Origin of the sequence: Pseudomonas frederiksbergensis, from assembly GCF_003732275.1 — a bacterium.
In the GTDB taxonomy this organism is placed as follows: Bacteria; Pseudomonadota; Gammaproteobacteria; order Pseudomonadales; family Pseudomonadaceae; genus Aquipseudomonas; species Aquipseudomonas frederiksbergensis_H.
On the sequence record NZ_MOBM01000007.1, the window covers coordinates 1 to 56651 of the forward strand.

Sequence of the window (56651 nt, forward strand, 5' to 3'; positions counted from 1 at the left end):
GGATTTTCGAGTAAGCCCTGCTGAGACTCAAATGCTTAAGTGAACAGCATTACCTGTAGGAGCTGCCGAAGGCTGCGATCTTTTGATCTTGCCTTTAAACCGACACCACAAAGAAACTGACAATCAACCCCATGCCAATGGCCCACACCAGCGACCGCAGAATCGCCCAGTCCGCCAGATAGCAAATGATGTACAGCAGTCGACTGGTGATAAACAACACCGCCAGCACATTGATCGTCACCAGATCGGCATTACCGGCCAAGTGCGCGACGATTACCGCTGCAGCAAACGCCGGTGTCACTTCGAAGCCATTCAACTGCGCCGAATGCGCACGCCTGGCCACCCCTTCGAGCGAATCCAGAAACGCCCGCGGGTCATGATTCTGTTTCAGCCCGAACTTGCCGCCGCTGAACTTGGCGACGCCTGTGCATAGATACGGCAAGCAGATCGCAATCAAAATGCACCACAGAGCAACCGTCATAACGCAGTTCCTTCTTCAGTTATAGAAAATCGAATTCCATCAGGGGCGACTAAAACTTCATCACCAACATGCCGACAAGCACCAGCCCACAGGCTAAGAGCCGAGGCCTGCCGAAAGGTTCTTTCAGGTAGCGCATACCGAACAGCACCACCAGGATCACACTGATTTCGCGCAGCGCCGCCGCTTCGGCAATCGAACCGAGCTGCATGGCCCACAGCACCAGAGCGTAACTGAACAGAACGCAAAACCCGACCGCCAAGCCCAACCGCCACTGCTCGCGCCAGAACAGCATGAACGCCGACCGCTTGCGCACCAGTGCCAGCAGTGGGAATGGCCAGGCGCTAAGCACGGTGACCCACACCAAATAATCCAGCGGGTGAGACCAGCGCCGCAAGGCTTGGCCATCGATGAAGGTGTAGCAACCGATGCACAACCCGATCAGCGCCACCACCGGCAGCATCGACCACGGCAGACGCACCCCGCCTCCGCCCTGCCAGAGCAGGCACAACATGCCGAACGGGATCAGCAAAATGCCGAAAATCTGCTGAGCCGTCAGCACTTCCCCGGCGAAGATCAGCGTCAGTGCCAGCACCACCAACGGCGACAGGCCACGCATCAAGGGATAGACCAGACCGAGATCGCCGACCCGATAGGCCTGGATCAACAGGTAGCGATAGAGCAACTCGAATGCCGCCGACGCGAGAATCCACGGCCACATCTGCAGTGGCGGCAGCGCCACGAAGGGCAGCATCAGCGCGACGAACAGCAGCGCCACGCTGTCCATGCAGGCCACCACCAACAGCCGCTCCGCACTGAATTTGATCAGGGTATTCCACGCCGCGTGCAACAGCGCTGCCACCAATACCAGAACCGTCGCAAGCACGGCACACTCCTTATTTCCGCCCTCCCTCGCAGGAGCTGCCGAAGGTTGCGATCTTTTGATTTTCAGGGTCAAGAGATCGCAGCCTTCGGCAGCCCCTACATCACGGGACAGAGAATTGATTCGCCATATGTCCGCAGCTGTTTATACTTCAAGCGACCACGCCGCACTCAGTTGCGCACACACTAATTCCAATAATTCCTGCCTCTGCCCGCTCTCACCAAGAACGGTCGTCGGCCTGCGTATGCCTGATCAAAGCGTCAAGACTACTGACAGAGACCTTGCGCATGCCACTCGCCTTGCTCGCACTGGCCGTTGCCGCCTTCGGCATCGGCACCACTGAATTCGTCATCATGGGCTTGCTGCCCGATGTCGCCCGCGACCTCGCCGTGAGCATTCCTCACGCGGGCCTGCTCATCACCGGTTACGCCCTGGGCGTGGTGTTCGGCGCGCCGATCCTCGCGGTCGGTACCGCCAACATGCCGCGCAAAGCCACGCTGTTGGGCATGACGCTGATGTTCATTCTCGGCAATATCCTCTGCGCCCTGGCGCCGAACTACGCCACTTTGATGGCCGCGCGGGTGATCACGGCGCTGTGCCATGGTGCGTTCTTCGGCATCGGCTCGGTGGTCGCCGCCGGTTTGGTGGCACCGAACAAACGAGCCCAGGCGATTGCCATGATGTTCACCGGTCTGACGCTGGCCAACGTGCTGGGCGTTCCCTTGGGCACCGCGCTCGGGCAATACGCCGGCTGGCGCTCGACGTTTTGGGCGGTCTCGGTGATTGGTGTGATTGCGGCCATCGCGCAGTGGGTCTGGCTGCCCAAGGAAATCCCCATGGACAAGGCCAACCTGGCCAGCGAGTTCAAAGTGCTGGGCAAGGCCAACGTGCTGCTGGCGCTGGGCATGAGCGTGCTGGCGTCCACCAGTCTGTTCAGCGTATTCACCTATATCGCACCGATTCTGCAAGACATCACCGGTGTCAGCCCGCATGGCGTGACCATCATGCTGCTGTTGTTCGGGGTCGGGTTGACGGCGGGCAGCATGCTCGGTGGTCGGTTGGCGGACAGTCGTTTGCTGCCTTCTCTGGTGGGTATGGCGCTGGCCGTGGTCGTCGTGCTGGCCGCTTTCAGTCAGACCAGTCACTCAGTGATCCCGGCGGCGATCACGCTGGTGTTGTGGGGCATCTTCGCGTTTGCGCTGTGCCCGATCCTGCAATTGCTGATCATCGATCAGGCTCATGAAGCGCCGAACCTCGGGTCGACGTTGAATCAAAGCGCATTCAATCTCGGCAACGCTGCCGGGGCATGGATTGGCGGGCTGGTTGTGGCCAGTGGCGCGGACCTGGCGGACTTGCCGTGGACCGGCGCACTGGTCAGTGGGTTGACGGTACTGACGGCGCTGTTTTTTATCTACCTGCAGCGTCGCGCTGCTGTCGCGGTCAATGTGTCCGGCTGATTGACTGCATTGTTGCGCAAACCGCTATCGCGAGCAGGCTCGCTCCCACTTAGACAGCGTATTTCCCGGTGGGAGCGAGCCTGCTCGCGATGAAGCTTACGCGGTGCACCTCACTTCACTCATCTTTAGGCTTGCGTGGATCCGGCGTTTGATCCGTGCTCTTCTTCGGCGGCCCGCTTTCACTGCGAATCTGCGCATGGCTGATCAGCGCGAAGATAAAACTGCCACCAATGATGTTCCCCACCAGCGTGGGGCCTGCGAACACCAGCCAGAAATCCTTCCACGGCAACTCGCCGGCGAACACCAGGTACGAAACCTCAACCGATCCAACCACGATGTGGGTGAAGTCTCCCAACGCCATGAAATAGGTGATGAGGATGATGATCCACATCTTGGCGCTTTCCATGGACGGGATCATCCAGACCATGGTGGCGATCATCCAGCCGGAAATGATGCCTTTGGCGAACATTTTGCTCGCGTCGTTTTCCATGACCTTGCGCCCGATGTCGAGGAAGGCCAGATCGGTCTTGGTGTCGAAAATCGGCAGGTGCAACATCACATACGCCACCAGCAAGGTGCCACAGAGGTTGCCCACCAAAACCACCGTCCATAGCCGAAACAACCGACCGAAATTACCCAGCGTAGGCTTGCTCATGATCGGCAGCACGGCAGTCAGGGTGTTTTCGGTGAAGAGTTGCTGACGGGCGAGAATCACCGCGAGAAAACCTGCGCAGTAGCCGAAACTGGCGATCACCTTGAAGCCTTCGCCGTCCGGCAGACGCGAGTTGAGCAGCCCCATGCCCATCAGTGACAAGCCCATGGTCAGGCCGGCAGCCAGGGCCGACCACCACAGCGCCGCAACGCTGCGCTCGAGCTCCTGATCACCTTGGGTGCGAATGATTTCGTGCAGCACCGCCGCGCGCGGTGGCTGGTTCTTGTCGACCTCGTGCTGTTCTTGCGCCGAGAGGTCCGGGGTCTTGCCGTCTTTGGGCGTGTCCATAAAGCTCCTGAACCAGTGGCGTGTCGTTTAATTACGACACGCGGGGTTCGGAGCTGTTCACTGCCCGGCGAAACGAAGCAAACCCTGTGGCGAGGGAGCTTGCTCCCGCTCGGCTGCGAAGCAGTCGTAAGCTGACGTGAAGTCTGCCTGAAAGAACCCGATGACAGATTTCAGGGCCGCTTCGCGCCCCAACGGGAGCAAGCTCCCTCGCCACAGAGCGGCAATCACTCGCCGATGTCATCATCCTTGAACTGGTCTTTGACGTACATGATCTCAGTCCGGCCGTGCGGTGCAGGCAGGCCGTCTTCGCCCAGGTTCACGAAGACCATCTTCTCCACCGTCAGGATGCTCTTGCGGGTGATCTTGTTACGCACTTCGCAAGTCAGCGTGATCGAGGTGCGACCGAACTCGGTGGCGGTGATGCCCAGTTCGATGATGTCGCCCTGACGCGAGGCGCTGACAAAGTTGATTTCGGAAATGTACTTGGTGACCACGCGCTGATTACCCAGCTGGACGATGGCGTAGATCGCCGCTTCTTCGTCGATCCAGCGCAACAGGCTGCCGCCGAACAGCGTGCCGTTGGGGTTGAGGTCTTCGGGTTTTACCCATTTGCGGGTGTGGAAATTCATACTCACTCCTGACCGTCTTGCCGATTGATGCCGGCCATCATGGCAGAGCCCGGACTAGAGCTCTATTACGCATCGACTATGGTCTCGATTACCGTTCGGGCATTGACCTGCAGAAACGCTTTGGAAGTATCGTCTACACAGCTATAATCGCCACCGTTTCAAAACGGTAATGTTCACTTGCTACCGTTTTCCCGCCACCTGTCCGAGGGGCGCTGCAGCAGGTTCGACCTGTCAGGCTCGGATGGGGCGTTGACTGGCCACGGCCAGACACTAAACGCACAACGGCGCCCATTCGCATACATTACGAATGGAGGCTCATCATGAGCGCTGTTATCACGCCTGTAGATTTTAACGATTACAAAGTCGCCGACATGTCCCTGGCTGCCTGGGGCCGTCGCGAAACCATCATCGCTGAATCCGAAATGCCAGCCCTGATGGGTCTTCGCCGCAAATACTCCGCCGAGCAACCGCTCAAAGGCGCGAAGATTCTCGGCTGCATCCACATGACCATTCAGACTGCCGTGCTGATCGAAACCCTGGTTGCCCTGGGTGCCGAAGTGCGTTGGTCGTCCTGCAACATTTTCTCGACTCAAGACCAGGCCGCTGCCGCTATCGCTGCTGCCGGTATCCCGGTTTTCGCCTGGAAAGGCGAGACTGAAGAAGAGTACGAGTGGTGCCTGGAGCAAACCATCCTCAAAGATGGCGCGCCTTGGGATGCCAACATGATCCTCGACGACGGCGGCGACCTGACCGAGCTGCTGCACAAGAAATACCCGGCGATCCTGGACCGCGTCCACGGCGTCACCGAAGAAACCACCACCGGCGTTCACCGCCTGCTGGACATGCTGGCCAAGGGCGAGCTGAAAATCCCGGCCATCAACGTCAACGACTCGGTGACCAAGAGCAAGAACGACAACAAGTACGGCTGCCGTCACAGCCTGAACGACGCGATCAAGCGCGGCACCGACCACCTGCTGTCCGGCAAGCAAGCGCTGGTTATCGGTTACGGTGACGTGGGCAAGGGCTCGGCCCAGTCCCTGCGTCAGGAAGGCATGATCGTTAAAGTCTCCGAAGTCGACCCGATCTGCGCCATGCAAGCCTGCATGGACGGTTTTGAACTGGTTTCGCCGTTCATCGACGGTATCAACAACGGTACCGAAGCGAGCATCGACAAAGCACTGCTGGGCAAGATCGACCTGATCGTGACCACCACCGGCAACGTCAATGTTTGCGACGCAAACATGCTCAAAGCCCTGAAGAAGCGCGCTGTTGTCTGCAACATCGGTCACTTCGACAACGAAATCGACACCGCTTTCATGCGCAAGAACTGGGCATGGGAAGAAGTGAAGCCACAGGTTCACAAGGTTCACCGTACCGGCCCTGGCGCTTTCGACGCTCAGAACGACGACTACCTGATCCTGCTGGCCGAAGGCCGTCTGGTTAACCTGGGCAACGCCACTGGCCACCCAAGCCGCATCATGGACGGTTCGTTCGCCAACCAGGTTCTGGCTCAGATCTTCCTGTTCGGCCAGAAGTACGCCGACCTGTCGCCGGCCCAGAAAGCCGAGCGCCTGACCGTTGAAGTACTGCCGAAGAAACTCGACGAAGAAGTGGCCCTGGAAATGGTCCGCGGTTTCGGTGGCGTGGTCACTCAACTGACCAAGCAACAGGCTGACTACATCGGCGTGACCGTCGAAGGCCCGTTCAAGCCGCACGCTTACCGCTACTGATTCGTCCTGCTGCCTGCTCTCCCTTGTGGGAGCGGGCTTGCTCGCGAAGACGATTTAGCATTCAACATTAATGTCGTCTGACCCACCGCCTTCGCGAGCAAGCCCGCTCCCACCTTGGGATGTGCAAGCGTCCGGCTTACGTGTTTCCAAGGATATGACCATGTCCCAAGACCGTCGCTACAGCTTCGAGTTCTTCCCCACGAAGACCGATGCTGGGCATGAAAAACTGATCGCCACTGCCCGTCATCTGGCGACCTACAACCCTGACTTCTTCTCCTGCACCTACGGCGCTGGTGGTTCGACCCGTGATCGCACCCTCAACACCGTGTTGCAGCTTGAAAGCGAAGTCAAAGTCCCTGCCGCACCGCATTTGTCTTGCGTGGGCGACAGCAAGGCCGACCTGCGCGGCCTGCTGAGCCAGTACAAGGCAGCCGGCATCACGCGTATCGTCGCGCTTCGCGGTGACCTGCCCTCGGGCATGGGCATGGCCAGCGGCGAGATGCGTCACGCCAATGACCTGGTTGAATTCATTCGTGAAGAAACCGGCGATCATTTCCACATCGAAGTTGCCGCCTACCCGGAGATGCATCCGCAAGCGCGCAACTTTGAAGACGATCTCAACAACTTCGTGCGCAAGGCTAACGCCGGCGCCAACAGTGCGATCACTCAGTACTTCTTCAACGCCGACAGCTATTTCTACTTCGTCGAGCGTGTACAGGCGAAGGGTGTGAACATCCCGATCGTGCCGGGGATCATGCCGATCACCAACTACAGCAAGCTCGCGCGTTTCTCCGACGCTTGCGGTGCGGAAATTCCGCGCTGGATCCGCAAGCAACTGGAAGCCTACGGCGACGACACCCAAAGCATTCAAGGCTTTGGTGAGCAAGTCATCACCGAGATGTGCGAACGCCTGCTGCAGGGTGGCGCTCCAGGGTTGCATTTCTACACGCTGAACCAGGCTGAGCCGAGTCTGGCGGTGTGGAACAACCTGAAGTTGCCGCGTTAAGCAAAAAGCGAAAGCAACAAGCAAGGCAGAGCAAAAGATCCAGCCTTCGGCAGCGCCCACAGGTGCGTAGGAGCTGCCAAAGGCTGCGATCTTTTGCTTTTAAGGTCCGAACCAGAGCTTCTGGATCCGCTTTCTGGCTCTTTATGATTTCTCGTCGTAATCTCAAGCCATGCCCCTGATCGCTCAGTTACTGACCGTGCTTCTGTTCACTTGCCTGAGTTTCACTGCTCGGGGCGAGAAGTTGCGTATTGTCACCGAACCCTGGGCACCTTACGTGTACGAGGAAAATGGTAAATCGCTGGGGCTCGACTACGAAACCACCGCCATTGTCTTCAAACGCCTCGGAATCGACGTGGAATGGCAGTTCCTGCCATGGAAACGCTGCCTGTCGATGCTTGAGCAAGGCCAGGCGGATGGCGCGCTGGATATTTTCCACAGCGATGAACGCGACGCGACCCTGCTCTACCCCAGCGAACCGCTCTCGCAAGTCGAATTCGTCATGTTCTATGCCAACGAGCGTCCGTATCCGTTTCGCACGCTGGACGATCTGAAAGGCCTGACCATCGGCACCTCGCCGGGCTACCTGTACAGCAAGGACTTCAGCGAATCGACGCTGTTCACCCAAGAGCCGGCACCCACCCATGAAGCCAACTTCGGCAAACTGGTGCGCGGTCGTATCGACCTGCTGATCACCGATCGCCGGGTCGGCCAGTATTTACTCGATCAACTGAATATCCGCGACAAGATCACCGAGAACCCGATCATCATCAGCCAGCAAAGCCAGTTTCTGGCGGTACGCCGCAATGCCGGGATGGATTTGTTGGTACAGCGTTTCGGTGCCGAGCTCAAACGCTTCAAGCGCGAGCCGGCCTACGCCGAACTGAGCGCCCGCTATGGCGCCGCTCCGGCCACCGAAGCACAAGCCGCCAGCGCCACCACAACCGGCGGAAAAACCGTTGAGCAGCAGGAAAGCGGCGCGCAGTGATTGCTCTGTTATACTCCGGCGTTCCCGCCAGGCTCACGCCCGGACGCTCGGACTTGTTCAAGGCATCTCGATTCCGCTACAGCGCAGCTTTTCAGCCCGCGCGAGCGCTCCAGACGAGCCTTCGAGGCCCAGCAGGACCGGACGGGATTGCGTCCTCTTAAACGCGATTCGCGCCAGGCAAGACTCCCATTGGGCCAAGCCCTAACTAAAACAGGATTACTCATGTCCTTTGCTTCCCTCGGTCTCTCCGAGGCTTTAGTCCGCGCCATCGAGGCAGCGGGCTATACCGAGCCTACTCCGGTGCAACAGCGGGCCATTCCCGCCGTGTTGCAAGGTCGCGACCTGATGGTTGCGGCACAGACAGGTACTGGTAAAACCGGCGGCTTCGCCCTTCCGATTCTGGAACGGTTGTTTCCCAACGGTCACCCGGACAAATCCCAGCGTCACGGCCCGCGCCAACCGCGCGTACTGGTCCTGACCCCAACCCGCGAACTCGCGGCCCAGGTGCATGAAAGCTTCAAGGTCTATGCCCGTGACCTGAAGTTCGTCAGCGCCTGCATCTTCGGCGGCGTCGGCATGAACCCACAGGTTCAGGCCATGTCCCGCGGTGTCGACGTGCTGGTAGCCTGCCCGGGTCGCCTGCTCGACCTCGCCGGTCAAGGCAGCGTCGATCTGTCCCACGTGGAAATCCTCGTGCTGGACGAAGCCGACCGCATGCTCGACATGGGCTTTGTCCATGACGTGAAAAAGGTCCTCGCCCGTCTGCCGAGCAAACGCCAGAACCTGCTGTTCTCGGCGACGTTCTCCAAAGACATTACCGACCTTGCCGGCAAGCTGCTGCACAACCCGGAACGCATCGAAGTCACGCCACCGAACACCACGGTCGAGCGTATCGAACAGCGTGTTTTCCGTCTGCCAGCCAACCACAAGCGTTCGCTGCTGGCCCACCTGATCACCGCTGGCGCCTGGGAACAGGTACTGGTGTTCACTCGCACCAAGCACGGCGCCAACCGCCTGGCCGAGTACCTGGACAAACACGGCCTCACCGCCGTCGCCATCCACGGTAACAAGAGCCAGAACGCCCGCACCAAAGCCCTGGCCGACTTCAAGGCCGGTGAAGTGCGCATCCTGGTCGCCACCGACATCGCCGCTCGCGGCCTGGACATCGACCAGTTGCCCCACGTGGTCAACTTCGAACTGCCAAACGTCGACGAAGATTACGTGCACCGTATCGGTCGTACCGGCCGTGCCGGTCGTTCGGGCGAAGCGATCTCGCTGGTTGCTCCGGACGAAGAAAAGCTGCTGAAAAGCATCGAGCGCATGACCAGGCAGAAAATCGCCGACGGCGACCTGATGGGCTTCGATTCCAGCGCTGTCGAAGCCGAGAAACCTGAAGTTCGCGAGCGTCCGGATGTGCGTAACCCGCGCAATCCACGTGGCCCGCGCGGCGATGGTCCGAACGGCAGCGGTGGTGGTGGCGGTCGTAAAGACAAAGGCAAGGACAAGGGCGGCAAGGAAAAACCTGCTGCCACTGCCCGTGGCGATCGCCCTGCCCGTGAACACAAGCCTCGCGAAGGCACCCCGGCCCGTGAGCAACAGCGTCCGGCACCACGCGCCGCCGCTGACCGTGCTCCGGACGAGTTCCTGGACGACGATGTCGATAACTTCGGTAACCGCGTCGACTACGTGCCTCAAGCCAAACCTGCTCAGGGCCGTGGTCGCCGTCCGGGCGCTCCGGCACAAGGCGCAGGCGCAAGTGCTCCGCGCACCGGTCAGCCACAAGGTCGCCAGAACGGTCCGCGCAGCAGCAGCGGCGCAACCACCGGCACCCCACCGGCCAAGCGCAGCGGCCCACGCAACGGTGCTCCACGTGACGGCCAGGCCCGTCGTGAAGAGTCCCGCAACCGCCGCCCGGCCCGTGACGAACAACCTCGTTCGGAACCAGCCGTGCAGAACCCGCGGGGCCCGGCGCCGAAGATCATCCACAAGGAGTCGAAAAGCGATCGCTTCCCGACACCTGAGCAACTGGATCAACTCCCAGGCCGTCCGCGCGGCGAAAAACCAGCCTTGCTGACCCGCAATCGCTGAGTTTTTCAAAGCCATGAAAAATGCCCCGGATCGCAAGATCCGGGGCATTTTTATGCCTGACGCAAAACCCCTGTGGGAGCGAGCCTGCTCGCGATAGCGGACTAATATTCAACATCTATGGGAATGTAACGGCCCCATCGCGACCAGGCTCGCTCCCACAATGAATTTGCGGTGATGACGCAAATTTTGCCAGGCAAAAAAAACGCCCCGGATCGTGAGATCAGGGGCGTTTTTGTTCAAGCAGCGAAATTCACTTCGCTTTCACACCTTCAAACGTAACATACAGCTCGACCGCATCGGACGCTGGGCCCAAATCTTTCTGCTTGCCGAAATCGGAACGCTTGATGCTGGTGGTGCCTTCGAAGCCGGCACGATAGCCGCCCCATGGATCCTTGCCTTCGCCCAGGAAGGTGGCTTTGACCACGATTGGCTTGGTCACACCCAGCAAAGTCAGGTTACCGGTTACGTCGGCAGTGTCTTTGCCAGCAGCGTTTTTGCCGGTGGATTTGACGCTGGTGGAAACGAACTTGGCGTCGGCGAATTTGCCCACGTTCAGGAAGTCACCGCTGGCAATATGCTTGTCACGTTCGGCGTGGTTGGTGAACACGCTGGCGGTACGCACATTGAACTCGATCTTGCTGTCTTCAGGCTTGGTGGCGTCGAAGTTGAACTTGCCGTCGATATCCTTGAAGGTACCGGTAATATAGCTGTAACCCAGGTGGCTGATCTTGAAATCAACGAAGGCGTGCTGGCCTTCTTTGTCGACAACGTAATCGGCCGCCATCACGTTAGCCGACAGCAGAGCAGAACCGATTGCCAGAGCGGCGAGCGTCTTTTTCAACATGCTTTCTATTCCTTTGGAGTCGAGGTTGAACATCAGGCTTTGCGTCCCAGCATTCGCGTCAGGGTCGCATCACGATCGATAAAGTGGTGTTTCAATGCTGCCAACGCATGGAGGCCGGAAAAAATTACCAGCGCCCAAGCCAGGTACAAATGGATCACACCAGCGGTGTCTGCCTGGTCCGGTAGTCCGGAAACCAGTGCAGGAACTTCAAACAGGCCAAACACCGGGATCCCGACACCGTCTGCGGTGGAAATCAGGTAACCGGCAATCATCACAGCGAACAACCCGAGATAGAGGAAGGCATGGCCGAACACGGCGCCAAGTCGCGTCATGCGGCTATAACTTTGCAGGGCCGGTGGCGGTGGGCTGATGAAGCGCCACAACACCCGCAGCAACATGACTGCGAACAACACCAGACCAATGCTCTTATGCAGATCCGGCGCATCTTTGCGCCAAGAGCTGTAGTAATCGAGACCGACCATCCACAACCCCAATGCAAACAAGCCGAAGACCGCGAGCGCCACCCCCCAGTGCATGAAGATGCTGACCCAGCCGTAGCGGGAAGAAGAGTTACGTAGCTGCATTGCTCAAATCCTGTAAGAACTGCGCCCAAGACTATCGAGTTATCTATCGATTTAAAGCGGAAAATTTCGCTCTGAAATATCGAGAAATACGATCAAGACCTTGGGGTCGAGATGTTAAGAGAGTGTTAACCAGACGAAAAAACCTACCGACGCTGTCCTATGTTCACTTCAAAAAAGCCTTTACCGCTCGTCAGAACTGTCATATCTGACAGTAGCCACCATTACAGGTCATTGATGACCTGATCTCGGGCGTTTGTCCGAGCGTCTGAACAGGAGTTCTACCATGAGTCACTATTCGAGTTTATCCCCCACAATGAAGCGCAACCTATCCAATTCGATACCCGTAGGGAAAGGACCGCGAGGGATAGCCATCAACGACGATGGATCACGGGTTTTTGTTTGCAATTACATTTCAGGCGATGTGTCAGTCATCGACACCCTGAACAAAAAGGTAATCCGCACCATTGCCGTCGAGCGTTACCCCCAAAACATCGCTCTTGGCCATCGGGGTAAAAGGGCTTACGTGACCAACTACGGTTCAAGTTCGGTTTCGGTTATTGATACTGAAACCTATGCGGTGGGTAACGTCACGGTGGGAAGACATCCTCGGGGTGTCGTCGTGAGCCGAGACGGGAAACATATTTACGTCACTGTTCGACAGGATAAAGAGTGGCTGGCAATTATTGACACCCGCACTTATGCGGTGAGCAGAGTGCGAGGATTACCCTCTCCCTCCATAAGTGTGGATATCAGCCAGGACGATTCGCGTCTTTATATATCCAGCACAAACTCTCCTGGCGGCCCTTATCAGGACGCACTAACGATCATCAGCAGCAAGACTTTCCAAGTCATCGATATCATCAGAACCGAACAATATCCATCGGCGATTACCGTCAGTCCCGATGACAGAGACGTGTATATCGTGTGTCTGGACGCTCGAAAACTGACCATACTGGACCCTAAGTCATCGACCACCCGGCATTTCGATTTTGTGACTTGCGAAGGGAAAGTAGTGTTCGGCGAAAGAAACGCTTATGCCGTGGATCAAACCAGAAAAGAGGTTGTGGAAGTCAGTACCGCCACCTATGAGATTGTTCGCCGGGTTCCAATCCCTGGCGCTGTTGAACCGTATGACATGGTTCTTGATCAACAAAAACGCGCCTATATCAGCGACTACCAAAGCGACGAAGTCCATAGTGTCGATCTAGCTTAGCGTCAAAGCAAAATCAGCGTCGGCTTTGGGGCGACATACCCAAGACATAAAAAAAGCGCGGCATCACTGCCGCGCTTTTTTTGATTCCAGGACTTACTGCGTCTTGGTTTCCGTCGCCGCGGGGGTCTTCGCAGCAGTACTGACCGCTGGTTTCTTCACCGGCTCAGTCTTTTTCGCCGTCGCCCTGGCCGGAGCTTTTTTGACCTCGGTTTTGGCAGCAGGCTTTTTCACGGGTGCTTTGGCCGGTGCTTTCTTGGCAGGCTCTACTTTCACCGGTGCCGCAGGCTTCGGCGCCTCAACCGGTGCTGGCGCTGGAGTCGGCGCAGGTGCCGGGGCGGGTGCCGGAGCAACCGGGGCCACGGGTGCTGGCGCCTTGGCCGGTTCCGGTTTGTCGTCAGAACCACCGAACAGATTGGTGAAGAAGTTGCCTTTTTTCGCCGCCACTGCACCTGCCGCTGCTGCGGTCGCCGCCGGAACAACCTTCGCCGGCTCAAACGATTTGCCCGCCGCCAGATCTTCTACCTGACTGGCTGCACGCTGACCGGTGCGCAATGCGCCTTCCAGAGTGCCTGGGTACAAGGTATCGGTGTGTTCGCCAGCAAAGGCGACACGTTGCAGCGGGCGCTCCCACAGACGCCAGTACTTGCTCATCTGGCCCGGGCCGAAGGCCAGGTAAGCGCCACCCATCGACGGGTCGGTACTGTAGCGGCGGATTTCATAACCGGTGAACGAACCGCGTGCCTGTGGATAAAAGGCGTGCAGGCGAATCAGCACCTGATCGACCATCTGCTTGTCGCCGAAGGCTTGCATCACCCGCGCGTTGTCGCCGGACAGGTTGATCACCACGTTGGCGCCGCCCTTCAGGGCCGGCTCGACCCACAACATGCCCAGACCGGTGTTGCTGTAGATCTCGCCAGATATGCGCGCCTTGCTTTCCCACACCGGCGTCTTGAACTTCAGCATGATCTGGTCACGCCAGCCGTAGTTGGTGCCTTTGATGGCGCCCAGGTGCTGGGCATCCAGCGCCGGGGTCATCTGGATTTTGCTCAGTGCGCGCAACGGCACGGCCAGCACGACGTAGTCCGCTTGATAGCCAACGCTGCCGACCTTGACAGTGACGCCGTCCTTGTCCTGAGTAATGGCCGAAACCGGGGAGCTGGTCTTGATGGTTTTCAGTTGTTTGACGAAAGCCTGGGCCAGCAACGGGCTGCCGCCGGGCAGACGCGCGGCGCGCAGGTCACGGTCGGCAATGCCACGGTAGACGCGGCTCTGTTGTGCGAAGTACAACAGCGACAGGCGCGAAGGCTCGTCATAATGGGTACGAATCTGCTGATTCACCAACTGACGTGCAGTAGCTGGCAGATTCAGGCGATCAAGCCAGTTGGCCACGTTGATCTGGTCCAGGGCGAACAGCGTGCTGTTGGCCGCCGGGTTCTGCGGGTCCTCGATCGAACGCGCCAGATCATCCAGGGTCTTTTCGTAGCGTTTCAGCGCTTCTGCAGTGGCTGGCTGTTTAGTCGCCAGGTCGGCGGCGGTGAAGTATTCGCCGTCGATCAGATAGCCTGGGGTGCGTACGAATTCAGGGGCCGGCGTGGTGGTCAGCTTGAACGTCGAGACGTATTTGTTCAGCACCGGTTGAGTCTTGTCGTTGCCGATCCATTCACTGGTGGCCATGCCGGAGCGACCACCCAAAGTCGGTTTGGCCTCCAGCAGGGTGACCTGCCAGCCTTTATTCTGCAGCTCGTAAGCCGCAGTGAGGCCCGCAAGCCCGCCGCCGATCACGATCGCCGTTTTATCCTTGGCCAGCGCCGAAACGCTGAACAGCCCCAACATCACCAGCGCACAGGCGCGCAGCCAACCAGCAGACATTCAGCGAACTCCGGAAATACACGAGGGAAATAGCGGTTTTACGAGTCAGACGACTCAAAGAACCGCGAAGAATACGTCAGCCATCAAAACGCCGCCAGCAACGTCTATCGTCCTATACAAAGTAGCTCAATCGACACAATGGGTTGTCCCGGTGACGCGCATTGCATAGGCTTGCGCGATTGTTTACCCGCCTACGTCACGGGTAGCCTCGAGGAGACAGAAAATGGGCCTGAATAAACAGTGGATGGAACGCGATCTCGCGGTGTTGTGGCATCCCTGCACCCAGATGAAAGACCACGAACAGCTGCCGCTGATCCCGATCAAACGCGGTGAAGGCGTCTGGCTGGAAGACTTCGAAGGCAAACGCTACCTCGACGCCGTCAGCTCCTGGTGGGTCAACGTGTTCGGTCACGCCAACCCGCGAATCAACCAGCGCATCAAGGATCAGGTCGATCAGCTGGAACACGTGATCCTCGCCGGTTTCAGCCATCAGCCGGTGATCGAACTGTCGGAGCGTCTGGTAAAGATGACGCCCGAAGGCCTGACCCGGTGCTTCTACGCCGATAACGGTTCGTCCTGCATCGAAGTCGCGTTGAAAATGAGCTTTCACTACTGGCTCAACCGCGGCCAGCCGAACAAGAAGCGCTTCGTCACCCTCACCAACGGTTACCACGGCGAGACCATGGCCGCGATGGCGGTGGGCGATGTGCCATTGTTCACCGAAACCTACAAAGCCCTGCTGATGGACACCATCAAGGTGCCGAGCCCCGATTGCTACCTGCGCCCCGAGGGCATGAGCTGGGAAGAACACTCGCGCACTATGTTCGCCGCCATGGAGCAGACGCTGGCCGACAACCACGACACCGTGGCCGCCGTGATTCTGGAGCCGCTGATTCAGGGCGCCGGCGGGATGCGCATGTATCACCCGGTGTACCTCAAGCTACTGCGCGAAGCCTGCGACCGTTATGGCGTGCACCTGATCCACGATGAAATCGCCGTCGGCTTCGGCCGCACCGGGACGATGTTCGCCTGCGAACAGGCCGGCATCCGCCCTGACTTCCTCTGTCTGTCCAAGGCCCTGACCGGCGGTTACCTGCCGTTGGCGGCCTGCCTGACCACCGATGAGGTCTACAGCGCCTTCTACGACGACTACCCGACCCTGCGCGCCTTCCTGCATTCCCACAGCTACACGGGCAATCCGCTGGCATGCGCGGCGGCATTGGCGACGCTGGATATCTTCGAAGAAGACAACGTCATCGAGAACAACAAGGCCCTGGCTCAACGCATGGCCTCCTCCACCGCGCACCTGGCCGATCACCCGAACGTTGCCGAAGTGCGCCAGACCGGCATGGTGCTGGCCATCGAAATGGTCAAGGACAAAGCCAGCAAGACCGCTTACCCGTGGCAGGAACGTCGTGGTTTGAAAGTGTTCCAGCATGCGCTGGAGCGTGGTGCTTTATTGCGGCCGTTGGGCAGCGTGGTGTATTTCCTGCCGCCGTACGTGATTACCCCGGAGCAGATCGATTTTCTGGCCGAGGTGGCCAGCGAAGGCATCGACATCGCCACCCGTGACAGCATCAGCGTGGCGGTACCGAAGGACTTTCATCCGGGCTACCGTGATCCAGGCTGAAGCCCTGTGGCGATGGAGCTTGCTCCCGCTCGGCTGCGAAGCAGTCGTAATCCGGTTTGCGCGTTTTAACTGACAAAACGCGGTCGCCGGGTTTGGGGCTGCTTCGCAACCCAGCGGGAGCAAGCTCCCTCGCCACAAAAGCTGATTGCCCACGCTGCTACATTCGACTTTTTACAGAGACCCAGCATGAGACTGTCCCGCTTCTTTATCGACGCCCCCTTGAGCATCGGCGAACACGAGCTTCCCGAGGCCCAGGCCCATTACATCAGCCGCGTGCTGCGCATGGCCGAGGGTGATGCGGTGCAATTGTTCGACGGCTCGGGCCATGAGTTTCGCGGCACGCTGGCGGACGTCGGCAAGAAGCGCGTCGTGGTGAACATCGATGAAAGCTTCGCCGGGCAGGTCGAGTCGTCGCTTGCGGTCCATCTCGGCCAGGGCTTGTCCCGTGGCGAGCGGATGGACTGGGCGATTCAGAAAGCCACCGAACTGGGCGTCAGCGAAATCACCCCGATCTTCACCGATCGCTGCGAAGTCCGCCTCAAGGACGAACGCGCCGACAAACGCCTGATGCACTGGCGTCAGGTGGCGATCAGCGCCTGCGAGCAGTGCGGGCGCTCGTCGGTGCCGGTGATTCATCCGCCACTGCTGTTGGCCGATTGGCTGAAGCAGACGCAGGCCGAATTGAAGCTGGTGCTGCACCCGGTGGCCGAGCCGCTGGTGAGCCATGCGAAACCGGCGACGCTGGCGTTTCTGATCGGCCCGGAAGGCGGGTTGTCCGACGCTGAAGTCGAGCAGGCCAAGGCTGGCGGTTTTCACGCCGCCCGCCTCGGCCCTCGCGTGTTGCGCACCGAAACCGCGCCGGTGGTGGCGTTGGCGGTGGCCCAGCAACTTTGGGGTGACTTCTAAAAAATCGCAGCCTGCGGCAGCTCCTACAGGGATCGCGTTCCCATCGTAGGAGCTGCCGAAGGCTGCGATCTTTTGATCTTGATCTATTGCACCGGATCACTCACCGGTTTGGCAATGATCGCCTTGAGTTCGCTGGTCATCGGAAACTCAAGGTTCAAACCTTTAGGCGGAATCGGCTGCTGGAACCAGCGGTTGTAGATGCCGTTGATTTCCCCTGAGCTGTACAAATCGGCGAGCGTCGAGTTCACCAATTCGAGAAATTGCGGATCGCCCTTGCGCACCATGCAGCTGTAGATTTCCCGCGATTGCTCCTCGCCCACCACGACCCACTTATGCGGATCGCGGGCCTTGGCGCGCTCACCGTAAAGCAGCGCATCGTCCATATAGAACGCCGCCGCCCGCCCTGACTGCAGCATCTGGAATGCTTCGCCGTGGTCCTTGGCGCTGATCACGAACATATCGATCTTGTGATCGACGTTGTAGCTCTTCAGAAACCGCTCATTGGTGGTCCCGGCGGTGGTCACGACGTTCTTGCCGCGCAGGTCGGCGAAGCTCTTGATGCCGCTGTCCTTCGCCGTGAGCAACTGCCCCTTCACATAGATGAACCCATAGGAAAACGCCACTTGCTGCATGCGCTCGGCGGTCACGCCGGTCGAGCCGCATTCAAGGTCGACCGTGCCGTTCTGCACCAGAGGAATGCGCGTTTGCGAGGTCACCAGGTTGTACTTCACCTGCAGATCCGGCAGCTCGAGTTTTTGCTTGATGCGCTCGACAATCTTGCTCGCCAGGTCCACCGAATAACCCATCGGCTGCCCCGTGTGATCACCCACGTAAGAGAACGGCACCGACGCGTCGCGATAACCCAGCGTGATGCTCTTGGTATTGGCAACCTTGTTCAGCGTGCCGGTCAGCGGCGCTTCATTGGCCTGGACCTGACTGGCGAGCAGCAGGCCGAGGGTGCAGCCGATCAACGTGATTTTTTGCATTGTTATTCTCCGTTGTGGGTAGTGTGATTAGCGGCGGGCGGCGATCACGGTGATTTCCACCAGAACCTCTGGACGGGCCAGTTGCGCCTGCAACGTGGTGCGGGTCGGCGCCTTGTCCGGCGACAACCATTGTGACCAGACCTCGTTCATGGCGGCGAAATCGCGGCCAATGTCACTCAGGTAAATCGTCGCGTTGAGCACGTGATCCTTGTCGCTGCCAGCCTCGGCCAGCAACCCGTCGATTTTTGCCAGCACCTCTGCGGTTTGGCCGGCGGCATCGCTGCTGTCACCCGGCACCTGTCCCGATAGAAACACCAGCTCGCCAAAGGTCACGGCGCCAGAGAGTCGACTGTTGCTGTTGAAACGCTTGATGCTCATCGGTTCTTCCTTTTCCAGTCAGGCGACGCGGGGTGCGAGGCCCTGCATTTCGATCGAGGGTGCGCGCCGGGCAATCAACTCACTCAGCAGCCGAGCGCTACCGCAGGCCAAAGTAAAGCCCAAGGCGCCATGACCGAGGTTGAGCCAGAGGTTGCGGTACGCCGTGGCACCAATCAACGGCACGCCGCTGGGAGTCGCCGGGCGCATGCCGGCCCATTCGATGGCAGCGTCGTAATCGCCGGCATTGGGTAAGGTTTCCTGCGCCTGGCGCTTGATCAGCGTCAAGCGCTTGGGATCGAGCGCCGGGTCGAAACCGACAATGTCGACCATCGCCGCTACGCGCAGTTGTGCCCCGATGCGGGCGTAAACGATCTTGCGGTTGTAATCGGTAATGCTCAGCTCTGGCGCGTGATGTTCGGCGCGGATCGGCATGCTCAGGCTATAGCCCTTGAGCGGATACAGCGGCAGGTTCATGCCTGGCAACGCCAGCGCCGGGCTGCGATGACCGGCAGCGATCACCAGTTGCTCGACCGGCAATACCTGCGCGCCCATTTCGATGGCCTGCACCGCGCCATCCCCGTGGCGAATGCCGGTGACCGTGTGGCCCAGCAAAAACTCGCAACGCCCCGACGCCTTGAGCCGGGCCGCCAGTTGCAGACAGAAAGCATGGCAATCGGCGACTTCTTCATCGGGCGTGTAGATCGCGCCCACAAACGGCGCTTCGGCAAGTGCCGGCTCCAACTGTGCGCACTCGGCCCGGGACAACACCTGTTGCTGTCGCGGATCAGCCAGCCCTTGGCGCGCGTGCTCGAAACTCGCCGCTTCACGAAACGTCACCAGTTTGCCGTTGCGCCGCCAGTCGAAACCGTCGAGGCGATCTTCGTCGCGCCAGCCTTGCAGCGTGGCCTGGCTCAGCAGCGCCAGGCGCAGCAAGTGTGCGCCGTTGCGCTGATTCACCGAACGCCGGCAGGCCGCCAGAAAGGACGCCATCCAGCGCCATTGCGCCGGGTCCAGGCGCGGACGCAGCTTCAAGGGCGAGTCACCGCGCAACATCCAGCCCAGCGCCTGCAACGGTACGCCGGCATCGGCCAGTGGCGCGACATAGCGGTAGGACAACTGGCCGCCATTGGCGAAACTGGTCTCGCTGGCAAACGAATCCCGGGCCTCGATCAGCGTCACGTCGATGCCGTCGCGAACCAGTGCGTAAGCCGTTGTCAGCCCGATGACGCCGCCACCGATGATGCAAACCCGCTGAGCCATGTCTGTCCTTAAGCGTTGTTGGAACGTGCTTCAGGTTAGGACCAGGTGACAGCCGTTGAACAATGCATAAAGATGCCTGACCCATAAACAAAGGTTATGGACTTGCCATGCGACTGCGACACATCGAGATTTTTCAGGCTATTCGCCAGACCGGTTCGGTCAGTGGCGCCGCCCAGTTGCTGCACGTGTCGCAGCCGGCGGTGAGCAAAGTGCTGCAACACGCCGAACAGCAATTGGGCTTTCCATTATTCCTGCGGGTGCGCGGTAAATTGCAGCCGACGCCCGAAGCCCTGGAGCTTGAGCGCGAAGTCGACAAGGTCACCGAAAGCCTGCAAGGCGTGCGACGTCTGGCCCAGAGCCTGCGCCGCGAGCCGGGCCACAGTGTACGGATCGGCGCGATCCCGGCACTGGCCTTGTCGCTGTTACCGCCGGCAATCAACGAATGGACGCAACGCTACCCGGAAATCGTCTGCGAACTGTCCAGCGCCCACAGCCGCGAGCTGATGCAAAACTTGTTGATGCGCGAAGTGGATGTCGCCCTGACGTTGCAACTGCCCGATCATCCGGGCCTGAAAGCGCAGGCCCTGGCCTGTGGGATGCTGGTGGCGCTGGCGCCGAAAGGTTTTTGGGCCGACGACACTCACGGTAAACCGCTGCCGTTGATCGAACTGGCCGGTGCGCCGCTGATCGGCCTGTCCAGCGCCGACCCGCTGGCCGCCAGACTCGACAGCTACCTTGAGGCGGTCGATCCGCCGCCAAAGGTACGCATTGCGGTGCAGACTTATTCGCTGGCGCGGGCGATGGTTGAATCCGGGGCCGGGCTAGCAGTGATCGACCCGTTCACCGCACTCGGCGCGTCCCCCGCCACCACGGCGATTCGCCCCCTGGCGCCGGCGCTGCCGATCACCCTGTACGCAGTGACCCGCGCCGACGAACCACCGCCACACACCTTGAGCGATTTGTTGCAGGTGTTCAGCCGACGGGCGCAGGCGCAACTGGATCACCTGTGTCCCAGTGGGGGCGAGCCTGCTCGCGAATGCGGTGGATCAGTCAGCGATGATCTCGACTGACCGGACGCTTTCGCGAGCAGGCTCGCTCCCACAGGTTTTGCAAATAGCTGCAACGCGATCTACAAGACATAAAACAGAATCGCCACAAAGTGCAGCAAGCTCCCGGCAATCACAAACAGATGCCAGACCCCGTGGGCATGGCGCAAACGGCTGTCCAGCGCAAAAAAGACAATCCCCACGGTGTACAACACCCCGCCCGACGCCAGCCAGGTAAAGCCGACTGGTCCCAGTGCCGCCAGTAATGGCTTGACCGCCACCAGCACGATCCAGCCCATCACCGCGTAAATCACGATCGACAGAATCCGCGCTTCCGAGCGGGGTTTGATCTCTTGCAGGATGCCGATCAGCGCCAGTCCCCAGACAATCCCGAACAACGTCCAGCCCCATGGCCCGCGCAGGGTCACCAGGCAGAACGGTGTGTAACTGCCGGCAATCAGCAGGTAGATCGAAAAGTGATCGATCTTCTGCATGATCGCTTTCTTGCGCCCGCGCACGCTGTGGTACACGGTCGACGCGCTGTAGAGCACCAGCAAGGTGAACGCGTAAATCGCCACGCTGACGATCTTCCACGGACTGCCGTCCATACTGGCGATCACCAGCAGCCACACGCCCCCGACAAGCGCCGCCACCGCCCCGACCAGATGCGTCCAGGCGTTCAATCTTTCCCCGTGATACATGTGTTGCTCACCTCAAAATTCATTACCACTGCGCGCAAGGCTCAAGCCTTGAGACTAAAAGCGCAATGTTTCAGAACACAATGCCAACTGTAGGAGCTGCGTAGGAGCTGTCGAGTGAAACGAGGCTGCGATCTTTTGATCCTGATTCCAGGTGCCCTTGAAAGTGCTGAAGATCAAAAGATCGCAGCCTTCGGCAGCTCCTACAAAAGCCATCGAGCCAAACGTCAGCCAATTGGGCACAATCGAGCGATTCGAATAAGAGTCTGGCCCATGTTGATCGATGAAGAGTTGACCCTGAAAAAACTCGAGGTGTTCCTGGCCTTCATGCGCACCGGCAACCTGGCCCGCGCCGCCGCCGAGTTGCAAACCAGCAACGTTAGCGTGCATCGCGCCATTCACTCTCTGGAAAGCGCCCTGCGTTGCCCGCTATTCAAACACGAAGGCCGCAACCTGACCCCACTCGAAAGCGCTTATGTGCTGGAAGAACGGGCGCAGAAGCTGATTCAGGACGTACTCGAAAGCGTGCGCCTGACCCGCGAAGCTGCCGGGTTCTCCGCTGAGCGCTTCAAGCTTGGCTCACTGTATTCGCTGACGGTAAAAACCGTGCCGCAGCTGATCATGGGCCTGAAAATCCGCCGCAGTGAACTCAATATCGACTTGATCCTGGGCTCGAACATCGACCTGTTGTACAAGCTCAAGAACATGGAAGTCGACGCGATCCTGGTGTCGCTGGACGACAGCGTCAACGACCCGGACTGTGAGCAGATTCCGCTGTTTTCCGATGACATCTTCCTCGCTACGCCGGCTGATTCGCCCTTTGCCCAGCGGGCCGAAGTCGATCTGGCCGAGGTGCGCGACGAGACATTCATCACCTTGACCCAAGGCTTCGCCACACACCAGGACGGTATTCGGGTGTTCAAGCAGGCGGGGTTCGAGCCGAAGGTGGCGATGCAGGTCAACGACATCTTCACGCTGCTGAGCATGGTCAGTTCGGGGGTGGGTTATGCGTTGCTGCCGGGAAGGATTGCGGCGGTGTATGAGAACCGGGTGAAGCTGATTCCATTGCAGGAAAAGTATCGGTTGCAGCAGCACATCGGCGTGGTGTTTCTGAAGGCCAAGGAGCGTGACCCGAATTTGCTGGCGCTTTTGGCAGAGTGTCGGATGTATGCCAATCGGCAGGCCTGAAACCGTGTTGCGGCTATCGCGAGCCCGCTCCCACAGGGGATTGCATTCCAATGTGGGAGCGAGCCTGCTCGCGATGGCGCCGGAACAGTCAGTGATTATCTACCGGCTTAACCCATAATCCCGCGAACAATGAAGTACAGCAACGAAGGCCCAAGCAAGCACCCAAGCCCGGTGTGGAACGTCGCCGTCAACGCGCCATACGGCACCAGCCGCCGATCCGTCGCCGCCAATCCGGCGGTCACACCGCTGACAGTCCCGGCCAGCCCGCCAAACACCATCGCCGAGCGCGGATTATCCAGCCCCATCCAGCGCGCCGCCATCGGCGTACCGACCATCACCAGAATCGCCTTGATCAGCCCGGTGGCAATCGACAACGCCATAACATCGGACGTGGCACCAATCGCGGCCCCGGTCACTGGCCCGACGATGTACGTCACTGCGCCTGCGCCAATGGTGGTCATGCTGATTGCATCGCGATAACCGAACACCCAGGCAATACTCGCCCCGACAATGAACGGCAGGATTGTGCCCAGCAGCAGCGCGATAACACCAATCATCCCGGCCTTTTTCGCTTCGGTGGCCTGCACCTCGAACGCGGTGGCGACGATGGCGAAGTCACGCAACATCGCGCCGCCCATCAAACCAATGCCGGAAAACAGCGACAAATCCGCCAGGCCTTTTTGCCCGCCGGTCATGGTGCCGCCGACCCAGGCCAGCACCAGGCCGATGACGATGGCAATCGCCGAGCCGTGAATTCGTCCGAAGGTCAGGCGTTTAGACAACACCACCGACACCCACATGACCACGCCGACGAAGGCGAACGCCGTAACCAGACTGTTATTTACCAGACCTTTCTCGATGAGTTCCCACATATCAGCGACCTCCTGCCGGTGCGCCAACCGGCGTTATGTCCGCCGGTTCATCGGGCAAGGGTTCGCCCTTGTGGGTCCGGCTGATCAGCGCAATGGTGCAGCCGCAGAGCACCACCGAACCAATCGCCGCCAGCACCGCCACCGGGCCGCCGTGCAGAGCGGTAACGACGTTCTGTTGCGCGGCCATCGCCACCACTACCGGAATGTACATGGCGCCCCAGAAGCCGACGCCCATCTCGCAGTCCTTGGTCATGCCGCCGCGTTTTTGCATCCACAACCGCGCGCAAATCAGCAGGATCATCGCGATCCCGACCCCGCCGACGTTGGATTTCACGCCCAGCAATGCGCCAAGCATGTCACCCATGATCACCCCTGCCAGCGTACAGATCGCCAACAGCGCCACACCGTAAATAATCATTGTTGTAGTCCTCAAAGTGCATCGTCGGAATTGTTGTTTTTGTAATTCGCAACCTGAGTCGGTGGTCTAGGGTTGGCGGCCTCCCTCCTCACGCAACAGCGCCTGCAAGGTATCTAGCCGCGCACCGTCGAAGGCAATCACGGTGCCCTGCTCGAACACCCGGCGCGCCAGCCCGGTCAACACCGCACCGGGCGGCAGTTCGATCTGTAGACGTACGCCACGCTCGTAAGCGCTTTGCACCGTGCCGCGCCAATCCACCACACGGCACATGTTGAAGGCCAGGTCGTCGCGTAACGCCTCGGGATTGATAACAGGCCGGGCGCGACTGCCGCTCAGATAACCCAGAATCGGCGTTTTCAATTGCACCTTGGCGAAGGCTTCGGCCAGGATTTTCGCCGGAGCTTCCAGCAGCGGGCAATGGGACGGCACGCTGACCGTCAGGCGTTTGGCCAGCCCGGCACCACGACTTTTCGCCAACTCGGCAACCGCTTTCATCGCCCCATCGCTGCCGGCAATGACCACTTGGTTATCGGCGTTGATGTTGGCCAGGTAAACCGGCGTGTCGAGGCTGTGAACCTGCGCCAGCAAACCTTCCACCGTCGCCAGATCCAGACCGATGATCACGGTCATGCCATAGCCCTGAGGATAAGCCTGCTGCATCAGTTCGCCGCGCAGACTGACCAGATGCAGTGCATCGCTGAAACTCAAGGCACCGGCAACCACCGCTGCGGGATAAGCACCGATGGACAATCCGGCCACGTAATCCGCGCTCAATAACAACTGACGTGAAGCGGCCACTCCGGCGATCAGCAGGCACAGCTGAACCGCCCTCGTCGACTGCAACGCCTCGGCAGAATCGAGCAACAAAACATCTTCACCCAGCACCTCACTCGCCTCGATCAGCGTTTCCCGAGGCAAACGATGGAGCATGCCCGGTTGCTGCGCGCCCTGGCCGGGGAACACCAGCAAACTGCTCACGCTGCTTGCTCCTGCGGGTTCCAGGGATCGCTGACCAGGCAGGCGAACTGAGCGTTTTTGAGCAGCACCCGATGCGATGGGCCGGCCCATTCGCGCAGAGCCACAGCGCCATAAGGTGTCTGCAATTGCATGTCGGCCAGACATTCAGCGGTGCCGAGAAGTGTCACCAACTCTTGCGCTTGAAGTCGGCTCAACGGTTGCGGTGTACGCAGAATCAAGTCCAGATCGCTGCGCTCATGGAGCGCCGCAAAACCGCTGGCCAATTCAAATCCGGCGCTGCCGCTGACACCCCACACCCAACCGCAGGCGTCGAGCATTGGTCGCAATTGCGCCAGCGCTCGCAACGCCGGTAGGTCCCGAACCGTCTCGACATGACACAGCTCTTCCGGCCTTACCCGACGCGAAATCGCTGCGATCGCCATCGACGTTGCATAACGCTGCTCGCGCAAGCGTCCGCGCACCCCGACTGCGATTTGATCCGGCTCGGTCATCGCACGCCGAACCACCACCGGCTGACCCGCGCCGATCGACTCGACCGCCCACGCAGGCGCATCCGCAGGCAACTGCTGCGGGGTCATCCCCCACAGCAGGTCGTGGGCCAGAAGCGTGTTCACCACTGCTCTCTCAGCAGTTGGCGAACCTTGCTCGACGCGGCGCGATTGCTCGCACCCAAGCGGCCGCTCAAATCACGATGATCAGCCTCGACATTTTCAATCGCCTGAACCAGACACTCGTTCACCCGCGCCAGATCCGCCGTCGTCGGCTGTTCGATCTGATCCACCGACAAGGTTTCCCAAAGCAAACCCAAGCTGGCAAAGCTGTCGATGTCATACGCCATTGGCGGCACGCTGGCGGCCAAGGCTTCAAGTTCTTCGACACTGCGCAACGTCACTCGCGCCGCCGACGCCTTGCCCATCGCATGCACCATCACGCCCGGATCGCGCAATGCGATCAGCCGGTTGGCCTGATAGCCATGAGCGAGAAAGGCGCCAGACATCGCCTTGCCCACCAGCAAACCAATCACCGCGTGCCCGGCCAGTCGGGCGCGGGCATAACTGTCCGCAGCACCGGCCAAGGCTTGATGAATGCCGAGCGCTTCTTCGCGCCGGCCGTAAGCCTGGCTCGGCACATCGACAATGGCGATCAAGGCGCGTTTTTGAGGCTTGTCGTTATCCGCAGCAATGACGTCATCCACCGCTTTGGCCAAGCCCCAGCCTTCCAGCAAACCGACCTCGCCATTGCGGGCGCGGACGAAACGGTTGTCGGGATCGGCCACTACCGCGATAAAACGCACGGGCTGCTCACCCAATAAGCCGTCAGCGACTTTCAACGACGCCGGTAAACCCTCGACCGATTTCGCGCCGGCACTCAAGGCCTTGAACCAGTTCAAGCCTCTCAGGGAATACGAACTCATGAGCGCTCTCCTTGATACAGATCGCGAACCGTCGCCGGCTCGATTTGTGGTTCGGCGTCCAGACGCGCCAGCCGTTGCAGGAACCATTCGGCCTGGCGACTGCGTTGCTGCGCCGGCAAACCCTGCTTGAGCAATTCGCCGACCTGCTGCTGAATCTGCGCCACGTCGTCAGCCACGTAGCGATCCACCAACCCACTGGCGAACCGCTGCTCGCCGCCGGTCAGGCTCCAGATAAACGGCCGGTCACGGGAGTCGTATTCCTCAAGTCCGGCTTCCTGCTCGATCACTTGGGGGCCGTTGAGGCCAAGGCGCGCTTCCTGAGTCACCAGCAAATAGCTGCACAACCCGGCGGCAATCGACATGCCGCCAAAGCAACCGACGCTGCCGGCGACTACGCCGACTACCGGTTGGTACTGGCGCAAATCGACAATCGCCGCATGAATATCGGCAATCGCCGCCAGCCCGAGATTGGCCTCCTGCAAACGTACGCCACCGGTTTCCAGCAGCAACACGGCGCGAGTGGGAATGCCTTTGCGGTTGTCCTCGGCGGCCAGTTCCAGTGCACCGGCAATCTTCGCCCCGCCGACTTCACCCAGGCTGCCGCCCTGAAACGCACCTTCGATGGCCGCGATCACCACCGGCAAACCACCGAGGGTGCCCTTGGCGATCACCACGCCGTCATCGGCTTGCGGCACCACGCCCTGGCGTGACAGCCATGGCGACATGACGCGCTGAAACGGGTCGAGCAGCTCACGAAAAGTACCTGCGTCGAGCAGCGCTTTTGCCCGTTGGCGGGCGCCGAGTTCGACGAAACTGTGTTTGTTGAGAAGCGCTGCGCTGTCAGTCATGGCCGATCTCCTCGAAGCCTTGTTCCAGGCGCAAACGCACCACGCCGGGAGTGGCGCCGAAATCATGGATATCGATCGCCATCGCGGGCGGTGTCTGGCCGTCGAACATCCGCGCGAACAGATGCTGCCAGCGTTGTTCACTGCCGTTGACCGAGGTCTGCACCTGGATCGTCAGCTTGCCGGCCAGCCCCGGTTCGATCAGCACTTCCAGATCGCCCGAGCCCACACAGCCCACCAGCGCTCTGCCCCGAGGCGGTTGCCCGGCGGGGAATTCAAAGGATAAGGTTTCCATCAAAACGCTCCCTGGAAGATGCCGCCGCCCGCGTCGATACGGTCGATAAACAGGCAGGCTGCGAGCAAGTCCGCAGCGCCGCCGGGCGAGGCATTCAACGCGATTAATTGTTGGTCCAGCTCATGCAAACGGCGGCGACCGGCCAGGCTCGCACTGCCGCCGGCGTCGAGCACTGCTTGGGCGCCGAGTTGCATCGTCTGCAGGCCTTGTTCGCCCGCGCGGTAGAGCACGCAGGTGTCGGAGAGATGGGTCATGATCGCCAGCAAGGCGTCGAGCCGAGCATTCTGTTCGCCATGGCCTGCGGCGCGGCTGAGTTTGAGTTGCGGCAGTGCGCGCTGAATCACCGCCGGAAAGCCCAGCTGTGCTTCTTCGCGTGCACCGCGAGCGCCATAACGCTGGGCGACTTGGGCGCCATGACTCAGAGGACGCGGCGCGTAACGGTCGTCGAGCAAAGCCAGACGTGCAGCGCGCAAGGTCACGGCGCTTGCTTTGGTATTCGTGCATTCCAGCGTCGCCGCAGCGACCAACAGCCCCAAGGCCCAGATCGCGCCACGATGAGTATTCACACCGTTGGTGGTGGCGAGCATCGTTTGCTCACCGTCACGACCAATCCGCCCAAGGGCTTCGCGCAGGGGTAAACCGACTTCGCCAAACTCGATGGCCGCTTCTGCCATTGCCTTGAACGCCGGCCACAACGACAGCGCCGAGGCGTGCATCAGGCTCAGGTGTAAATCGGTGTGCGCGCCATTGCCGCGACGGTCGACCAGCGCCGGTTTCGGCGACAGATCGGCTTCATCGATCAGCGCGTCCACCGCGAGATCCGCCAGTCGCTCAGTCAGGGTTAAAGGTTTCGGTTGCAGGTTGAATGCGCGCATTACCAGCTCCTGAACTTGGCGGGTGGGTTGTAGAGGCCACCGGACCACTCCACCAGATCGGCCACGCTTTTCGCTGCAAGCAACTCGCGGGTGGCGTCGGTGCGGCGGATGCCGAGGTCTTCGGGCAAGGCGATCAGGCCTTCGCGACGCATGCGCGCGGTGTCTTTCGGGTTGTGGCGCAAGCCGATGGCGGTCACCCCGGCGACGGCAGCGATCATCGCCTGACGTTCTTCGAGGGAACGGGCTTTGTACAAATAGGCGATGCCTTCTTCGGTGAGCAGGTGGGTGACGTCGTCGCCGTAGATCATGATCGGCGCCAGCGGCATGCCGCTTTTCTTCGCCACGTCCACCGCATCGAGGGTTTCGACGAAGGTCGGTTTGCCGCCCTCCTGGAAGGTCTCGACCATTTGCACCACGAGCTTTTTGCCGCGTTCGAGCAAGGCTTCAGGAGCATCGTCGTGACGCATGTCGAGCCAGGCCGGCGTGCCATGGCGGCGACCGCGCGGGTCGTGACCCATGTTCGGCGCACCACCGAAACCGGCCAGGCGACCGCGCGTCACGGTAGAGGAATGACCGTCGCCGTCGACTTGCAGGGTCGCGCCGATAAACAGGTCCACCGCGTATTGCCCGGCCAGTTGGCAGAACATCCGGTTGGAGCGCAGTGAACCGTCACGGCCGGTGAAGAACACATCCGGTCGAGCGGCGATGTAGTTTTCCATGCCCAGTTCGGTGCCAAAGCAATGCACGCTTTCGACCCAGCCGCTTTCGATGGCCGGGATCAAGGTTGGGTGAGGATTGAGCGTCCAGTTGCGGCAGATCTTGCCCTTCAAACCGAGGGATTCGCCGTAGGTCGGCAGGATCAGTTCGATGGCCGCGGTGTTGAAACCAATGCCGTGGTTGAGCGATTGAACGTTGTGTTTTTCGTAGATCCCGCGGATCGCCATCATCGCCATCAACACATGCACTGGCTTGATGTGGCGTGGGTCGCGGGTGAACAGCGGTTCGATGTAGAACGGCTTGTCGGCTACCACCACGAAGTCGACCCAGGACGCGGGAATGTCGACACGGGGCAGTTCGCTGACATCGTCCACCAATTGGTTGACCTGGACGATGACGATGCCGTCGCTGAAGGCGGCAGGCTCGATCAATGCGGGGGTGTCTTCGGTGCTCGGCCCGGTGTAGATGTTGCCGGCGCGGTCGGCCATGAAACCGGCCGAGAGCACGACGTTGGGAATCAGGTCGACCACCAGCCGCGCGTAGAGCTCGATGTAGGTGTGAATCGCGCCGATTTCCAGCAAACCGTCTTCAAGCAACTGGCTGATGCGCAGGCTCTGGGTGCCGGCGAACGAGAAGTCGAGCTTGCGGGCGATTCCACGCTCGAACAGGTCCAGGTGCTCAGAACGCCCGACGCTGGGCATGATCATGTGCAAGTCATGCAGCTTGCCCGGATCGGCCTTGGCCAGGGAGCGGGACAGGAAATCCGCCTGCTTCTGGTTATTGCCCTCCAGCACCACACGGTCGCCGGGCAGAATCAACGCCTCCAGCGCCGCAACGATCTTGTCGGTGGGCAGCACCACACCGTCGGCGAAACCCCGCACCAGCTCGAGACGCCGCTGCTTTTCGCTGCGCCGCCACGTCCATCGCGAGTCGGGGGATATTGTTGTTGTCATGACCACTCCACGGGTTCGCTGTCGTGGGAGTCACCTTAGGAGCGTTGGGTGGGGGGCATCAATCAAGCAGAGTGGTGGATCGTTACGGTCAAGTTAATGGTTGGCCGTGCCGACGCCATCGCGAGCAGGCTCGCTCCCACATTGGAATGCGTCACCCCTGTGGGAGTGAGCCTGCTCGCGATGGGGCCAGAACAATCCCCGCAGCTTTCGATGACGAAAATTTCGTCGCTCATGGCAGAGAGCAAATAACCGATAAGTCCCAAAATAGGACCGATCGGTCCCTTTTTGGGAATCCTCAACCTGGCGCAGGCCCCCTGTGGCGAGGGGGCTTGCCCCCGTTCGGCTGCGCAGCAGTCGTAAAACCATTGTTCTCGGCGTACCTGATACACCTCGATTGCAGGTTTTGGGGCTGCTTCGCAACCCAACGGGGGCAAGCCCCCTCACCACAGGGAGGTCCGACAGCCTGGGGTTTTGTGTTTAAAAGTTTGTCCGCTGGAACGGTGAGAGGCTACACAACCTTGCGTCGCGGCCTACAGCAATGCCGGAAGGCGCTGACTGGTGCGGTTTTGCGTTGATCTTTATCGTTTGTATGTCGCTGCCAACCTCAGCGACCGGGCCTGGAATCCCGAGGTGTTAACGAGGCAAAAGCGCCTTTCATAACGTATGCTTGCGCACCTTTAATGTGTGCACTCCGTTATGGCGGCTGTGCGCGGGAGACCTTTGTGTCTGCCGGGTTTTGTCCGTTTGCCCGGGTTCCAGCCTGCGTACAGCTGCCACCCCTTCGCCTGGAAACCGAATGGAGCAGCTGAAACTCAGTAAATGGAGATTCACTATGTTCAAAGCTACTCCCAACCCGCCAGAATCCGGGACCGATTCCCAAGCATCCCTCGATGCAGAAAAAATGAAGGAAGCCGCTGACCGCGCCTTCTCCCATTACTTCCCGTCACCCCACGAAAAACCCGCCAAACGCCGTAAGTCCCAGCTCTTCACCGTCTCCCCCGATATCGACACCGAAGCCCTTCTGGCCAATGCCTCCGAAGACCTGCTGTCCATCAGCGCCATTGCTGCCGATCTGGCGGACGATGTGGAAGGCTCACGCCGCTCTGTAGCCTTGGCGCTCAGCCGTTTGGCAGATGGCGTGCAGTTGTTGGTGGAGCGGGTGCTGGATCATCATGAGTCGTTGCAGATGAAGGCTCAAGCCGGGGTTTAACGCAGAAACCCCTGTGGCGAGGGAGCTTGCTCCCGTTGGGTTGCGCAGCAGCCCAAAAACCTGCGACCGAGCAGTATCAGGTAAGCCGAGAACAATGGTTTTACGACTGCTGCGCAGCCGAACGGGGGCAAGCCCCCTCGCCGCAGGAAGATGCGTGCGGTGTACCTGATAGACCGCGGTTTCAGGTTTTGGGGCCGCTTCGCGACCCAGCGGGAGCAAGCTCCCTCGCCACAGGGATCCGGTCAGACCAGACCCGCACTCACTAGCAGTTCTTCCAGCGCGAGCAAATCCGGCACCTTCGCCACTTGCTCCCCCACCTGCACCGCCGCCTGCTCCAGCGAACACAACGGCACATCGACATAGCTCAACTGGCTATCCAGCTTGTAAGACCGCGGAATCCCCTGCACCAGCAGCGCAATGAACTTCAGCTCAGACCGCCCGCCGAGGGCATTGAGGATGACGATCCGGGCTCGCTCACCGATCACCACTTTGTTGCCACACGCCGACTCGAAACTGAGCAACGGAATCTGCCGATCCCGCCACTTCACCAACCCCAGATACCACGGCGGTGTGTCGAGGTCGAAGGCGCCGGGTTGGTAATCGATGAGTTCAGCGACAGCGACATTGGGCAGGATCAGGTTGCGATCCGCCAAGGGCAATAAAAGCCCAGTGAGGTTGCTGGAGCGGTGTTCATGCATGGGTTTTGCTCCACCGGGCGATGCTGTCGAGCAGCACCGATTCCTGGTATGGCTTGCCAAGGTAGTCGTTGACGCCGATGGCCATGGCGCGGTCGCGGTGTTTCTGGCCGGTACGGGAGGTGATCATGATGATCGGCAGATGCTGCAAGCGCTCGTCGGCGCGCACCTGGGTCGCCACTTCGAAACCGTCCATGCGCGGCATTTCGATGTCCAGCAGCATCAGGTCGGGCATGTGTTCTTCGAGCAGCAACATGGCGTCGACCCCGTCCTTGGCGGTCAGCACGTTCATGCCGTGGCGTTCCAGCAGACGGCTGGTGACCTTGCGCACGGTGACCGAATCGTCGACCACCAGGACCAGCAACGGCCGTTGCGACTCGGGCTCTACGTCCTGCGTCACCGGTCGTTGCGGCACCCGCGCTTGCATCGCGCGGATCGGCGACAGCAAGTCGAGAATCAGCACCACCCGGCCATCGCCGAGAATCGTCGCGCCGGACAAACCCTGCACCGCGGCGAACTGCGGGCCAAGGCTTTTGACCACGATTTCCCGGGTGCCGGCCATGGCATCCACCTGCACCGCGACATGCCGCTCGTTGCATTGCACCAGCAACATCGGCAACGGCAGGTTCTGGCCCAGCAGTTTCGGGCGGGGGCTGGTTTTCAGCAGCTCACCGAGATAGCACAACTCATAACGTTGCCCGGCGTATTCGTAGGTCGGCGGATCGAGCCGGTAATGCCCCTCAAGTTCGTTGGGCAACACCCGAACAATGCCGTCGATGGTGTTCAGCGGGATCGCGTATTGATCCTCTGCGCACTGCACCATCAGCGCGCGGTTGACCGACACGGTGAACGGCAGGCGAATCCGGAAATGCACGCCCTGCCCCGGCACAGAGTCGATGGTCATGCCGCCGCCGAGCTGCCGGACTTCTTCATGAACCACGTCCATGCCGACGCCACGCCCGGAGATCTGAGTGATTTTCTCGGCGGTGGAGAACCCCGGTTGCAGGATGAATTGCAGCACGTCGCGGTCGCTGATGTTGCTGTCCGGGTGGAGTAACCCGCGTTTGATCGCCTTGCGCCGCACGGCGTCCAAAGGCACGCCGGCACCGTCGTCGCGGATGTCGAAAATGATGTCGCCGCCCTCTCGGGACAAATCCAGGGTGATCTTGCCTTGGGCCGGTTTACCCGCCGCGATTCGCACCTCGGCCGATTCCAGCCCATGGTCGACGGCGTTGCGCAGCATGTGTTCCAGCGGCGCGGCCATGCGTTCGAGGACGTTGCGGTCCATCTCGCCTTCGGCGTTGCCGACGACGAAGTCCACGTCCTTGCCCAGTTCGCTGGCGACCTGCCGAACGATGCGTTTCAAACGCGGCAGCATTCGCTCGAACGGCACCATGCGCGTGCGCATCAGGCCTTCCTGCAATTCGGTGTTGATGCGGCCCTGCTGTTGCAGCAGGTTTTCCGCATCCTGATTGCGCCGCTCGAGGGTTTCCTTGAGGTCAAGCAGGTCGGAGGCAGACTCGAACAGTGCCCGCGACAACTGTTGCAGCTGCGAGTGACGGTCCATCTCCAGCGGGTCGAACTCTTCGTACCCCAGGCGTTCAGCCTCGACTTGCTGACGGCTGAGAATCCGCCCCTGGGTTTCGGTATCCAGGCGGCGCAACTGGTCGCGCATGCGTTCGATGGTGGTTTCCATCTCGCTCAGGGCCACCCGTGCGTCGTTGACCTGTTGTTCGATGCGGCCACGGAAGATTGAAGTTTCACCGGCCAGATTGACCAGGTCATCGAGCAATTCCGCCGAGACCTTGACCGTGTCGGCGCCTTCGGGTTGTGGTGCGGCTGGCTCGGCTTTGGGGGCGGCGGGCATCACCACCGACTCCGGAGTTTCGGACACCGCCGGGTGGCTGAAATTCTTGATCGCGTCGATCAGCCGATCGGCCGGCGGCAATGGCTGACCGGCGCGGGTGGCGTCGAGCATCTGCGCCAGTCGGTCATGGCTGCGTTGCAACAGCGAGAACAGCTCGGCGGTGGGTTGCAGCACGCCAGCCGACAAGCCTTCGTAGAGGAATTCCAGTTCATGGGCCAGGTCGCCAATCGGCGCAATTTCCACCATCCGTGCGCCACCCTTGAGGGTGTGCAGGTCGCGCAACAGTGTTTCCACTTCCTGGCGATTCGACGGCTCGGCCTGCCAGCGCAACAGTGCCGCGCCGGAGTTTTCGATGATGTCGAAACCTTCCTCGAGGAAGATCTCCAGAAGCTCGGGATCATGGCCCGCCGAGTCATTGCCGACCGCTGGCTCGATCACCTCGACGCTGCCGGCATTGCCTTGGCGAAACTCACGAATGGCCGCGATCAACTCACCCGGATCACCCAACGGACGATTGTGCTGCAACTGATCAAGGAACATGGCCAGTCGGTCATGGCTTTGCTGCAGCAACTGCGCCAGCGTTTCGCTGTGGCTGTAACGGCGGTCCACCAGGCCTTCGTAAAGGCTTTCCAGTTCATGGGCCAGATCGCCGACCGGCTCGACCTCGGCCATCCGCGCACCGCCCTTGAGGGTGTGCAAATCGCGCTGCAAGGACGACAGCGGCGCGGCGTTGTCCGGGTCACTCAGCCAACGCTGCAAGGCCTGGCCGGCGCTTTCGAGGATATCCACCGCTTCTTCAAGGAAGATCGAAACGATTTCGTCGTCCAGCTCCACCTGCGTCGCGCTCTGCTCCAGCTCGGCGGTGGCGCTACCCAGCTCGCGGATGCTCAGGGTGCGGCTGCCGTCACTGCGGATCAGGCCCATGGAGGATGGATCGAGACTCTCGTCGAGCAAGCCGCGCAACGCCCGAACGCGCTCCGGTTGCGCAGTGACTTCCTGGCCGGCAGCCAGTTCGTCGAGCATGTTGATCAGCGCTTCATGGGCACTTTGCGCCTCGTGGAAAAACCTGTCGCTGACCGCCAGGCTGCTTTCTTCCACCGCGCCATAGAGGTCGAGCAATGCTTCGCAGAGCTCATCCACCGGATGCAGATCGGCCAGGTGCGCGCCTTCGCCGAGGGTGGTCAGTTCGTCCAGCAGCGCGCTGAGTTCCTGCCGCTCGCCGGGATGCTGCTGCCAGCGCTGTATCAGGCTTTCGGCGTCCAGCAGGATGTCCATGCCCTGGGCGAGAAAATTGTTGATCAGTTGCGGATCGCGCTTGATGCGCAGCTTCGTATTGGGCGTGCTCAACAGGCTTTGCAGACGCTCGGCCAGCACTGCCTTGGTTCGCTCGATCAGCAAGCGAGCGTCGGGGATTTCAGCCAGCGGGTCGCTCTTGAGTTGTCGCAGCCCAAGGCGGAACAGCCCTTCAGCTTCCAGCAGCAATTCGACTTCATCCAGATCAAGGGCAATTCGGTGCGCCTTGTACTCTCGGGCCAGTTCATCCAGCGATGCCGCCAACTCGGCAATCGGCAGTACGCCGGCCATCGAGGCGCTGCCCTTGAGCGTATGCAACGCCCGTTGCAACTCGTCGCTGGCCTGAAGCGGTACGTGTTCGGAGGCTTGGTCGAGGAAGCGATTGAGGCTGCTCAAATGGGTTTCGGCTTCGTTGCGGAATATCTCCAGCAACAGTGGATCGAGCGCCGCGACATCCTGCACGTCCTCATCGGACACCGGTTTATCACCCTTGGCGAGGGCATGGGCGCGGGCGGCCAATTGATCGACATCGTTGCGTTGGCGCTGGGCATTGGCGGCGAACTCGGCCACCAGTTCCGGTAGCAGCTTCAGCGCATCGCCCACCAGTTGTTGCACCGCAGGCCCAGGTGCAACGCTGTGCTCAAGCACGCGGTTGAGCAGGTTTTCCACCGCCCAGGCCAACTCACCGAGCACCAGCGCGCGAACCATCCGGCCACTGCCTTTGAGGGTGTGGAAGGCGCGACGCAGTTCACTCAAGGCCGATGTGCTGTCGGGATTGGCCGACCAGCGCGGCAGATACTCCTCGAGGACTTCCAGCACCTCGTCAGTCTCTTCGAGAAAGACTTCCCGCAGCTCATCGTCCACCGGTTCTTCACCGGCGGGCGGCGGCAACAGGCTACCCGGCGTGGTCAGGGCTGGCGGGTTGACGGACGACACCGGGCTGGCCAACATTTCGGCCAGAGACTGAACGGTTTCGGGGTCGTCGAGTTCCTGCATGTCCTGCATGACCAGGGCTTCACTGGGGCTGAGTACATCCTTGAGCATCGGCACCTGCTGTTCGCTGGGGAAGAAGCCGAGTGAGGCCAGGCCTTTTTCCGCGACGTCGAGCAGGTGTTCTCCCGGCGCTTCGGGGTCGTCGCTGAGGCGCTCCAGGTAATACTCGATGCTGGTGATGACGTCGGCCAGGCTGTCCAGTTGCTGCCAGCCAGGCTGGTCCGGGTCCACCAGCAGATGCTCGCGGATGAAGCCGTTGCAGGTCTCGACCAGGCTCGCCGCGCGGGCCAACGGAATCATCGCCAACGCACCGCGCACTTGGGTCAGCAACGCCGGCAAGGGTTGCAAATGCTGGCGGTCCCAATCGGCGTCGATGTAGTCGACGATCATGTCCTTGGCCTGTTGCAGGCAAATGCGCGCTTCCTTGATCACGATCTGATGGATCTGCGTCAGGTCGGTGGTCGGCAGACGGCTGTCTTCCTGGCTTTCCGGCTCCACGGTACCGACCATGCCGGCCAGGGTCGCTTCGACGTAAAGCAAGGCCCCGGCAACGTCCATGAGGGTCGCGTCGTTGGGTTCACGCTGGCCCTGGGCGAGGCTCAGCACCACCGCCAGTTGATCGATGATGACCTTGCGCGGCTGGCCGAAACCGAGCACCGCCAGGGTGTCGGCGATTTGCCGCAGGGGCGCCAGCAGGCTTTCGAGGTCCGAGGTGTGCTGACGGTCGCTGCGCACGAACAGGTCCAGGCGCTCCTTGACCCGCACCAGCTCTTCGCACAGCGCCGACAATACCGAACGCATGGCGTCGCGGTCAGGGCCGGCCAGCCGTGCCCGTTCTTCATCGACCATCGCGCCGTCGGGTAGCGCATCGTCAAGTGAGTAGCGATCTTTCATGGTCAGCATCTGCCCGGTGGGGTGTTCGGCCTTGGCAATATAGAACAACAAACTCTTGAGCAGCTCCGGCGGTGCCGGTTGATTGATTCCGGGCATGCCCTGTTCGAGCAAACGCTTGAGCTCTTTGTCGGCGTCCTTGAACAGGCTGCGCAACGCCGGGCTGTTGGCGATCGAGCCATTGCGCATGCCTTCGACCAGTGCCGAAGCGACGTGCCATAACGGGCTCAGGGGCGCGTTGTCGCACAGCGCTTCGAGGCGCGCAAACACCCTGGCCAGATAGCCGAAGTGGGTTTCGTCATCCTGCTCGCGCAACAAACCGACCAGCGCCATCTGCAACATCTGCCGTAACTTGCGCAGCACATTCGGCAAGTCGGACGGTTCCAGCAGCGCCAGAGCTTCTTGGCTCAGGGGCGGCAGCTCCAACAGTTGCGGGCTGAACAGGCTGGTTTCCGATAACAGGCTTTCGCCACGGGCGCTGCGCAGGTCGTTGATCAAAGGCAACACGACTAAAGGCAAATCACGACGGGCGCCTTGCACCCGGTCGAGGTAAGTCGGCAATTGCCCCAGGGCTTGCAGCAACAGATGGATCGCCTCGTCGCGATGGCTGACGCGGTTCTGCTGCAAGGCGCTGGTCAACTGCTCGATCTCTTCGGCGAGCAGGGCCGCGCCGTAAAACTCGACCATCTGCAAACTACCGTGAACCTGATGGACACAGGCCAGACACTCACTCAGCGTGTGCGTCGCCTGCGGGTCGTCGATCAGGGTTTCGATCGCCTGATGAGCCTGTTTCAGCGTTTCGGCAATCTCGCCTTTGACCCACTCGAGGGCCACATAGTCGTGCCGATCACCCATAACTACTCCAATCAAATGCATACGCCCTGAGGCGGTTCAAGCTTTGTCCACAGCCTGCGTTTTAGCGTCCGGCAAGGTGAAACCGGACACCAAACGTCGCAGCTGGCTGGCCATTTTCGCCAGGTTGCCAATGCTCTCGGCGGTGGCAGTGGAGCCGGACGAGGTTTGCGTGGTGATCTGCTGGATCACGTTCATCGTCAGGGAAATCTGGCCGGCCGACGAAGTCTGTTGCTGCGCGGCGTTGGAAATACTCTGGATCAATGCCGCGAGGGTCTTCGATACACCTTCGATTTCTTCCAGCGCCACTCCGGCATCCTGCGCCAGACGCGCGCCGCGCACCACTTCGGTGGTGGTCTGCTCCATGGAAATCACCGCTTCGTTGGTGTCGGTCTGAATCGCCCGCACCAGCGTTTCGATCTGTCGGGTCGCCGCGGACGAACGCTCGGCCAGACGCTGCACTTCGTCGGCCACCACCGCAAAACCGCGTCCGGCGTCACCGGCCATGGACGCCTGAATCGCCGCGTTGAGGGCGAGGATGTTGGTCTGGTCGGCAATGTCATCGATCAAGCTGACAATGTCGCCGATTTCCTGAGAAGACTCACCCAGCCGTTTGATGCGCTTGGCCGTGTCCTGAATCTGCTCGCGAATATTGTCCATGCCATGAATGGTGTTATGCACCACTTCGTTGCCCTTGTTGGCAATCTCCACCGAGCGTTCGGCCACCGCAGAGGATTCGGCAGCATTGGCCGAGACCTGATCGATGGACTGGGCCATGTCGTTGATGGCCGTGGAGGCTTCGGAAATCTGCTGCGCCTGATGCTCCGAGGCCTGGGCCAGGTGCATGGCGGTGGCCTGGGTTTCCTGCACGGCGGCGGCGACCTGGCCGGCGGTGAGGTTGATGGTCGCCACCAGATCGCGCAGTTGGTCGACGGAATAGTTGATCGAGTCAGCGATGGTCCCGGTGAAGTCTTCAGTCACCGAGGCGGTCACGGTCAGGTCGCCGTCGGCGAGGTCTTCGATTTCGTCCAGCAAACGCATGATCGCGTTCTGGTTGCGCTCGTTCTTCTCCGCGGTTTCCCGCAACTGACGGTTGGTTTCGCGCACCATCACCAGGCCGATGAGGATGATCGATGTCAATGCGAGCAAACCCAGCACGTAACCGCCGATGGTATCGGTGTTGCGTCCACCGGCGAGGTTTTCGAAACGGCTGGCCAGGTGCGAGGCTTCATCGAGCAGGGTTTGCGACAGGGTAAAGATGTTGGTGGCCGATTCGCGGACCTTGAACAGCTGCGGCGAAGTTTCAAGGATTTCATCCACGGAACCCGACACGAACTCAAACAGTTCGGAAATTTCGGTCAACCGGGCGCGCGCATCGCGGTCTTCGACCTGGCTGATTTTCAGCGCAGCATTGCCCTGAAGCATGCCGTTGAGCACCTGGCCGAAACGCGCTGCGTCGCGACCGAAAGCGTCGGCCGCCTGCTGCGAATTCTCATCGCCGGACAGTACGGTGTTCACCGCACCAAGAATCCGCTCGGCCAGCAGCGACTGACGCTGGGCCATCGCCACCTGCGTGGCCGGAGCGCCACGTTGCAGGAGGGTTTCGACGACCTTTTCATATTCGACCTGCAACTGCGGCACGGTTTCGGCCAGGGTCGCGGCGACTTGATGCAAGGACAACACGGTCTGTTCGCTGGAGAGGATGGCGTCGGTGTTTTTCAGCAGCCGCTCCCAATCCAGCTGCACGGCGCGCATTTCCGGGCGCACGGTGGACGGTGCCGGCGGTAGGCCGGTGGCAGGATCGCCTTTCTTCAGATAGCCCCAACGCTGGGCGAAGTCGTTGCGTGCATCGCTGAGCAACTTGAACGCCGCGGCCTTGCCGGCGGCGGCTTCGGTGGCGTTCTTGGCAATGCGCTGGGACAGCACGCGCAGCTCACCGGCGTGGCCGATGTACTGTTTGTCGTAATTCGCCTGGGTGTTGAGGTACGCGAAGTTGGCGAACAGCAGCATGATGAAGACAATCAGCGCGATGAACAGCACGATGATCTTCGACCGACTGCGCGACCCTTCTGGATTGCCTGTTTTAGCTTTTATCATCGGTCCTCGCCTGTTAACCAACACCCTGTAAAGCTTGCCGAAGAACCTGTGGGAGCGAGCCTGCTCGCGATTCAGGCGCCGCAGTGCATCAGAAAAACCGCGTTATCGTTCAATCGCGAGCAGGCTCGCTCCCACAGGGTTTACAGCGCTACGTTCATGAATCCTTGCGACTGCGCCAACGCAAACGGGCTGAACACCTGCCACTTCTGCTCACGCTGAAACCGGCCTTTGACGAACGCCGACATCGGCCCTTGCAAGTCATCGGCCGGCACCGGCTCCAGACTGTCCTGGGCAAAGTGCTGCAAGCCGAAGACCTCATCGACCATCAACCCTGCAAACACGTCTTTGTGCTCCACCACCAATATCCGCCGTTGCTTGCGCAAGGCAGGCAGTTCATGGCCGGGCTCATAACCATAAAAAAAGCCATGCAAATCCATGATCGGCAGCAGGCGCCCGCGCAGGTTAGCCACGCCCTTGACCCAGGGTTTGACCCCCGGCAATTGTGTAACACGCGGTTCGTGCAGGACTTCGCTGACTTCGCCCATGGGTGCGACATACCAATGCTCGCCCAAGCGAAAACCGATGCCGCTCCAGCTGTCCTGTCGGGTCGGCTGGGACGGCAGGTCCGCCGCCAGCAGACGACAGCGCTGGTCAATCTGCAGCAGCAGTTCGAAAGCCGTCAGCGACTCGGTCATGACCGGACGATCAACCGGCCAGCACGTTGTTCAGGGTTTTGATCAGGGTGTCTTCGTCGACCGGTTTGGTCAGGTAGTCCTTGGCGCCTTGGCGCGTGCCCCAGACTTTGTCGGTTTCCTGATCCTTGGTGGTGATGATGATCACCGGAATGTGCCCGGTTTCCGGGTCTTTGGTCAGCTGACGGGTCGCCTGGAAACCATTGAGGCCGGGCATGACGATGTCCATCAGCACCGCGTCGGGTTTTTCCTGACGGGCCAGGGCCACGCCGTCGGCGCCGTTTTCGGCTTTCAACACCTCATGACCGTGCTTTTCGAGCATGCCGGTCAGTTTGTACATTTCAGTCGGCGAGTCATCGACGATCAGAATACGTGCCATGGTCTTCCCCATTCTTGTCGACACCGGGCCCCATGGCCGAGCGTCACTGTGCATGTCCTACTGCGGCGAAACGGCGGCGAAGCCCGGTACATGGGCCTGAATCGCGTTCAGCAGTTCTTCCTTGCTGAAAGGCTTGGTCAAAAACTGGTCGGAACCGACGATCCGGCCTTTGGCCTTGTCGAACAACCCGTCCTTGGACGACAGCATAATCACTGGCGTGGACTTGAACGCACTGTTGTTCTTGATTAAAGCGCAGGTCTGATAACCATCCAGACGCGGCATCATGATGTCGACAAAGATGATGCCGGGGTGATTGTCGGCAATCTTGGCCAGGGCATCGAAACCATCGATTGCGGTGATGACTTCACAGCCCACGTTTTTCAACAGCGTTTCGGCGGTGCGACGAATCGTTTTCGAATCATCGATCACCATGACCTTCAAGGCGCTGGAATGCTGTTCCATAGTGGCTCTACCGTCGCCTTTGTGAATCAAATTGTCCGTTTGCCGCTCATCGGCGACTCGAAACCCTTGATACTCAAGGGCTAGCCCGACATGGCAGTCTTTTTAGCACAGTCTCCCCATCCAATCTATCGGGCGACCCTGGCGGTGGTTTTTCCTTGACCGGGAACACACTCAGCGCCACTCTGACGCCACTTTTTCACAACACTTTCCACCCCAATTTCGAGGAAAACCCCATGAGCGTTCGCGTCGGGATTGTCATGGATCCTATCGCCAGCATCTCCTATAAAAAGGATAGCTCGCTGGCCATGCTGCTGGCCGCGCAAAAGCGTGGCTGGGAACTGTTCTATATGGAACAGCGCGATTTGTATCAGGCCGAAGGCGAGGCACGCGGGCGGATGCGTCCGCTGAAGGTGTTCGCCAACCCGGAAAAATGGTTTGAGCTGGGCGCCGAAAGCGACGCGCTGCTGAGCGACCTGGACGTGATCCTGATGCGCAAGGATCCGCCCTTTGACATGGAATTCGTCTATTCCACGTATTTGCTGGAACAAGCGGAAAATGCCGGCGTACTGGTGGTCAACAAGCCGCAAAGCCTGCGTGACTGCAACGAAAAGCTGTTCGCCACGCTGTTCCCGCAATGCACGCCGCCGACCATCGTCAGCCGTCGCCCGGACGTGTTGCGTGAATTCGCCGACCATCACGGTGACGTGATCCTCAAGCCGCTGGATGGCATGGGCGGTTCGTCGATCTTCCGTCACACCGCTGGCCACCCGAACCTGTCAGTGATCCTCGAAACCCTGACCTTGCATGGCCGTCAGCAGATCATGATCCAGGGTTACCTGCCGGCGATCGTCGACGGCGACAAGCGCATCCTGATGATCGACGGCGAGCCGGTGGATTACTGCCTGGCACGGATTCCCGCACTCGGTGAAACCCGTGGCAACCTCGCCGCCGGTGGCCGTGGCGAAGCCCGACCGCTGACCGAGAAAGATCGCTGGATCGCCGCGCAAGTCGGCCCGACCCTGCGTGAGAAGGGCCTGCTGTTCGTCGGTCTCGACGTGATCGGTGAGCACCTGACCGAAATCAACGTCACCAGCCCGACCTGCATTCGCGAGATCGATAACGCGTTCGGCACCGACATTGGTGGCCTGCTGATGGATGCCATCGATCAGAAGCTCAAGACTCGTTGATCGAGAACAGCCAAGAAACTTCCAACATTGCGTTATCATCCCCGGCTTGTAAAAAACGCGATGTTGGTTTTCTTGTTATGACACTCCCGTCCGATCTGCCCCCTGAACTCGCCCACCGTGGCGTGCGTCCGGCTGATCGCCTCGGTTTCACGCTGTTTCTCGCGGCGCTGATTCACCTGGCCTTGCTGTTGGGCGTCGGGTTCTCCATGGTCGAACCCCAGCAAATCAGCAAAACCCTGGAAATCACCCTCGCCACTTTCAAAAGCGAAAAGAAGCCTGAGAAAGCTGACTTTCTCGCCCAGGAAAATCAGGAAGGCAGCGGCACCCTGGAGAAAAAGGCGATTCCCAAGACCACCGAGGTCGCGCCATTCCAGGACAACAAGGTACAGAAAGTCACCCCACCGCCGGCGGCCCAGCCTCAAGTGCAGGAAGCCGCGCCCAAGGCGTCTGTGACCACCGTCGCGCCGAAGCCGAAAAAAGCAGCAACCAAGACTGAAGAACCCAAGCCCCTGACCAAACCCCAAGTGGCGGCACCGACGTTCGACAGCTCACAGTTGTCCAGCGACATCGCCAGCCTGGAAGCGGAACTGGCCAACGAACAACAGCTGTACGCCAAGCGCCCGCGCATTCACCGCTTGAGCGCTGCGTCGACCATGCGCGACAAAGGCGCCTGGTACAAAGATGAATGGCGCAAGAAGGTCGAGCGCATCGGCAACCTCAACTACCCCGACGAAGCCCGGCGCAAACAGATTTACGGTAATTTGCGATTGATGGTCTCGATCAACCGCGACGGCTCGCTGTATGAAGTGCTGGTGCTGGAATCGTCCGGCCAGCCGCTGCTGGACCAGGCGGCGCAGCGCATCGTAAGGCTTGCGGCGCCGTTTGCACCGTTTACCGGGGATCTGTCGGACATCGACCGTCTGGAAATCATCCGCACCTGGAAGTTTGCGCGCGGGGACCGGTTGTTCAGTAATTAACCGGAAGATCAAAAGATCGCAGCCTTCGGCAGCTCCTACAGATGTACACATTCCAATGTAGGAGCTGCCGAAGGCTGCGATCTTTTGACTTGCTTCGGCTTGTCAGTTCGCCCCTCCAACGCCACACTAGCGCTCATGAAGAACGTCAGCCCCAGCTACCTCAAGCATCACTTCCTGATCGCCATGCCTCACATGGCCGACCCGAACTTTGCGCACACCTTGACCTACATCGTCGAGCACACGGCCAATGGTGCCATGGGGCTGGTGGTCAACCGCCCGCAGGACCTGAACCTGGCCGATATCCTCGAGCAATTGCGCCCCGATATCGAACCGCCGTTGCTCTGCCAGCATGTGCCGATCTTTATGGGTGGCCCGGTGCAAACCGATCGCGGTTTTGTCCTGCACCCATCGGGTAAATCTTTTCAGGCGACCGTTGATCTGGAAGGCGAGTTGTCCCTGTCGACCTCCCAGGACGTGCTGTTCGCCATCGCCGACGGCGTCGGCCCCGCGAAAAGTCTGATCACCCTCGGCTACGCCGGTTGGGAAGCCGGGCAATTGGAAGCCGAACTGGCCGACAACGCCTGGCTGACCTGCCCGTTCGATGCCGACATCCTGTTCAACACCAGCAGCGAATTACGTCTTGAAGCGGCGGCCAAACACCTGGGCGTTAATCTCAGCCTGCTCACCAGCCAGGCGGGGCACGCCTGATGGCCCTGCGGTTGATTTTGGGTTTCGACTACGGCACCAAACAGATCGGCGTTGCGGTCGGCCAGGTGATTACCGGCCAGGCCCGCGAGCTATGCACCTTGAAGGCGCAAAACGGCATTCCTGACTGGAATCAGGTCGAAGCCCTGATTAAAGAGTGGAAACCCGACGCCGTAGTGGTCGGTCTGCCGCTGAACATGGATGGCACGCCGAGCGACATGTGCCTGCGGGCCGAGAAGTTCGCCCGACGCCTGAACGGCCGCTACAACCTGCCCTTCTATACGCATGACGAGCGCCTGACCACCTTCGAGGCCAAGGGCGAACGCCTGGTCCGTGGCGGCCAGAAAGGCAGCTACCGCGACAACCCGGTCGATGCCATCGCCGCCGCGCTGCTGCTGCAAGGCTGGCTCGACGAAAACACCGCACTGTTCGAATCCTGACCGCACCTAATTCTGAAGAGCCGCTGCGGCGTCTCCCTTAGCGACAACCCGAGCCACCCCTCAAGCAGCATTCGGCTCGGGACAAAGAAGGAGCAAACCATGAGCCTGCCCAATCCCGCCGAACTGATCAGCCAGATGGCGATCCGTCTCAAGGCTTATCTGGAAAACCGTGGCATCAGCGAACCGCGTTACATCGGCATTCGGACCGGTGGCGTCTGGGTCGCGCAGGCATTGCTCGATGAACTGGGCAGTGATTCGCCCCTGGGCACCCTGGATGTTTCGTTCTACCGCGACGATTTCAGCCAGAACGGCCTGCACCCACAAGTACGCCCATCGGCGCTGCCGTTCGAGATCGAAGGCCAGCACCTGGTGCTGATCGATGACGTGCTGATGAGCGGTCGGACCATCCGCGCCGCGATGAACGAACTCTTCGACTACGGTCGTCCGGCCAGCGTGACGCTGGTATGCCTGCTGGACCTGGACGCCGGTGAATTGCCGATCCGCCCGAACGTGGTTGGCGCGACCCTGTCGCTGGCGGCCCACGAACGAGTGAAACTGTCCGGCCCGGAACTCAAGCTCGAACTTCAAGACCTCGCCCTTTAATTCGCCCTATTGAGAGTCCCCCTCGCGATGACGCCTCTAGAAACCAAGCGCCCGCTGCAGCTCAATGATCAGGGCCAGCTGCGCCACTTCCTCTCGCTCGACGGTTTGCGCCGCGAGTTGCTGACGGAAATCCTCGACACCGCCGACTCGTTCCTCGAAGTGGGCGCCCGGGCGGTGAAGAAAGTCCCGTTGCTGCGCGGCAAGACCGTGTGCAACGTGTTCTTCGAGAACTCCACCCGCACCCGCACCACCTTTGAACTGGCGGCCCAGCGGCTGTCGGCCGACGTGATCACCCTGAACGTGTCGACGTCGTCGGCGAGCAAGGGCGAAACCCTGCTCGACACCCTGCGCAACCTGGAAGCCATGGCCGCCGACATGTTCGTCGTGCGTCACGGTGATTCCGGCGCGGCGCACTTCATCGCCGAGCATGTCTGCCCGCAAGTGGCGATCATCAACGGCGGCGACGGCCGTCACGCCCACCCGACCCAGGGCATGCTCGACATGCTCACGATTCGTCGGCACAAGGGCGGCTTCGAAAACCTTTCGGTGGCCATCGTCGGCGACATCCTGCACTCGCGGGTAGCGCGCTCGAACATGCTGGCCCTGAAAACCCTCGGCTGCCCGGACATCCGCGTGATCGCGCCGAAAACCCTGCTGCCGATCGGCATCGAGCAGTACGGCGTGAAGGTCTACACCAACATGACCGAAGGCCTGAAAGACGTCGACGTGGTGATCATGCTGCGCCTGCAGCGTGAACGCATGACTGGCGGCCTGCTGCCGAGCGAAGGCGAGTTCTACCGCCTGTTCGGCCTGACCACCGCGCGCCTGGCCGGGGCCAAACCGGATTGCATCGTCATGCACCCGGGGCCGATCAACCGTGGGGTGGAAATTGAGTCGGCGGTGGCCGACGGTCCGCACTCGGTGATCCTCAATCAGGTGACCTACGGCATTGCGATTCGTATGGCTGTGCTGTCCATGGCCATGAGCGGGCAAACTGCCCAGCGCCAATTCGAGCAGGAGAACGCCCAGTGAAGCTCAGCATTCTCGGCGCACGCGTTATCGATCCGGCCAGCGGCCTGGATCAAGTGACTGATATCCACGTTGAAGCCTGCAAGATCGTCGCCCTCGGCGCCGCTCCAGCGGGTTTCGTTGCAGTAGACACCATCGACGCCAAGGGCCTGGTGGCGGCTCCGGGCCTGGTTGACCTGAACGTTGCCCTGCGGGAGCCGGGTTACAGCCGCAAAGGCTCGATCGCCAGCGAAACCCGCGCCGCCGCGGCCGGTGGCGTGACCAGCCTGTGCTGCCCGCCGAAAACCAAACCGGTGCTGGACACCTCGGCCGTGGCCGAACTGATCCTCGACCGCGCTCGCGAGGCGGGCAACACCAAAGTCTTCCCCATCGGCGCCCTGAGCAAAGGCCTGGATGGCGAACAGCTGGCCGAACTGGTCGCCTTGCGCGATGCCGGCTGCGTGGCCTTCGGCAACGGTCTGGAGAGTTTCCGCAACACCCGCACCCTGTGCCGGGCGCTGGAATATGCGGCGACGTTCGACCTGACGGTGATTTTCAATTCGCAGGACCATGATCTGGCCGAAGGTGGCTTGGCTCACGAAGGCCCGACTGCGAGTTTCCTTGGTTTGCCAGGCATTCCGGAAACCGCCGAAACCGTGGCCCTGGCCCGGGATCTGCTGCTGGTCGAGCAAAGCGGCGTGCGTGCGCACTTCAGCCAGCTCACCAGCGCCCGCGGTGTGGCGCTGATCGCCCAAGCCCAGGCCCGTGGCCTGAAGGTCACGGCGGACGTGGCGTTGTATCAACTGATCCTCACCGACGAAGCGCTGATCGACTTCAGCAGCCTCTATCACGTCCAGCCGCCGCTGCGCACCCGTGCGGATCGCGACGGCCTGCGAGCAGCGGTGAAGTCGGGGGTGGTGTCAGCCATCTCCAGCCATCACCAGCCCCATGAACGCGATGCCAAACTGGCGCCGTTCGGTGCCACCGAACCGGGCATCAGCAGTGTTGAACTGCTGCTGCCGCTGGCGATGACCTTGGTGGAAGACGGTTTGCTCGACTTGCCGACGCTGCTCGCACGCTTGGGCGCTGGTCCTGCCGAAGCGTTGCGTTTACCAGCAGGAAAATTGGCGGTAGGCGGCCCAGCGGATATCGTGCTATTCGATCCGGCAGCTTCGACCGTGGCCGGTGAGACCTGGCTATCTAAAGGCGAAAACTGCCCGTTCATTGGTCACAGCTTGCCGGGTGTGGTGCGTTACACGTTGGTGGATGGACGGATCAGTCACCAGGCTTAAGACCTGTGGCGAGGGAGCTTGCTCCCGCCGGGCTGCGCAGCAGACCTGTTTTGGGGTCGCTTCGCGACCCAGCGGGAGCAAGCTCCCTCGCCACAACTTACTGGAAGGCGCCTCTATTCTGTGCGTTGCGAATCGACACTTGGTCATTCAACGTCCAGAAGTCATACAACACCCCCAGAAAGAACAACCCGCCCGTCACCAGGTACAGCAACCCGCTGATCCACTTCCCCTGATACATCCGGTGTACGCCGAAAACCCCGAGAAACGTCAGCAGAATCCACGCAATGTTGTATTCGATGGGGCCGGCGGTAAAGCGCAGGTCCGCTTCACGATCCATGGCAGGGATCAGAAACACGTCGATCAGCCAGCCGATACCCAGCAAACCGAAGGTGAAAAACCAGATCGTCCCGGTCACCGGTTTTCCGTAATAGAAGCGGTGAGCACCGGTAAAACCGAAAATCCACAACAGGTAACCAATCACTTTGCTGTGTGTGTCTTGCTCTGAAACGGGGTGTTGATAGGTGTTCATGGATGACCTCGACTCACACGATAGAGAAATATTCTTGAATTCTTTGTGACTTTTTTACAGGTGCCCGACATACGGCAAATGCTACCTTCACTTCTGTCAAAGCCTTGTAATGCCTGACTTTTGTCAGACAACTCACGTCAATTTTGCCGCTTTTTAGTTCCGCGCCCCCCGGCTTGAATCGACCAACGGAGTCGGAAGGGCCAAAAAAGCTGTTATAAAGTTGCGCGTTCACCCATATGAGCCTTGCCTAATGCGTCCATTTTTCAAGACATGGCTAACCATTTGCCTATTATTGCCACTGGCCGCCCACGCCACCAATCGTGAGCAACGTCTTCCTAACGTTAATGGTTACACTCCAAAATCCCATGTTTCTGCTCCTTCGAGCAAAAACAAACAGACCGTAAAACGCTCCAGCCAACTGAGCAGCGTAAACAGCAAGCTGGTCCCGCCGATGGCGACCAAGGAAAGCAGTAACGTATTGAGCCGCGCGGTAAACGTGCTCGGTACGCCTTATCGTTGGGGTGGCAGCAGCCCAAGTAAAGGGTTCGATTGCAGCGGTCTGGTGAAATACGCGTTCAACGACGCCACGTTTGACCTGCCCCGTACCTCCAATGCCATGGCCAGCGGTCATGGCGAGAAGGTCGATCGCAACGATCTGAAGCCAGGCGACCTGATTTTCTTCAACATCAAGAGCCGTCGGGTCAATCATGTTGCCATCTACCTGGGCAACGACCGCTTCATCCACGCACCGCGCCGTGGCAAGTCGGTGACCATCGACACCCTGAATAAACCGTACTGGGAAAGCCACTACGTGGTTGCCAAACGGGTTCTGCCGAAAGAACAGAACGCATTGCGGGTTGTTCAGCGCTGATTTTTTAAAGCAAGATCAAAAGATCGCAGCCTTCGGCAGCTCCTACATGGAAATGCATATTCCTGTGTAGGAGCTGCCGAAGGCTGCGATCTTTTATTTTCAGACGACACCATTCTCAGAAATTATCCGGCGAACGCGCCTTCTCCCGCGCATGTTCGCGGCTGATCACGCCCTTGGTCACCAGCTCCTTCAGGCACATATCCAGTGTCTGCATCCCCAACGACCCACCGGTCTGAATCGACGAGTACATCTGCGCCACCTTGTCTTCGCGGATCAGGTTACGGATCGCCGAAGTGCCCAGCATGATTTCGTGGGCGGCAATTCGCCCGCCGCCGATTTTCTTGATCAATGTCTGCGACACCACCGCCAGCAACGACTCGGAGAGCATTGAACGCACCATCGATTTCTCGTCGCCCGGAAACACGTCCACCACCCGGTCGATGGTTTTCGCCGCCGATGTGGTGTGCAGCGTGCCAAACACCAAGTGACCGGTCTCGGCGGCAGTCAAAGCCAGCCGAATAGTCTCCAGATCACGCATTTCCCCTACCAGAATCACGTCCGGGTCTTCGCGCAGGGCTGAGCGCAGCGCCGTGGCGAAGCTGCGGGTATCGCGATGGACTTCGCGCTGATTGATCAGGCATTTGCGCGATTCGTGGACGAACTCGATCGGGTCTTCGATGGTGAGGATGTGGTGATGGCGATGGTTGTTCAGGTAATCGATCATCGCCGCCAGTGTGGTGGACTTGCCGGAACCGGTCGGGCCGGTCACCAGCACCAGGCCCCGGGGCGCTTCGGTAATCTTGCGAAACACTTCCCCCATGCCCAAGTCGTCCATGCTCAGGACCTTGGACGGGATGGTCCGGAATACCGCGCCAGCACCACGATTCTGGTTGAAGGCATTGACCCGAAAACGCGCCACGCCGGGCACTTCGAAGGAAAAGTCGGTTTCAAGATGCTTCTCGAAGTCCACCCGCTGGAGGTCGTTCATGATGTCGTAGATCAGCTCATGCACCTCCTTGTGGTCCAAGGCCGGCAGGTTGATGCGTCGCACATCGCCGTCGACACGGATCATCGGTGGCAGGCCGGCGGACAGGTGCAGGTCAGACGCGCCTTGTTTGGCGCTGAAAGCCAGCAGCTCAGTGATATCCATAGCGCTCCTCAATTCCAGTAGAATGCCGCGAACCTCAGACCCGCTGGCGCCTCTTGAATGTCCACGATAGCAGACAACATCCTTCAGGTTAGTTCGCGTATCCAGGCTGCGACCGAAGCAGCCCATCGCGACCAAGGCAGCATCCAGCTGCTGGCCGTTAGCAAGACCAAGCCCGCCGAAGCCCTGCGGGAAGCGTATGCCGCCGGCCTGCGCGATTTTGGCGAGAACTACTTGCAGGAAGCCCTGAGCAAACAGCTCGAATTGGCCGACCTGTCCTTGATCTGGCACTTCATCGGCCCCATTCAATCGAACAAGACTCGCGCTATCGCCGAGCATTTCGACTGGGTGCATTCCGTGGATCGCTTGAAAATCGCACAACGCCTGTCCGAACAACGCCCTGCCGATTTGCCTCCACTGAACATCTGCATCCAGGTCAACGTCAGTGGTGAAGCCAGCAAGTCCGGCTGCACCCCGGCCGACCTGCCCGCCCTGGCCAATGCCATCAGCGCTCTGCCGCGCTTGAAATTGCGTGGGTTGATGACGATTCCCGAGCCGACTGAAGATCGCGCCGCCCAGGATGCAGCCTTTGCTGCCGTACAGAGCCTGCAAACCAGCCTGAATCTGCCACTCGACACACTTTCCATGGGCATGAGCCACGATCTTGAGTCGGCCATTGCTATGGGCGCCACTTGGGTTCGTATCGGTACGGCCCTGTTTGGCGCCCGTGGCTCTCCACAAATGCATAGCCGGCCTTGAACATGGCCGACTCACCTCTCTCTATAAGGACCTGACATGAGCAAGACTCGTATTGCCTTTATCGGAGCCGGCAACATGGCCGCCAGCCTGATCGGCGGCCTGCGCGCCAAAGGTCTGGACGCCGCGCAAATCCGCGCCAGCGATCCGGGTGAAGAAACCCGTGCCCGCGTGAGCGCCGAACACGGCATCGAAGTGTTTGCCGACAACGCCGAAGCCATTCAGGGCGTGGACGTGATCGTGCTGGCGGTCAAACCGCAGGCGATGAAAACCGTTTGCGAAGCCATTCGCCCAAGCCTCAAGCCGAATCAATTGGTGGTTTCGATTGCGGCCGGCATCACCTGCGCCAGCATGAACAACTGGCTTGGCGCCCAGCCTATCGTGCGCTGCATGCCTAACACCCCGGCGCTGCTGCGTCAGGGCGTAAGCGGTTTATTCGCCACCAGCGAAGTGAGCGCCGAACAACGCCAGCAAGCTGAAGAGCTGCTGTCGGCGGTTGGCATTGCCCTGTGGCTGGACGAAGAACAGCAACTGGACGCGGTCACGGCCGTTTCCGGCTCGGGCCCTGCGTATTTCTTCCTGCTGATCGAAGCCATGACCGCCGCGGGCGTGAAGCTCGGCCTGCCAGCGGACATCGCCGCGCAACTGACCGTGCAAACCGCTTTGGGTGCTGCACACATGGCAGTCGCAAGCGATGTCGACGCGGCTGAATTGCGTCGTCGCGTGACGTCGCCTGCGGGCACCACCGAAGCGGCGATCAAGTCGTTCCAGGCCGGCGGCTTCGAAGCCCTGGTAGAAAAAGCACTCGGCGCCGCTGCGCACCGCTCGGCCGAGATGGCTGAGCAACTCGGCCGCTAATCAGCTCTTACAAAGGAATCAATGATGCTCGGACTCAATGACGCTGCCATTTTTGTGATCCAAACCCTGTGCAGCCTGTATCTGCTGATCGTGCTGCTGCGCTTCATCCTGCAACTGGTGCGGGCGAACTTCTACAACCCGCTCTGCCAGTTCGCCGTGAAAGCCACTCAACCGCTGCTCAAGCCACTGCGTCGGGTTATCCCGAGCATGTTCGGGCTGGACATGTCATCGCTGGTGCTGGCGCTGATCGTGCAAATGGCGCTGTACGCGGTCATCCTGCTGCTCAGCGGCTACCAGGTCGACGTGCTGTTTCTGGCGCCGTGGGCATTGATTGGTATCTTCGCGCTGTTTTTGAAGATCCTGTTCTGGGCGATGATCATCAGTGTGATTCTGTCCTGGGTTGCTCCGGGCAGCCACAACCCGGGTGCAGAACTGGTCCAGCAGATCACTGAACCGGTACTCGCGCCGTTCCGCCGGATCGTACCGAACCTGGGCGGCCTCGACATCTCGCCGATCTTCGCGTTTATCGCGCTGCAGTTGCTGCAAAGCTGGCTGATTCCACGTCTCGCGTACTACGCCCTCATGCCGAAGGAACTGTTCGGCCTGATCTGATGAGCTACTTTCGCTGGGACGGTGATGACCTGATTCTGGAATGTCACCTGCAACCTGCGGCCCGCAGCGATGATTTCTGCGGGCTGCATGGCGATCGCCTGAAGATCCGCCTGACCGCACCGCCGGTTGAAGGCAAGGCCAATGCGTATCTGATGGCGTTTCTGGCCAAGGCGTTCGGGGTTTCCAAGAGTCAGGTGAGTTTGATCAGCGGGGAGCTGAACCGGCAGAAGCGGGTGCGGATCTGTTCGCCGAAGAAGCTGCCGGATTTGCCGGATCTGGTGCGCCCGGTCTGACCTCAATGTGGCGAGGGGATTTATCCCCGCTGGGCTGCGCCCTGTAGGAGCTGCCGAAGGCTGCGATCTTTTGATCTTTCGCTTTGAACTCAATTGGTAGGGGAAAGATCGCAGCCTCGTTGCACTCGACAGCTCCTACGGGGCCGCTTCGCGCCCCAACGGGAGCAAGCTCCCTCGCCACAGGTACATCGGGAAAAAATCAGGCCCGGCCTTTGCTTGCCGCTAGCCACAGCGGTCTTTAGACTTACGCCTCATTTCAATGAGAGCAGGGTCGATGTCAGCTGCCTTCCCCCCCGATTCTGTTGGTCTGGTGACGCCGCAAGTGGCGCACTTCAGTGACCCCCTGGCCTTGGCCTGCGGACGTTCGCTGCCCGCTTATGACCTGATCTATGAAACCTACGGCACGCTGAACGCTACGGCGAGCAACGCCGTGCTGATCTGCCACGCCTTGTCCGGTCACCATCACGCTGCCGGCTTCCACAGCCCCGATGACCGCAAACCCGGTTGGTGGGACAGCTGCATCGGCCCCGGCAAGCCGATCGACACCAACAAGTTCTTCGTGGTCAGCCTGAATAATCTCGGTGGCTGCAACGGCTCCACCGGCCCCAGCAGCATCAATCCGGAAACCGGCAAGCCATTCGGCGCCGATTTCCCGGTACTGACCGTGGAAGACTGGGTCCACAGCCAGGCACGTCTCGCCGACTTGCTCGGCATCCGCCAATGGGCGGCGGTGATTGGCGGCAGCCTCGGCGGCATGCAGGCCTTGCAGTGGACCATCACCTACCCGGACCGCGTGCGGCACTGCCTGGCCATCGCCTCGGCACCGAAACTGTCGGCGCAGAACATCGCATTCAACGAAGTCGCACGTCAGGCGATCCTCACCGACCCGGAGTTCCACGGCGGCTCGTTCCAGGAAGCGGGTGTGATCCCCAAGCGCGGGCTGATGCTGGCGCGGATGGTCGGGCACATCACGTACTTGTCCGACGACTCCATGGGCGAGAAATTCGGTCGCGGCCTGAAGAGCGAAAAGCTCAACTACGACTTCCACAGCGTCGAGTTCCAGGTCGAAAGCTACCTGCGTTATCAGGGCGAGGAATTTTCCGGACGTTTCGACGCCAACACCTACCTGCTGATGACCAAGGCGCTGGACTACTTCGACCCGGCGGCGAACTTCGACAATGACCTGGCGAAAACCTTCGCCAATGCCCAGGCCAGGTTCTGCGTGATGTCCTTCACCACCGACTGGCGCTTCTCCCCTGCCCGCTCACGGGAACTGGTGGATGCGCTGATGGCGGCCAGGAAAGACGTCTGCTACCTGGAGATCGACGCTCCGCAAGGCCACGATGCCTTCCTGATTCCGATCCCGCGTTATTTGCAGGCCTTCAGCAATTACATGAACCGTATAGCGCTTTGAGGAAGACATGAGAGCCGATCTGGAAATCATCCAGGAATGGATCCCCGCCGGCAGCCGCGTGCTCGACCTCGGTTGCGGTGACGGCGAGTTGCTGACCTGGCTGCGCGACCACAAACAGGTCACCGGCTATGGCCTGGAAAACGACCCGGACAACATTGCCGAGTGCGTGGCCAAAGGCATCAACGTCATCGAGCAGGATCTGGACAAGGGCCTGGGCAACTTCGCCAGCAACAGCTTCGACATCGTGGTCATGACTCAGGCCCTGCAAGCTGTGCATTACCCGGACAAGATCCTCGACGAAATGCTGCGGGTCGGTCGCCAGTGCATCATCACCTTCCCCAACTTCGGTCACTGGCGTTGCCGCTGGTACCTGGCGAGCAAGGGCCGGATGCCGGTTTCGGAGTTTCTGCCGTACACCTGGTACAACACGCCGAACATCCACTTTTGTACTTTCGAAGACTTTGAAGCGCTGTGTCGCGAACGTGAAGCCAAGGTCATTGATCGGCTTGCCGTGGATCAACAGCATCGGCATGGGTGGGCCAGTAAGCTATGGCCTAATCTGTTAGGTGAGATCGGCATCTATCGCGTCAGCAGCCCCGGTCTGCCGGACCACAAGGTCGCGGTCTGAATCACGACACTTCGAGGAGAACGATCATGGGTCGTCTAGCGCTGTTTTTACTTACTGCCTGCCTGAGCATTACCACCATGGCCGCCGACGTTATCAAGGGCGAGCGCAAGGAAACCTTTGGCGATGTGACGGTACACTACAACACCTTCAACTCTACCTTTCTGACGCCGGAGATCGCCAAAGCGGCCGAGCTGACCCGCAGCAAGAATCAGGGCGTGATCAACATCTCGATACTGAAGGAAGGTAAACCACAGACAGCTCAGGTCAGCGGCACGGTCAAAGACCTGACCAGCCAAAGCATCCCGCTGAAGTTCAAACAGATCACTGAAACAGGCGCGGTATACTACATCGCCCAGTTCCCGGTGGATCAGCAGGAAATCCGCACCTTCGACATCAAGGTGCAGACCGGCGACAAAACCAACACCATCAGTTTTCAACAAGAGCTTTTCCCTGGCCAATGATGAATTTCACGCAACTCGTACTGGCCAGCCATAACGCCGGCAAACTCAAGGAACTCCAGGCCATGCTCGGCGAATCGGTGCATTTGCGCTCGATCGGCGAGTTCAGCAGCGTCGAGCCTGAAGAAACCGGCCTGTCGTTCGTCGAGAACGCCATTCTCAAGGCCCGCAATGCGTCGCGCATTTCCGGTCTGCCGGCCTTGGCCGATGATTCGGGGCTGGCAGTGGATTTCCTTGGCGGTGCGCCGGGTATCTATTCGGCCCGCTACGCTGACGGTAAAGGCGATGCGGCGAACAACGCCAAACTGCTCGACGTCTTGAAAGACGTGCCCGAAGCCGAGCGCGGTGCGCAGTTTGTCTGTGTGCTGGCGCTGGTGCGTCATGCCGACGATCCGTTGCCGATCCTCTGCGAAGGCCTGTGGCATGGGCGCATCCTGACCCAGGCCAGCGGTGAGCACGGTTTTGGCTACGATCCGCTGTTCTGGGTGCCGGAGCGCGAATGCTCCAGCGCCGAACTGAGTCCGAGTGATAAGAACCTCATCAGCCACCGCGCCCGTGCAATGGATCTGCTGCGCCAGCGTCTGGGCCTGAAATGACCCATGACTCGTCCGCGTCGCCGCTGATCTTCGGCGGCGCCGCACAATCGCCTCGAGCGGCCCTGCCCGTGTTGCCGCCCCTGGCGTTGTACATCCACATCCCGTGGTGTGTACGCAAATGCCCTTATTGCGACTTCAACTCCCACACCGCCAGCCCCGTGCTGCCGGAAGAAGAATATGTCGACGCCTTGCTGGACGACCTCGATCAAGACCTGCATGCGGTTTATGGCCGCGAGCTGAGTTCGATCTTCTTCGGTGGCGGCACGCCGAGCCTGTTCAGCGCCGAGGCTCTGGGCCGTTTGCTCAAGGGCGTCGAGCAACGAATCCCGTTTGCCAGCGACATTGAAATCACCCTGGAAGCCAACCCCGGAACGTTTGAGCAGGAGAAATTCCGCGCCTACCGGGCGCTGGGCATCAATCGCCTGTCGATCGGCATCCAGAGCTTTCAGGAAGAGAAACTCAAGGCCTTGGGGCGGATTCACAACGGCGATGAAGCCGTGCGTGCCGCCGGCATGGCCCGTCAGGCCGGCTTCGACAACTTCAATCTGGACCTGATGCATGGTTTGCCCGATCAGTCCCTGGACGACGCCCTGAGCGACCTGCGCCAGGCCATTGCCCTGA

At 60.2% G+C, this 56651-nt stretch carries 56 protein-coding genes and 1 riboswitch (1 of these 57 running past the window's edge); of the genes, 28 read left to right on the forward strand and 28 right to left on the reverse strand.

The annotated features are described in order from the left end of the window. Positions 1-94 precede the first annotated feature (94 nt). Both BK662_RS05725 and BK662_RS05730 read right to left on the reverse strand, forming a co-directional pair. Positions 95-481, reverse strand: coding sequence for an MAPEG family protein (locus BK662_RS05725; RefSeq protein ID WP_123357285.1), 387 nt, complete (start codon positions 479-481; stop codon positions 95-97). A 49-nt stretch (positions 482-530) separates the two neighbouring features. Beyond that, positions 531-1364 carry an EamA family transporter gene (locus BK662_RS05730; RefSeq protein WP_123357286.1) on the reverse strand — a complete coding sequence of 278 codons (834 nt, stop codon included), beginning with the start codon at positions 1362-1364 and terminating at the stop codon, positions 531-533. A gap of 284 nt (positions 1365-1648) precedes the next feature. On the opposite strand from BK662_RS05730, the gene BK662_RS05735 reads away from it, so the two are divergent. Next, the gene (locus tag BK662_RS05735) at positions 1649-2818 is read left to right on the forward strand and encodes an MFS transporter (RefSeq protein ID WP_123357287.1); all 1170 of its coding nucleotides are present in this window, start codon (positions 1649-1651) and stop codon (positions 2816-2818) included. A gap of 115 nt (positions 2819-2933) precedes the next feature. Here BK662_RS05735 and BK662_RS05740 read toward each other — a convergent pair whose 3' ends face one another. Further along, the gene (locus BK662_RS05740; RefSeq protein ID WP_123357288.1) at positions 2934-3818 is read right to left on the reverse strand and encodes a formate/nitrite transporter family protein; all 885 of its coding nucleotides are present in this window, start codon (positions 3816-3818) and stop codon (positions 2934-2936) included. Positions 3819-4042: 224 nt separating this feature from the next. After that, the gene (locus BK662_RS05745; protein WP_123357289.1) at positions 4043-4447 is read right to left on the reverse strand and encodes an acyl-CoA thioesterase; all 405 of its coding nucleotides are present in this window, start codon (positions 4445-4447) and stop codon (positions 4043-4045) included. Positions 4448-4645: 198 nt separating this feature from the next. Next, positions 4646-4744: riboswitch (S-adenosyl-L-homocysteine riboswitch) on the forward strand. Between the two features lie 23 nt (positions 4745-4767). On the opposite strand from BK662_RS05745, the gene ahcY reads away from it, so the two are divergent. From ahcY to rhlE2, 4 genes are all read left to right on the forward strand, one after another. After that, on the forward strand, positions 4768-6177 hold the full coding sequence (gene ahcY / locus BK662_RS05750; RefSeq protein WP_007898042.1) for an adenosylhomocysteinase: 1410 nt from the start codon (positions 4768-4770) through the stop codon (positions 6175-6177). Between the two features lie 160 nt (positions 6178-6337). Continuing rightward, complete coding sequence (gene metF, locus BK662_RS05760) at positions 6338-7183, forward strand: methylenetetrahydrofolate reductase [NAD(P)H] (protein ID WP_123357290.1); 846 nt, start codon at positions 6338-6340, stop codon at positions 7181-7183. Positions 7184-7352: 169 nt separating this feature from the next. Continuing rightward, positions 7353-8168 (forward strand): substrate-binding periplasmic protein, encoded by an 816-nt coding sequence (locus BK662_RS05765; protein WP_123357291.1) that lies wholly within the window; start codon positions 7353-7355, stop codon positions 8166-8168. Between the two features lie 222 nt (positions 8169-8390). Then, positions 8391-10256, forward strand: a complete 1866-nt coding sequence (gene rhlE2, locus BK662_RS36035; RefSeq protein WP_123357292.1) for an RNA helicase RhlE2 — start codon at positions 8391-8393, stop codon at positions 10254-10256. A 250-nt stretch (positions 10257-10506) separates the two neighbouring features. Here the strand turns inward: rhlE2 and BK662_RS05775 are convergent, their stop codons facing one another. Both BK662_RS05775 and BK662_RS05780 read right to left on the reverse strand, forming a co-directional pair. Beyond that, positions 10507-11100, reverse strand: coding sequence for a YceI family protein (locus BK662_RS05775; RefSeq protein ID WP_123357293.1), 594 nt, complete (start codon positions 11098-11100; stop codon positions 10507-10509). A 32-nt stretch (positions 11101-11132) separates the two neighbouring features. Further along, a complete protein-coding gene (locus tag BK662_RS05780) occupies positions 11133-11684 on the reverse strand; it encodes a cytochrome b (protein ID WP_123357294.1) in 552 nt (183 codons plus the stop codon). Positions 11685-11967: 283 nt separating this feature from the next. Between BK662_RS05780 and BK662_RS05785 the strand changes: the two genes are divergently transcribed. Beyond that, on the forward strand, positions 11968-12897 hold the full coding sequence (locus tag BK662_RS05785) for a YncE family protein (RefSeq protein ID WP_123357295.1): 930 nt from the start codon (positions 11968-11970) through the stop codon (positions 12895-12897). A gap of 93 nt (positions 12898-12990) precedes the next feature. Here BK662_RS05785 and BK662_RS05790 read toward each other — a convergent pair whose 3' ends face one another. Continuing rightward, positions 12991-14766 (reverse strand): flavin monoamine oxidase family protein, encoded by a 1776-nt coding sequence (locus tag BK662_RS05790; RefSeq protein ID WP_123357296.1) that lies wholly within the window; start codon positions 14764-14766, stop codon positions 12991-12993. A 223-nt stretch (positions 14767-14989) separates the two neighbouring features. Between BK662_RS05790 and BK662_RS05795 the strand changes: the two genes are divergently transcribed. Both BK662_RS05795 and BK662_RS05805 read left to right on the forward strand, forming a co-directional pair. Further along, positions 14990-16396, forward strand: a complete 1407-nt coding sequence (locus tag BK662_RS05795; RefSeq protein ID WP_123357297.1) for an adenosylmethionine--8-amino-7-oxononanoate transaminase — start codon at positions 14990-14992, stop codon at positions 16394-16396. 186 nt (positions 16397-16582) lie between these two features. Next, on the forward strand, positions 16583-17302 hold the full coding sequence (locus BK662_RS05805) for a 16S rRNA (uracil(1498)-N(3))-methyltransferase (protein WP_123357298.1): 720 nt from the start codon (positions 16583-16585) through the stop codon (positions 17300-17302). 83 nt (positions 17303-17385) lie between these two features. Here BK662_RS05805 and BK662_RS05810 read toward each other — a convergent pair whose 3' ends face one another. Genes BK662_RS05810 through BK662_RS05820 form a run of 3 tightly spaced genes read right to left on the reverse strand, consistent with a single transcriptional unit; the run spans position 17386 to position 19926 of the window. Further along, a complete protein-coding gene (locus tag BK662_RS05810; protein ID WP_123357299.1) occupies positions 17386-18288 on the reverse strand; it encodes a transporter substrate-binding domain-containing protein in 903 nt (300 codons plus the stop codon). A gap of 27 nt (positions 18289-18315) precedes the next feature. Continuing rightward, complete coding sequence (locus BK662_RS05815) at positions 18316-18666, reverse strand: RidA family protein (protein ID WP_123357300.1); 351 nt, start codon at positions 18664-18666, stop codon at positions 18316-18318. 18 nt (positions 18667-18684) lie between these two features. Continuing rightward, a complete protein-coding gene (locus BK662_RS05820) occupies positions 18685-19926 on the reverse strand; it encodes a D-amino acid dehydrogenase (RefSeq protein WP_123357301.1) in 1242 nt (413 codons plus the stop codon). Between the two features lie 107 nt (positions 19927-20033). Between BK662_RS05820 and BK662_RS05825 the strand changes: the two genes are divergently transcribed. Then, positions 20034-20996, forward strand: a complete 963-nt coding sequence (locus BK662_RS05825) for a LysR family transcriptional regulator (RefSeq protein ID WP_123357302.1) — start codon at positions 20034-20036, stop codon at positions 20994-20996. Between the two features lie 59 nt (positions 20997-21055). On the opposite strand, the gene trhA is transcribed toward BK662_RS05825, so the two are convergent. Then, the gene (gene trhA, locus BK662_RS05830) at positions 21056-21673 is read right to left on the reverse strand and encodes a PAQR family membrane homeostasis protein TrhA (protein ID WP_123357303.1); all 618 of its coding nucleotides are present in this window, start codon (positions 21671-21673) and stop codon (positions 21056-21058) included. 270 nt (positions 21674-21943) lie between these two features. On the opposite strand from trhA, the gene BK662_RS05835 reads away from it, so the two are divergent. Continuing rightward, complete coding sequence (locus BK662_RS05835; RefSeq protein WP_123357331.1) at positions 21944-22858, forward strand: LysR family transcriptional regulator; 915 nt, start codon at positions 21944-21946, stop codon at positions 22856-22858. A gap of 107 nt (positions 22859-22965) precedes the next feature. Here the strand turns inward: BK662_RS05835 and madM are convergent, their stop codons facing one another. The 9 genes from madM to mdcA form a co-directional block, all read right to left on the reverse strand. Beyond that, positions 22966-23730: a malonate transporter subunit MadM gene (madM, locus tag BK662_RS05840; RefSeq protein WP_123357304.1), complete on the reverse strand. Its 765-nt coding sequence runs from the start codon at positions 23728-23730 to the stop codon at positions 22966-22968. 1 nt (position 23731) lies between these two features. Beyond that, positions 23732-24148 carry a malonate transporter subunit MadL gene (gene madL, locus BK662_RS05845; protein ID WP_123357305.1) on the reverse strand — a complete coding sequence of 139 codons (417 nt, stop codon included), beginning with the start codon at positions 24146-24148 and terminating at the stop codon, positions 23732-23734. A gap of 66 nt (positions 24149-24214) precedes the next feature. Continuing rightward, positions 24215-25126, reverse strand: a complete 912-nt coding sequence (gene mdcH / locus BK662_RS05850) for a malonate decarboxylase subunit epsilon (protein WP_123357306.1) — start codon at positions 25124-25126, stop codon at positions 24215-24217. Further along, entirely contained in the window at positions 25123-25743 is a 621-nt protein-coding gene (locus tag BK662_RS05855; protein ID WP_123357307.1) for a malonate decarboxylase holo-ACP synthase, read from the reverse strand. Before BK662_RS05855 ends, mdcH begins: the two co-directional genes overlap by 4 nt. Continuing rightward, entirely contained in the window at positions 25737-26540 is an 804-nt protein-coding gene (gene mdcE / locus BK662_RS05860; RefSeq protein WP_123357308.1) for a biotin-independent malonate decarboxylase subunit gamma, read from the reverse strand. The genes BK662_RS05855 and mdcE overlap by 7 nt, the downstream gene beginning before the upstream one ends. Beyond that, positions 26537-27388, reverse strand: coding sequence for a biotin-independent malonate decarboxylase subunit beta (locus tag BK662_RS05865; protein WP_123357309.1), 852 nt, complete (start codon positions 27386-27388; stop codon positions 26537-26539). Before BK662_RS05865 ends, mdcE begins: the two co-directional genes overlap by 4 nt. Then, positions 27381-27680 carry a malonate decarboxylase subunit delta gene (locus BK662_RS05870; RefSeq protein ID WP_007941972.1) on the reverse strand — a complete coding sequence of 100 codons (300 nt, stop codon included), beginning with the start codon at positions 27678-27680 and terminating at the stop codon, positions 27381-27383. The genes BK662_RS05865 and BK662_RS05870 overlap by 8 nt, the downstream gene beginning before the upstream one ends. After that, on the reverse strand, positions 27680-28555 hold the full coding sequence (locus BK662_RS05875; RefSeq protein WP_123357310.1) for a triphosphoribosyl-dephospho-CoA synthase: 876 nt from the start codon (positions 28553-28555) through the stop codon (positions 27680-27682). The genes BK662_RS05870 and BK662_RS05875 overlap by 1 nt, the downstream gene beginning before the upstream one ends. After that, complete coding sequence (gene mdcA, locus BK662_RS05880; RefSeq protein ID WP_123357311.1) at positions 28555-30225, reverse strand: malonate decarboxylase subunit alpha; 1671 nt, start codon at positions 30223-30225, stop codon at positions 28555-28557. Before mdcA ends, BK662_RS05875 begins: the two co-directional genes overlap by 1 nt. An 832-nt stretch (positions 30226-31057) precedes the next feature. On the opposite strand from mdcA, the gene BK662_RS05890 reads away from it, so the two are divergent. Next, on the forward strand, positions 31058-31435 hold the full coding sequence (locus BK662_RS05890) for a DUF6124 family protein (protein ID WP_123357313.1): 378 nt from the start codon (positions 31058-31060) through the stop codon (positions 31433-31435). A 242-nt stretch (positions 31436-31677) separates the two neighbouring features. Here BK662_RS05890 and BK662_RS05895 read toward each other — a convergent pair whose 3' ends face one another. The 6 genes from BK662_RS05895 to pilG form a co-directional block, all read right to left on the reverse strand. Further along, entirely contained in the window at positions 31678-32133 is a 456-nt protein-coding gene (locus tag BK662_RS05895) for a chemotaxis protein CheW (RefSeq protein WP_123357314.1), read from the reverse strand. Further along, a complete protein-coding gene (locus BK662_RS05900; protein ID WP_123357315.1) occupies positions 32126-38029 on the reverse strand; it encodes an Hpt domain-containing protein in 5904 nt (1967 codons plus the stop codon). Before BK662_RS05900 ends, BK662_RS05895 begins: the two co-directional genes overlap by 8 nt. A 36-nt stretch (positions 38030-38065) precedes the next feature. Further along, positions 38066-40123 (reverse strand): methyl-accepting chemotaxis protein, encoded by a 2058-nt coding sequence (locus tag BK662_RS05905; RefSeq protein WP_123357316.1) that lies wholly within the window; start codon positions 40121-40123, stop codon positions 38066-38068. A gap of 140 nt (positions 40124-40263) precedes the next feature. After that, positions 40264-40818: a chemotaxis protein CheW gene (locus BK662_RS05910; protein ID WP_123357317.1), complete on the reverse strand. Its 555-nt coding sequence runs from the start codon at positions 40816-40818 to the stop codon at positions 40264-40266. Positions 40819-40828: 10 nt separating this feature from the next. Further along, a complete protein-coding gene (pilH, locus tag BK662_RS05915) occupies positions 40829-41194 on the reverse strand; it encodes a twitching motility response regulator PilH (protein WP_007897961.1) in 366 nt (121 codons plus the stop codon). A 57-nt stretch (positions 41195-41251) separates the two neighbouring features. Next, positions 41252-41656 carry a twitching motility response regulator PilG gene (gene pilG / locus BK662_RS05920; RefSeq protein ID WP_038980984.1) on the reverse strand — a complete coding sequence of 135 codons (405 nt, stop codon included), beginning with the start codon at positions 41654-41656 and terminating at the stop codon, positions 41252-41254. 233 nt (positions 41657-41889) lie between these two features. Between pilG and gshB the strand changes: the two genes are divergently transcribed. The 7 genes from gshB (at position 41890) to BK662_RS05955 (ending at position 47868) form a co-directional block, all read left to right on the forward strand. Next, positions 41890-42843 carry a glutathione synthase gene (gshB, locus tag BK662_RS05925; protein ID WP_038980983.1) on the forward strand — a complete coding sequence of 318 codons (954 nt, stop codon included), beginning with the start codon at positions 41890-41892 and terminating at the stop codon, positions 42841-42843. 77 nt (positions 42844-42920) lie between these two features. Continuing rightward, positions 42921-43820, forward strand: a complete 900-nt coding sequence (locus tag BK662_RS05930) for an energy transducer TonB (RefSeq protein WP_123357318.1) — start codon at positions 42921-42923, stop codon at positions 43818-43820. 135 nt (positions 43821-43955) lie between these two features. Next, complete coding sequence (locus BK662_RS05935; RefSeq protein WP_123357319.1) at positions 43956-44528, forward strand: YqgE/AlgH family protein; 573 nt, start codon at positions 43956-43958, stop codon at positions 44526-44528. After that, positions 44528-44965 carry a Holliday junction resolvase RuvX gene (gene ruvX / locus BK662_RS05940; RefSeq protein ID WP_007897947.1) on the forward strand — a complete coding sequence of 146 codons (438 nt, stop codon included), beginning with the start codon at positions 44528-44530 and terminating at the stop codon, positions 44963-44965. Before BK662_RS05935 ends, ruvX begins: the two co-directional genes overlap by 1 nt. A 99-nt stretch (positions 44966-45064) precedes the next feature. Continuing rightward, the gene (gene pyrR / locus BK662_RS05945; protein ID WP_007897945.1) at positions 45065-45568 is read left to right on the forward strand and encodes a bifunctional pyr operon transcriptional regulator/uracil phosphoribosyltransferase PyrR; all 504 of its coding nucleotides are present in this window, start codon (positions 45065-45067) and stop codon (positions 45566-45568) included. A gap of 27 nt (positions 45569-45595) precedes the next feature. Further along, positions 45596-46600 carry an aspartate carbamoyltransferase catalytic subunit gene (locus BK662_RS05950; protein ID WP_123357320.1) on the forward strand — a complete coding sequence of 335 codons (1005 nt, stop codon included), beginning with the start codon at positions 45596-45598 and terminating at the stop codon, positions 46598-46600. Beyond that, positions 46597-47868 (forward strand): dihydroorotase, encoded by a 1272-nt coding sequence (locus BK662_RS05955; RefSeq protein ID WP_008007433.1) that lies wholly within the window; start codon positions 46597-46599, stop codon positions 47866-47868. The genes BK662_RS05950 and BK662_RS05955 overlap by 4 nt, the downstream gene beginning before the upstream one ends. Before the next feature lie 97 nt (positions 47869-47965). On the opposite strand, the gene BK662_RS05965 is transcribed toward BK662_RS05955, so the two are convergent. After that, positions 47966-48397, reverse strand: a complete 432-nt coding sequence (locus BK662_RS05965) for an NINE protein (protein WP_123357321.1) — start codon at positions 48395-48397, stop codon at positions 47966-47968. Between the two features lie 250 nt (positions 48398-48647). Between BK662_RS05965 and BK662_RS05970 the strand changes: the two genes are divergently transcribed. After that, complete coding sequence (locus BK662_RS05970; protein WP_123357322.1) at positions 48648-49268, forward strand: C40 family peptidase; 621 nt, start codon at positions 48648-48650, stop codon at positions 49266-49268. Positions 49269-49383: 115 nt separating this feature from the next. On the opposite strand, the gene BK662_RS05975 is transcribed toward BK662_RS05970, so the two are convergent. Then, positions 49384-50418, reverse strand: coding sequence for a type IV pilus twitching motility protein PilT (locus BK662_RS05975; protein WP_007897938.1), 1035 nt, complete (start codon positions 50416-50418; stop codon positions 49384-49386). 57 nt (positions 50419-50475) lie between these two features. Between BK662_RS05975 and BK662_RS05980 the strand changes: the two genes are divergently transcribed. The 9 genes from BK662_RS05980 to hemW all read left to right on the forward strand — a co-directional run. Further along, positions 50476-51174 carry a YggS family pyridoxal phosphate-dependent enzyme gene (locus BK662_RS05980; protein WP_123357323.1) on the forward strand — a complete coding sequence of 233 codons (699 nt, stop codon included), beginning with the start codon at positions 50476-50478 and terminating at the stop codon, positions 51172-51174. Between the two features lie 36 nt (positions 51175-51210). Further along, the gene (gene proC, locus BK662_RS05985) at positions 51211-52029 is read left to right on the forward strand and encodes a pyrroline-5-carboxylate reductase (RefSeq protein ID WP_123357324.1); all 819 of its coding nucleotides are present in this window, start codon (positions 51211-51213) and stop codon (positions 52027-52029) included. 24 nt (positions 52030-52053) lie between these two features. Then, on the forward strand, positions 52054-52641 hold the full coding sequence (locus BK662_RS05990) for a YggT family protein (protein ID WP_123357325.1): 588 nt from the start codon (positions 52054-52056) through the stop codon (positions 52639-52641). Further along, entirely contained in the window at positions 52641-52934 is a 294-nt protein-coding gene (locus BK662_RS05995; RefSeq protein ID WP_123357326.1) for a DUF167 domain-containing protein, read from the forward strand. Before BK662_RS05990 ends, BK662_RS05995 begins: the two co-directional genes overlap by 1 nt. Before the next feature lie 274 nt (positions 52935-53208). Beyond that, the gene (metX, locus tag BK662_RS06000; protein ID WP_123357327.1) at positions 53209-54348 is read left to right on the forward strand and encodes a homoserine O-succinyltransferase MetX; all 1140 of its coding nucleotides are present in this window, start codon (positions 53209-53211) and stop codon (positions 54346-54348) included. A gap of 7 nt (positions 54349-54355) precedes the next feature. Beyond that, entirely contained in the window at positions 54356-54976 is a 621-nt protein-coding gene (metW, locus tag BK662_RS06005; RefSeq protein WP_007939351.1) for a methionine biosynthesis protein MetW, read from the forward strand. A 26-nt stretch (positions 54977-55002) separates the two neighbouring features. After that, positions 55003-55437, forward strand: coding sequence for a DUF4426 domain-containing protein (locus BK662_RS06010; protein ID WP_123357328.1), 435 nt, complete (start codon positions 55003-55005; stop codon positions 55435-55437). Next, positions 55434-56030 (forward strand): RdgB/HAM1 family non-canonical purine NTP pyrophosphatase, encoded by a 597-nt coding sequence (rdgB, locus tag BK662_RS06015; protein WP_048396340.1) that lies wholly within the window; start codon positions 55434-55436, stop codon positions 56028-56030. Before BK662_RS06010 ends, rdgB begins: the two co-directional genes overlap by 4 nt. Next, positions 56027-56651: the 5' portion of a radical SAM family heme chaperone HemW gene (gene hemW / locus BK662_RS06020; protein ID WP_123357329.1), read on the forward strand. The gene runs 581 nt beyond the window's last position; only the first 625 of its 1206 coding nucleotides appear in the window; its start codon is at positions 56027-56029; the stop codon falls past the right edge of the window. The genes rdgB and hemW overlap by 4 nt, the downstream gene beginning before the upstream one ends.

Excerpts from the sequence above, each read along its gene's own strand:
- BK662_RS06010 (WP_123357328.1), top strand. The coding sequence starts at position 55,003 with ATGGGTCGTCTAGCGCTGTTTTTACTTACTGCCTGCCTGAGCATTACC.
- BK662_RS05825 (WP_123357302.1), top strand. The coding sequence starts at position 20,034 with ATGCGACTGCGACACATCGAGATTTTTCAGGCTATTCGCCAGACCGGT.
- BK662_RS05780 (WP_123357294.1), bottom strand. The coding sequence starts at position 11,684 with ATGCAGCTACGTAACTCTTCTTCCCGCTACGGCTGGGTCAGCATCTTC.
- BK662_RS05810 (WP_123357299.1), bottom strand. The coding sequence starts at position 18,288 with ATGCAAAAAATCACGTTGATCGGCTGCACCCTCGGCCTGCTGCTCGCC.
- BK662_RS05975 (WP_007897938.1), bottom strand. The coding sequence starts at position 50,418 with ATGGATATCACTGAGCTGCTGGCTTTCAGCGCCAAACAAGGCGCGTCT.
- rhlE2 (WP_123357292.1), top strand. The coding sequence starts at position 8,391 with ATGTCCTTTGCTTCCCTCGGTCTCTCCGAGGCTTTAGTCCGCGCCATC.
- BK662_RS05835 (WP_123357331.1), top strand. The coding sequence starts at position 21,944 with ATGTTGATCGATGAAGAGTTGACCCTGAAAAAACTCGAGGTGTTCCTG.
- BK662_RS05995 (WP_123357326.1), top strand. The coding sequence starts at position 52,641 with ATGAGCTACTTTCGCTGGGACGGTGATGACCTGATTCTGGAATGTCAC.
- metF (WP_123357290.1), top strand. The coding sequence starts at position 6,338 with ATGTCCCAAGACCGTCGCTACAGCTTCGAGTTCTTCCCCACGAAGACC.
- BK662_RS05970 (WP_123357322.1), top strand. The coding sequence starts at position 48,648 with ATGCGTCCATTTTTCAAGACATGGCTAACCATTTGCCTATTATTGCCA.
- madM (WP_123357304.1), bottom strand. The coding sequence starts at position 23,730 with ATGTGGGAACTCATCGAGAAAGGTCTGGTAAATAACAGTCTGGTTACG.
- BK662_RS05980 (WP_123357323.1), top strand. The coding sequence starts at position 50,476 with ATGTCCACGATAGCAGACAACATCCTTCAGGTTAGTTCGCGTATCCAG.
- BK662_RS05890 (WP_123357313.1), top strand. The coding sequence starts at position 31,058 with ATGTTCAAAGCTACTCCCAACCCGCCAGAATCCGGGACCGATTCCCAA.
- pyrR (WP_007897945.1), top strand. The coding sequence starts at position 45,065 with ATGAGCCTGCCCAATCCCGCCGAACTGATCAGCCAGATGGCGATCCGT.
- BK662_RS05870 (WP_007941972.1), bottom strand. The coding sequence starts at position 27,680 with ATGGAAACCTTATCCTTTGAATTCCCCGCCGGGCAACCGCCTCGGGGC.
- ruvX (WP_007897947.1), top strand. The coding sequence starts at position 44,528 with ATGGCCCTGCGGTTGATTTTGGGTTTCGACTACGGCACCAAACAGATC.
- BK662_RS05950 (WP_123357320.1), top strand. The coding sequence starts at position 45,596 with ATGACGCCTCTAGAAACCAAGCGCCCGCTGCAGCTCAATGATCAGGGC.
- BK662_RS05820 (WP_123357301.1), bottom strand. The coding sequence starts at position 19,926 with ATGGCTCAGCGGGTTTGCATCATCGGTGGCGGCGTCATCGGGCTGACA.
- proC (WP_123357324.1), top strand. The coding sequence starts at position 51,211 with ATGAGCAAGACTCGTATTGCCTTTATCGGAGCCGGCAACATGGCCGCC.
- gshB (WP_038980983.1), top strand. The coding sequence starts at position 41,890 with ATGAGCGTTCGCGTCGGGATTGTCATGGATCCTATCGCCAGCATCTCC.
- BK662_RS05910 (WP_123357317.1), bottom strand. The coding sequence starts at position 40,818 with ATGACCGAGTCGCTGACGGCTTTCGAACTGCTGCTGCAGATTGACCAG.
- BK662_RS05745 (WP_123357289.1), bottom strand. The coding sequence starts at position 4,447 with ATGAATTTCCACACCCGCAAATGGGTAAAACCCGAAGACCTCAACCCC.
- BK662_RS05765 (WP_123357291.1), top strand. The coding sequence starts at position 7,353 with ATGCCCCTGATCGCTCAGTTACTGACCGTGCTTCTGTTCACTTGCCTG.
- BK662_RS05775 (WP_123357293.1), bottom strand. The coding sequence starts at position 11,100 with ATGTTGAAAAAGACGCTCGCCGCTCTGGCAATCGGTTCTGCTCTGCTG.
- ahcY (WP_007898042.1), top strand. The coding sequence starts at position 4,768 with ATGAGCGCTGTTATCACGCCTGTAGATTTTAACGATTACAAAGTCGCC.
- BK662_RS05935 (WP_123357319.1), top strand. The coding sequence starts at position 43,956 with ATGAAGAACGTCAGCCCCAGCTACCTCAAGCATCACTTCCTGATCGCC.
- rdgB (WP_048396340.1), top strand. The coding sequence starts at position 55,434 with ATGATGAATTTCACGCAACTCGTACTGGCCAGCCATAACGCCGGCAAA.
- BK662_RS05790 (WP_123357296.1), bottom strand. The coding sequence starts at position 14,766 with ATGTCTGCTGGTTGGCTGCGCGCCTGTGCGCTGGTGATGTTGGGGCTG.
- mdcE (WP_123357308.1), bottom strand. The coding sequence starts at position 26,540 with ATGAGTTCGTATTCCCTGAGAGGCTTGAACTGGTTCAAGGCCTTGAGT.
- BK662_RS05965 (WP_123357321.1), bottom strand. The coding sequence starts at position 48,397 with ATGAACACCTATCAACACCCCGTTTCAGAGCAAGACACACACAGCAAA.
- BK662_RS05865 (WP_123357309.1), bottom strand. The coding sequence starts at position 27,388 with ATGACTGACAGCGCAGCGCTTCTCAACAAACACAGTTTCGTCGAACTC.
- BK662_RS05735 (WP_123357287.1), top strand. The coding sequence starts at position 1,649 with ATGCCACTCGCCTTGCTCGCACTGGCCGTTGCCGCCTTCGGCATCGGC.
- BK662_RS05785 (WP_123357295.1), top strand. The coding sequence starts at position 11,968 with ATGAGTCACTATTCGAGTTTATCCCCCACAATGAAGCGCAACCTATCC.
- trhA (WP_123357303.1), bottom strand. The coding sequence starts at position 21,673 with ATGTATCACGGGGAAAGATTGAACGCCTGGACGCATCTGGTCGGGGCG.
- BK662_RS05875 (WP_123357310.1), bottom strand. The coding sequence starts at position 28,555 with ATGCGCGCATTCAACCTGCAACCGAAACCTTTAACCCTGACTGAGCGA.
- pilG (WP_038980984.1), bottom strand. The coding sequence starts at position 41,656 with ATGGAACAGCATTCCAGCGCCTTGAAGGTCATGGTGATCGATGATTCG.
- BK662_RS05990 (WP_123357325.1), top strand. The coding sequence starts at position 52,054 with ATGCTCGGACTCAATGACGCTGCCATTTTTGTGATCCAAACCCTGTGC.
- BK662_RS05815 (WP_123357300.1), bottom strand. The coding sequence starts at position 18,666 with ATGAGCATCAAGCGTTTCAACAGCAACAGTCGACTCTCTGGCGCCGTG.
- BK662_RS05795 (WP_123357297.1), top strand. The coding sequence starts at position 14,990 with ATGGGCCTGAATAAACAGTGGATGGAACGCGATCTCGCGGTGTTGTGG.
- metX (WP_123357327.1), top strand. The coding sequence starts at position 53,209 with ATGTCAGCTGCCTTCCCCCCCGATTCTGTTGGTCTGGTGACGCCGCAA.
- BK662_RS05905 (WP_123357316.1), bottom strand. The coding sequence starts at position 40,123 with ATGATAAAAGCTAAAACAGGCAATCCAGAAGGGTCGCGCAGTCGGTCG.
- BK662_RS05725 (WP_123357285.1), bottom strand. The coding sequence starts at position 481 with ATGACGGTTGCTCTGTGGTGCATTTTGATTGCGATCTGCTTGCCGTAT.
- mdcA (WP_123357311.1), bottom strand. The coding sequence starts at position 30,225 with ATGACAACAACAATATCCCCCGACTCGCGATGGACGTGGCGGCGCAGC.
- metW (WP_007939351.1), top strand. The coding sequence starts at position 54,356 with ATGAGAGCCGATCTGGAAATCATCCAGGAATGGATCCCCGCCGGCAGC.
- BK662_RS05930 (WP_123357318.1), top strand. The coding sequence starts at position 42,921 with ATGACACTCCCGTCCGATCTGCCCCCTGAACTCGCCCACCGTGGCGTG.
- BK662_RS05900 (WP_123357315.1), bottom strand. The coding sequence starts at position 38,029 with ATGGGTGATCGGCACGACTATGTGGCCCTCGAGTGGGTCAAAGGCGAG.
- BK662_RS05740 (WP_123357288.1), bottom strand. The coding sequence starts at position 3,818 with ATGGACACGCCCAAAGACGGCAAGACCCCGGACCTCTCGGCGCAAGAA.
- BK662_RS05895 (WP_123357314.1), bottom strand. The coding sequence starts at position 32,133 with ATGCATGAACACCGCTCCAGCAACCTCACTGGGCTTTTATTGCCCTTG.
- madL (WP_123357305.1), bottom strand. The coding sequence starts at position 24,148 with ATGATTATTTACGGTGTGGCGCTGTTGGCGATCTGTACGCTGGCAGGG.
- pilH (WP_007897961.1), bottom strand. The coding sequence starts at position 41,194 with ATGGCACGTATTCTGATCGTCGATGACTCGCCGACTGAAATGTACAAA.
- BK662_RS05805 (WP_123357298.1), top strand. The coding sequence starts at position 16,583 with ATGAGACTGTCCCGCTTCTTTATCGACGCCCCCTTGAGCATCGGCGAA.